Origin of the sequence: Pseudomonas cichorii (assembly GCF_018343775.1) — a bacterium.
GTDB classification, from domain to species: domain Bacteria; phylum Pseudomonadota; class Gammaproteobacteria; order Pseudomonadales; family Pseudomonadaceae; genus Aquipseudomonas; species Aquipseudomonas cichorii.
The window spans coordinates 3,390,415-3,448,085 of record NZ_CP074349.1; the positions used below are offsets into that span (position 1 = coordinate 3,390,415).

Genomic DNA, 57,671 nt, shown 5'->3' on the forward strand with positions numbered 1-57,671 from the left:
ACAAGCTCAAGAACGAGGATGATCGCCTGCCCGCGTTCTCCCCGCAGTATTCTCGCAGTTCGCTGATGACGTTCATGCTCGCAGAGGTACTGACTCAGGCCTTGTCACAGATCAACAGCCCGGCGCAGCGGACCCGCATGGGCCACACCCAGCGGCCACGCCAGTTGTCCAGCATCACCCTGACCGTGCCGCCGGGCATGCCGCAAGTCGAGCGCAGTCTGCTCAATGACCGTCTACTGCAAGCCCTGGCGCTGGTCTGGAAATGCATGGGCTGGCACGAAGGCGACCTCGACCCGAGCAAGGCCAAAGGCCTGAATTCACCGGTACCGGCGCCACGAGTCCCATTGCCACGAGTAAAAGTGGAATGGGATGAAGCCACCTGTGGCCAACTGGTTTACCTGTACACCGAAATCCGCGAAAACTTTGCCGGTCATGCCCAGGAGTTCTTCGACACCCTCGCACGCCCGGACAAGGCCAATCGGGAGCAGATCACCCTGGCCAGCATCGATATCGGTGGCGGCACTACCGATCTGGTCATCACCGATTACGCGCTGGAGCGTGGTGCCGAGCATGCAAGCGGCAGTAACGTATCGATCATCCCCGAGCAGCGCTTTCGGGACAGCTTCAAGGTCGCCGGTGATGACATCCTGCTGGATATCATTCAGCGTTTCGTACTGCCGCCGCTGGAACAGGCACTCAAGGACTTCGGCGTGGTATCGCCACGCTCGCTGCTTTCGCGCTTGTGCGGCGATGAAAGTACCAGTGCTCAGGACGCCATTCTGCGCCAGCAACTGAACCTGCAAGTGTTCGTTCCCCTGGGCCTGCGCCTGCTCAAGGACTACGAGGCATACGACCCGGAATTGCCAAGCCCGGTCCATGACTACAGCTTCGCCGAGCTGCTGGAAAAAGACGCGATCAGCGAACGTATCCATGAATACGTGGCAGGTGGCGTACGCCGTATCGATGGTGGCCGTGACGGCTTCGACCTGGGCAAGGTCGTGCTGCGCATCGACTTGCCTGCCATTCATCAGGCCTTCCTCAAAGGCCAGATCAACCTGAGCAAGATTCTCGATGCCCTGTGCGAAGTGGTGTTCCAGTACCCTTGCGACGCACTGCTGCTGACCGGTCGACCATCGCGCCTGCCGGGCGTACAGGCTTACATACGCCGCAAGGTGCCGCTGCCACCGGGACGCATCGTGCCCATGAACGGTTATCGCACCGGCGGCTGGTACCCGTTCCACCGCAATGGCCAGATCGACGACCCCAAGAGCACGGCTGCCGTGGGTGCCATGCTGTGCCTGCTCAGCGAACAGCGCAAAGTGTCGAACTTCTATTTCAGCGTTGGCCGTCTCAAGCCGTACTCGACCATGCGCCATATCGGCAAGCTGGACGAAAACAATCTGGTCATCGACCACGACATGCTCTACCGGGACGTGATCAAGAGCGACGCCCAGGGCAATGAGTTCCTGCAACTGCACGAACCGCAACTGGAAGGTCCACAACTGCGGGTACTGGGCAAGACCCGTCTGGGTTATCGCCAGTTGAATGCAGAACGTTGGGTCGCGGCACCGCTGTACCTGATCGAACTCACCGAGCGCGGCACTCGCAAACTGGTGGGCAAACCCACAACCGACGGTAAAGAAGCCTGCCTGCTGTTGCGCTTTCGCGTAGAAAGCGCCGACGCAGATCGCAGCGACGCCGACATCATCGCCGAGACACTGATGATCGACGACAACATCGAAAGCAACGTCCTGGATCAATCCTTCGACCGTAAGGACGTAAGGCTGCAGCTCTACACCATGTTGAGCGCTGAAGGCGGTGCCTCCAACTATTGGCTCGACAGCGGGAGCGTGAGTCCGAAATGACTACTCTGACCACCGAACAGATTCAACTCGCACTCGCATGGACATCGGTACACAAGGGCGCTGGCCTGGCCCTGGACTGGGTGGAAGAAGTGGCGGGCAAAGTCGAGGAAGTGGCGGCCAAGGCTGTCCCGCTCAATCGCGACCTGCACCGTGCCCGCAATCTGGCACGCAGTCTGGGTCGAGTCTCCACCACCCCCATGGGCATAGGTTTCTTCGGTTTGTCCCAGGCAGGCAAGAGCTACCTGATTTCGGCTCTGGCCGCAGACAGCAAGGGCCAGCTTCTGACCCAGTTCGGCACCCAGTCACTGGACTTCATCAAGCATGTAAATCCGGTGGGCGGCGGCAAGGAGGCCACCGGTCTGGTCACTCGCTTCACGCGCCGCGCAGAACCCGGCAAGGACCCTCAGTTTCCGGTGGAGTTACGGCTGTTTCGTGAGGTCGAGATCGCCATTATTCTGGCCAATGCCTGGTTCGAGGACTTCGACCATCAGCGCCTGAACAGTCAGATCACCGATGCGCACATCGACGCTCTGCTGCAGCGCTTTGAAGATCACGCGGCCACGCAAGCGACGCCGGGTGTCAGCAGTGACGATGTCGTACTGCTCTGGGATTATCTGGAACACAACTACCCCAACGCCGTGCGCCCGCTGAATGCCCGCTACTGGCAACGGGTAGTCAAGCTGGCGCCAATGTTGTCGGTTCGTGAACGCGCCCAGTTGTTCTCCCTGCTGTGGGGCGGCATCAACAAGATGACCGAAACCTACGAGCAACTGGCAGCCGCCCTGCACCGCCTGGGTCTGGCCGAAACGGTCTTCGCGCCGATCTCGGCGCTGGTCAGCGAGCGTGACGGCCAGATGATCCAGACCAACAGCATCATCAACGTGGACATCCTCAGCCGCTTGGGCGGTAGCGGGGACAGTGCACTGGAAGTCCGCCCGACCCATGAAGGCAACCTGGGGGCACCTGTGTCGGTGAGCAGAGCCGAACTGGCAGCACTCACCAACGAGCTGATTTTCCGTCTGGACAACGAACCGGCCAACGCCATCGTCAACAGCGTCGACCTTCTGGACTTCCCCGGCTATCGCAGTCGCCAGAAGCTGATGAGCATCGACGAAGCCAGTGAAGTGGACAGCAGCGGCGCAACCAACAACCCGGTTGCCAAACTGCTGCTGCGCGGCAAGGTCGCTTACCTGTTCGAGCGCTACACCAATGAGCAGGAAATGAACGCGCTGGTCATGTGCACCAGCAGCTTCAAGCAAAGCGAAGTGGTCAGCGTGGGGCCGGTGCTCAAGAGCTGGATCGACAAGACCCAGGGCGCCAGTGCCCAGGAGCGCGATGGCCGGGCCAGCGGGTTGATATGGGCCTTGACCATGTGTGACGGCTTCATCGGCAGCGCGCTGAACGGCGAAACCGTGCAGTTCCCCGAGTCCTGCGACAACATGCTCAAGCTGACCATGATCGAGCGCTTCGGCAACGAAGAGTGGATGAAACAGTGGGGCAACACGCCGTTCAAGAACACCTATCTGGTGCGCAAGCCACGCTTCAAGACAAGCTTCATCGACCTGGCAGCCGATGGTGAAGAACTCGGTTTCAACGACTCATCCAAAGTCGCCTTGCAGGCTTTGCAGGCAGCATTCGGCAACAACGAACTGGTCAAGCGCCATGTCGCCGAACCGCTGGATGCCTGGCAGGCGATGCTCAAGCTCAACGATGGCGGTATGAGCCGCTTCAGTAGTGCCTTCACGCCAGTGGCTAATATCAACTTCAAGCTGCAGCGTATCTCAGAACAGCTGGATGACTTGATGGTGAAGTTGCTGCCGCGCCTGGAGGAGTACTACGAGGCTGGCGGTGAAGACGAACGGGGCAAGAAAAAAGCCATTGCCAACCTGATCGTGCGCCCCTTCGCCACCACCAAGCACGGTAAATACGTACTGGGTGAACTGCTCGCCTACATGGCGGTGCCGGAAGATCAGTTGCGCGATCTCTATCTGAACGGCGACTTCGACAGCCCGGCTACCGAAACCACCGATGCGGCCCCGGCCGACAGTGCCCCGGAAGTGGAATACGACATTTTCGGCGACGCTGTCACCCCGGCAGCCGAAGCGCCACCTGTCGCAGTGGCCGTGCCGCAATACCAGAGCCATGAGCACCGCTTTGCCCGTGCGGCATTCAACCTGTGGGCAACGCACTTGCGTGGCCTCAGCCGGCGCCAGCATTTGCTGGACCAACTGGAGTTGCCGTCCGACGCCATTGCCTTGCTGGTCAAGGAACTGGTGGTCTGCGCCGAACGTCTGGATGTGCCCTTGCAACTGAGCCAGGCCTTGCTCAAGCGTGCCCAGAGCGGCGTGCGCAGAGAAAACCTGGTTCAGCGCCAGGTGCTGACGGCACAACTGCTGCTCGACGATTTTACCGCCTGGTTCGGTCATACCGCCCAGCCAGCCAGCCAACGGCCTGCCGGCCTGCTGGGCGCAAAGCAGCCGCTGTTTTCTTTCTATCAGAAGGAAATGCCCGGTCGCTTCCCGCTTCTGGCACCGCAAGCCGACGACCAGAGCGTGATCTTCGCCGACGACTGGATTTCCGGCATTGCCATTCACACCCAGAACAATGTGGGCCATCGCAAGGGCAAAGAAATCACGCCCGAGCAGAATGAGGCCCTGGGCCGCGTCATCCAGGCCTTCAAAGCGAGATAACTCATGTCCATCACGATCAAGCTCACTCCCTTGGCCAGTCCGGCTCCCGGACGCGCCTTTCTTCAAGTACGTGGTTGGGAGCATGATGCTGGCAACCTGGAGTTCGCCATCCAGCGCAATCAGGATGATTACTACCTGCAGCATGACCAGCAATGGGGCAATGCGCCCTGCTGGTTCGCCCAGCACTTCGTGGAAGATGCCGACGGCGACTCGATCAGCTATGAAGCTGGCCCGGAAATCGTCGATCCGTTGCTGCTGAGCTCTGTGACGAGCATCTTCAACTTTCGCCTGCGCAGCCCGGACGGCAGCGCTGAAGATGAAAACCCCATGCGCCTTGCTCCCGGCCTGAACTCATCCCTGGCGGTGAGTGCAACCAATGTGGGTGCAGCGCAAACGACTGTCAGCCTTGGGCAGCCTTCGGTAATACCGCAACCGGTTGTCGAGCCCGTGGCCGAACAGCCAGAGGAAGTACAACCGCTACCCGAACCCATCGCCGAACCACCGACACCGGCCAAAAGCCGCACGGCCCTGCTGCTGATCGGCGTTCTGGTCTTGCTGGTTATCGCGGCGGGCTTGTGGTTCTGGCTCAAGAAGCCTGTGACTCCCGAAGCCGTTGCACCTGTAACGACTCCGGCAGTCGTCGCAGAACCGGTGCCCGCCCCGGCCGTAGCCGCGGTTCCTTGTAGCATCGAAGCATTGAGCAAAGAGACTGAACTGAACTTTGTCCAGAGCTGCATCAAACAGGCACCCGACAGCGCGACGCTGCTCAAGGTCATCGAGCTGGCCAAGGCCAACAAGCAATGTGGCGTCGCGCAGCGGCTGTACGCCAACCGCGCCCAGGCAGGCAATGTCGAAGTGGCTCAGGCCTATGCCCGCGAGTACGACCCCAAGTACCTGCAACCCAGCGCCTGCTTCACCACTGCGGACAATGCCACTGCCGCTTACTGGTACGAGACCATCCTCAGCTATCAGGCCGACAACGCTGAAGCAGCAGAGCGTCTGAAGGAGCTCAAACCGTGATCCTGCGCAACGTCTCCCTGACACTCGCCACCTGCCTGTGCTTGAGCAGTGGCTACGCCCTGGCCGCCGACAAACCGCTGCTGCAGGAAGGCAAGAAGACTCTGTTCCAGCGCGTACTCACCACGCCCGGATGTCACTTGAGCACTGCTGCCGGTGGTACTCCCGGCGCGGAGCAACCGGCGTTCAGCCGTTTCTATGTTTACGAGCATGCCACCGCAGGCAATGCAGAGTGGCTGAAGGTCGGCCCGGACAGTTTCGGCAAGACCAGCGGCTGGTTGCCCGCTGCCTGCACCGTGGACTGGAAGATGCAGTTGACCCTGGCCTTCACTAACCCGGCCAACCGCGACCGCTTGATGTTCTTCAAGGAGCGCAAGACCCTGGAAGGCATCCTCGACGCGCCGGACCCGGTGAGTCATGTTGCCCCGCTGCGGGCCAAGCTCAAGCAGAACACGCTTGCGCCGGGCGTACTGGCTCAGGAGCCTGAATACTTCATCGACATGCACAAGCAGTTCTACCTGCTGCCGGTTCTCAGTGGCGAAGAAGTCATGACCGAAGCAGGCTTTCGCACACGCATTCTCAATGTTGCCTCGGTCAGCAAGGCTGATCCGGCAAACGCCGTGCCAGCAGGCCAGGCCGGTGCAGTACAGGGTCAGGGCCAGCTACCTCCAGACGCTGCCAGCCAGCTCAAGGAGTTCAGCGCCGCCGTCGTGTTCGTGATCGATTCGACCATTTCCATGGACCCTTACATCGAACGCACTCGCGAAGCCATCAGCAAGGTCTACGCGCAGATCGCCAAGGAAAACCTTGGGCGCCAGGTGAAGTTCGGCCTGGTGGCGTTCCGCTCCAGCACCCAGGCAGTACCGGGGCTGGAATACGTCACCAAGATGTATGCCGACCCCAATACCGTGAAAGATGGTGATGACTTCCTGGCCAAGGCCGCTGATCTGAAGCAGGCGAAAGTATCGAGCAAAAGCTTTGACGAAGACTCGTATGCAGGGGTCATGCAGGCCATCGAACAAGTGGACTGGAGCCCCTTCGGCGCCCGCTATGTGGTGCTGATTACCGATGCAGGTGCTCTGGAAGGCGACGACAAGCTGTCCAAGACTGGCCTGAATGCCGAACAGGTACGCATCGAGGCCAGCAACCCTGGCGTGGCCATCTACACCCTGCACTTGAAAACAGCCGCAGGCGTCAAGGATCACGCCAAGGCCGAAGCCCAGTATCAGGCGCTGTCCACCTATACCGGCACCAACACCTCGCTGTACTACCCGGTGGATGCCGGCGACCTGAATACATTTGGCAGCAAGGTCGACACGCTGGCCAGTGCGATTACCAGCCAGGTGAAAGCCGCCTACATGGGCGACGATGCCATTGGCAGCGCCATGAACGCCAAGGCCACCCCCGCCGAACAGAAAATGCTCGACGATGCGGCGCTGATCGGTCATGCCATGCGCCTGGCCTATCTGGGTGAGAAAACCGGTACCCAGGCACCGCCGGTATTTCAGGCGTGGATTGCCGACCGTGACCCGATCAAGCAGAACGTCCCGACCACGGATGTGCGGGTGCTGCTGACCAAGGCGCAACTCAGCGACCTCAGCGACGTGCTGAAGAAAATCCTCGATGCCGCCAACGAAGGCCTGATTTCTCCGAGCGAGATGTTCGATCGCCTGCGTTCGGTTGCCGCCACCATGGGCACCGATCCCAATCAGCTCAAGCAGAACGGCACCGCCAAGCTGTCGGAACTGGGCGTGCTGGGGGAATACCTGGAAGACCTGCCCTATCACAGCGAAGTGCTGAACCTAGATGAGGAAACCTGGAAAAGCTGGGATGGTCTGGCTCAGGAAAAATTCATCCGCACCCTGTCGACCAAGCTGCGCCATTACCAGGTGTACAACGCCGATGTGGACCGCTGGGTATCACTGGCAGAAGGCAGCGACGCCCGTGACAACGTTTACCCCGTGCCGCTGGAAATGATGCCCTGACATGCTTCGGATCAAGGGACTGAAGATACAGCGAGGAACCGGCTCGAACGCGCACCGGGTTCATGTGCCCGAGTTGAACCTGGCACGCGGCGCAGTGCTGGCGATTACCGGCGAGAGCGGATGCGGCAAAAGCACACTGCTCGAAACCCTGGGTCTGCTGCTGGCTCCCGAAGCCCTTGGTCAGTATCGCCTGGGCAATCAGGATATTGCTGCCCTGCTGGCCGCCGACGATCAAGTGGCCCTGGCCGATGTACGCGCCCGCTCACTGGGTTTTGTGCTGCAAAGCGGCGGGCTGCTGCCGTTCCTCAAGGTCAGGGACAACATCAACCTGCCCAGACGCCTGCTGGGGCTGAGCAACAAAAGCGCTCATGTAGAGCGAGCCATCGACGCTCTGCATCTGGGCCCCTTGCTGGACAAGCTGCCTCAGGCTTTGTCCATCGGCGAGCGGCAGCGGGTTGCCTGCGTGCGCGCCATTGCCCATCAACCACAACTCTTGCTGGCCGACGAACCCACCGCGGCACTCGACCCCCACAACGCGCGGCAACTGTTCGAGTTGCTGCTGGGGCTGGTGGACGAACTGGGCCTCAGCGCGCTGGTGGTCTCCCATGACTGGAGTCTTGTAGGCAGCTTCGGCCTGCCGCGCCTGAATGCCGTCAACCTGCCAGGGGAGACGCGCTTTGAAACAGTCCATTGAACGCCTCTGCCTGTTGGCAGGCCTGGCTCTGGCCGACCTCTGGCATGACCGAAAGGTGTCCTTGTGCATAGCGGCCTCGCTGGTGGCAGTGATCGCTCCCCTATTGTTGTTATTCGGGCTCAAACATGGCGTGGTCAGCCAGTTGCAGGACGAGTTGTTGCGCGACCCGCGCAATCTGGAAATCAAGCTGTTGAGCAGCGGCAACTATGACCAGCATTGGCTGAACACACTGCAACAGAGGCCGGAAACCGGCTTTGCCCTGGGCATGACCCGCTCGCTCAATACCCAGGCTGACCTGATCGGCAGCAAAGGCCGTTTTGTCGATAACACCGAAGTCATTCCCACCGCTGTCGCAGACCCGCTATTGAACATGCCTGCCAGCGCACTCCTGCCCGGCCAGGTGATTCTCAGCTCTGCAGCTGCCGAACGCCTTTCCCTGAGGGTCGGCGATACCCTGCGCCTGCGTGTGCAACGGCGTCTGGACGGCGCTCTGGAAAGAGGCGAAACCACTCTGACGCTGGTTGCCACCCTGCCTGCTGCGGGCTTTTCGCGCCCGGCAGCATTCGTCTATCCCGACCTGCTGCTGCAACTGGAACGTTTTCGTGATGGCTATGCGGTCGATGCCCTGGGTGCCACAAGCGGTCAGTCAGCAGAACACCTGGCGCCCCGCTATGCCCGCGCTCGCCTGTATGCACGGGACATAGAGAGTGTCGCGCCGCTGGAGCGCTGGCTGAACGCGCAGCACATCGAAACCGGCAGTCGACTGGCCGACATCGAGAATGTCAAAGCGATAAACCACGTGCTGGGCGTGATCTTCGGGGTGATTGCCGGTGCGGCCCTGCTGGGCTGTATCGCTTCGCTGGTGGGTGCCTTTCTCGCCAATATCGACCGTAAGCGTCGCAGCCTGGCATTGCTGAGACTGCTGGGTTTTACCGGCCCGGCGGTTGCCGGTTACGTGGTCATGCAAGCCGTCGTGCTGGCATTGGCGGGCTACCTCGGCGGCCTGTGTTTCTACCTTGCTGGCAGTCAGGCTTTCAACCAGTTGCTGGGTGGTCAGCGCATCACCGGCAGTTTCGTTTGCCATATCACCCCTTTGCACGGCCTGGCAGCGCTGGCGCTCGCCCTTGCGGTCGCGGCGCTGGTCGCGCTGGTCGGTGCCACACGGGCTATCAGAATCCAACCTGCGGAGAGTCTTCGTGAACTCTAGACACTGGCGCCACTTGCTGTTTGTGCCACTGGCCCTGGCCAGCCTTCAGGCTTCGGCGGCCTGGGAAGAGAAACTCTACAACCCCATGCCCGCTGCCGAAGACGTGGTACTGCCCATGCCTTGCGACGGCGCCATGGTGTTTCGCAAAGTGTTCATTCCTCTGGCCGGCCCGCTGGACGACTACCCCATCAATATCGGTGGCGACAACAGCGAATGGGGCTATGTGGAACAGACTCACCCGGCCTTCATCGCGGGCAGCTTCACCGCCGAGAAAACCGCAAAATCGCGTTACTACCTGCTGGCCAAATACGAGATGACGGACCTGCAATACCGCTCCCTGACGCAGGCAGAATGTCCGACGCCCTCGAACAAGCAACGACTGCCAGCGGTATCCCTGAGCTGGATGCAGGCCATGGAAGCCGCCGACAAATACAACCTCTGGTTACGCCAGAACGCAGCCGACAAACTGCCCAAGGAAGATGGCGTGGCAGGTTTCGTACGCTTGCCGACCGAAGTGGAATGGGAATTTGCCGCTCGCGGCGGGCTGAACGTCAGCACTGCAGAGTTTCGGGACCTGCGCTATCCGATGCCGGATGGACTGAACGCTTATGAATGGTTCGCCGGGGCACAGTCTTCCAACGGGCAGTTGCAACTGGCAGGCCTGCTCAAGCCCAATGCCCTTGGCCTGCACGATATGCTCGGCAACGTCGATGAGATGATGTTCGAGCCGTTCCGCCTGAACAAGCTCGACCGCCAGCACGGTCAGGCCGGTGGCTATGTGGTGCGCGGTGGCGACTACCGCACGGCTCAGGGTGAGTTGCGTAGCGCTTTGCGCAAGGAGCGCAATTACTACGAAGACAAGACTGCCGCTACCAGCAAGACTACAGGCCTGCGTCTGGCACTGGTGTCCAGCACTCTCACCTCCCGCGAACGGGTCAGCAGTATTGAAAGCAGCTGGAAAAAACTTGGCACCGGCAGTGGCGAAACAGCTCAGGGTAACGACAAGAATGCCGTGCAGGCGCTTGGCACTCTGGCTTCGGGCGTTGCCGACGAAGCCCTGAAGGAACAGCTCAAGACCCTGGAAAACCAGTTGCGCGCCAGCAACCAGCAGCAGGAAGAAACCCGTGACCAGGCCATACGCGCCAGCCTCAATCTGGGTGCGTTCCTGTGCACCAAGATGCTCGACGACGGCAAATACCTGGACTTCCTGCAGAAGAACTACGAGCTCAACTGCTCGGCAAGCGAGCAGGACAGCAGTTGCCCGATGCGCAAAAGCAAACTCGACGAACAGAAAGATCGTCTGCACAAGCTAAGCCGCTACTACGCCAGCAGTCTGGTGGATTCCGGCACCCTTTATGGCGAACCGCTGCTGGCCCGACAAGTACCGATCATGGGTGAAATCGTCGCCCGCAACGAACAGCTCAAAGAGCTCAAGCCGTATCTGCAGACCCACTGGGTCAATCAGCAGGCCTTTCTCAAAACCCAGAAAATCGACACCGATGCCTGGCTTGGCCGCTGCAAGGCCGTCAGTCAGTAATTCGATGCACCTTTACCACCAGGAGCTGTAGCATGAAACAAGTATGTGATTATCTTCCCAAGGCCATGCTAGGTCTGTTTCTGTCCGTCAGTCTGGTACTGGGCGGTTGCGCTCACACAGGCAGCAATATGCTTGGCGAGACCGGCACGGCACCCGACCCGCGCCTGACCCAGAGCGCCGACGCCAAGTTCTTCTCCACCTCAGGCCTGACAGCCTGTGCCGGTGCTGCTGGTGTGGGCATTCTGGCCTGCGCAGTAGCCAGCCCCAACGACAAGGTCAAATGCATGGTGGTAGCCGGTATCGCCGCGTGTGGCGTGGCCATGGGTGCCAACTATTACTACGACTATCGCCGCAGCCAGTACTCCAACACGACCCAGCGTCTGCAGTTGATGAATGACGAAGTCAAAGCCGATACCGATAAAGTCGCCTTGCGTACCGCCACCCTGCAGCAGGTGATCAGCGACGACAAAGGCCGTATCGCCGATATCCAGAAGTCCATCCAGAACAAGACTGTGGACAAGGCCAAGGCCCAACAGGAAATCGCAAGCGTCGACAGCAACCTGACGCAAATGCGCAAAGACCTGGATGGCATGCGCAACAAGGTGACCGAGTACCAGAAAACCGCGCAACTTGAGCGCACCAACGGCGGCGGCAAGCAAGTTACCGAAATCGAAGGTGAAATTGCCAAGATGAACACCAAGGTCGCGTCCCTGCAAAAAGAAGTCGACGGCCTTTACAGCCAGCGCTCAGCTATCACTCTGGGTTGAGGTGGACATGATCATTCGCGCATTGCTGGTCAGTTCAGGGCTGTTGCTGTTGGGTGGCTGTGCCACTCAACCGGGTAGCTGCGACTCAAACAATACCGAGGCCAGCCTGATCACCAAGATGAACTGCGATCATTCGGGTGGCTACAGCGACCAGATCCGCCAGCGTGAGCAGGCCTTGGCGGCGGCACGCAACGAAAACGCCGCCTTCCACGAGGTCTACGACAATCTGGTGGCCCAACAGCAAGCCACCAGCAAAAACCTGGCCGAACAACAACGCCAACAGGCCGTGCTGGACACGTCCATGAGCAAACTGCTGGGTCAGCTCAAGACTCGTCATGCCAACAAGTCCCAGGTCCAACAGCAGATCGCCGACCTGGAAAAGCAGATGGCCGCTCAGAAAAAACTCACCGCCAGCACAGATCCGTCAGTAATCGAAGCCCGCAAGCTGGAGCTCAAAACCCTGCAGCAGAAGGTTTCAAGGCTGCAACTCAGCCTCGGCTACGAATGACCCTTTCTTGAGGCCCTGCGGGGCCTCTTCCTGTTCTGGACCCGCACCATGCAACGCATCACCCGCGACGCCACATCCCATCCTCCAGAACTGCTGCGTAGCCTGGAAAGCAAGGTCGAACTGCTGCACCGTCACTTTCCGCCCAGTGTTGCCAGCCTTTATGCCATCCCGCGAGCCGGAACCCAGGACACGCTGCAATGGTGGTCGGAACTCGGAGGCCAGCCGCTGGCCTATGAAAGCCTTGGTCCCACAGCACGGCAAGCGCTTCTGGCTCGCTACGAACAACGCCAGCAGGCCATCCAGCAATTGGCGGATGAGCTGAAAGCCCGCGGCAAGACCGAGGATTCTCAGGCACTGAACACCCTGATCGGTGCGCCGGATCTGGACAATCTCTACAGCCTGAACGACGAACCGGTAGTGGTTCGCTGGGGCCTGAAACCCAAATTGCCCCCCGTTTCCAGTCCCATACCTACGCCTCCACCCGCGTCTTTGCCCAGAGTGACGCCAAATCGCTGGTGGCTGCGCATTCCCCTGTGGTTGTTATTGTTGCCTTTGCTGCTTCTGTTGCTGTGGCTGCTCTGGACCTGGCGAGGCAGCTTGTGGAACCTGATTTATCCAACGCCTGTAGAAAGTTATGCCTGCACTGCAAACGCGCCCAAACCGGATTTCGTGGTGGTGCTGGACACCTCCGGCTCGATGAACATCAACATCAATGCAACGGCCGCAGACGAAGAATGGCTTTTTCAGGTAGGCCAGAACCTGCCTGAAACCAACCCTAGAAAAGCCCGTCTGCTGGCAGAACCCACGCGCATGACCGTGGCCAAGCAATCCTTTGCGGCCATGATCGATCAACTGCACCCGGACATCGATACCCGCCTGATTACCTTCAGGGGCTGCACCAATACGGTGGATCAGGGCTTGTTCGGCCGCAACGCACGGCCACAACTGATTGCCGGCGTCAACCAGCTCCAGGCAGATGACGGCACACCTCTGGCAGCCAGTCTTGCCAAGGCAGCCAGCAAGGTCGACGGGCGCTTCACGGATGCGGTGGTGGTGATGTTTGTCGACGGAGAAGATGGTTGTGAGCAGAACGCTTGCGAGGTGTCGGCACGTATCGCCAGCCAGCAGCCAAGGCTGCGAGTGAATGTGGTCAATATCAGTGACAGCGCCCTGTCCAACTGCATCGCCGAAAACACGGGAGGCCGAGTTTATGCGGCAAACAATGCCGTAGAGGTGCAGCGCATGCTGCGTGAAGCCATGGATGAGGTATCGGACAAACCGAACTGCTCGGGCGAGCAGAGGCCATAACGGACCGGAGAATGGCCTGAAGCGGCTTGCACCGCTTCAGGTTGTTACTTACCGGAATGGCTTCAGACGTCGAAGCGATCCAGGTTCATCACTTTGGTCCAGGCCGCAACGAAGTCGCTGACAAACTTCTCCTGGGCGTCAGCACTTGCATAGACTTCGGAGATTGCCCGCAGTTGAGCGTGGGAACCGAAGACCAGATCGACGCGTGTACCGGTCCATTTCACCTGACCGGTCTTGCGATCACGTCCCTGGAAGGTGTCGTTAGCGCCTGAAGTCGCATTCCACGCGGTCCCCATATCGAGCAGGTTGACGAAGAAGTCATTGGTCAGGGCCTCTGGCCGCTGGGTAAACACACCATGCTGGCTGCTGTCGGCATTGATATTCAGAACCCGCAGGCCTGCCAGCAGCACGGTCAGTTCCGGTGCGGTCAGGGTCAGCAGTTGCGCCTTGTCCACCAGCAGCGCTTCGGCCGATACCTTGTAGTTGCCTTTCAGGTAGTTACGGAAGCCATCGGCGATGGGCTCGAGGAAACCGAAGGATTCGACGTCTGTCTGCTCCTGGGAAGCGTCGGTGCGGCCCGGTGTGAACGGGACCTTGACGCTCTGCCCGGCATTGCTGGCCGCTTTTTCGATGCCTGCGCTGCCTGCCAGGACGATCAGGTCGGCCAGGGAAATCTTCTTGCCGCCAGCCTGTGCGCTGTTGAATTCGGCCTGAATCCCTTCAAGGGTTTTCAGCACTTTCGCCAGTTGCTCGGGCTGGTTGACCGGCCAGTCTTTCTGCGGAGCCAGACGGATACGCGCACCGTTGGCACCGCCGCGTTTGTCGGAACCCCGGAAGGTCGACGCCGATGCCCATGCGGTGGACACCAGTTGCGAAACAGACAGGCCCGAAGCCAGGACCTTGCTCTTGAGAGCGGTAACGTCGCTGTCATCCACCAAGGCATGGTCGAGTGCTGGAAGCGGGTCTTGCCAGAGCAGTTCTTCGGTGGGGTTTTCCGGCCCGAGATAACGTGCCAGCGGCCCCATGTCGCGGTGGGTCAGTTTGAACCAGGCACGGGCAAAAGCGTCGGCCAGTTGATCCGGGTTGGCGAGGAAGCGACGGGAAATCGGCTCATAGATCGGGTCGAAACGCAGTGCCAGGTCGGAGGTCAGCATGCTCGGCGCATGTCGTTTTGAAGGGTCGTGGGCATCAGGCACAGTACCGGCGCCCTCGCCGTTCTTCGGTGTCCACTGATGCGCGCCTGCCGGGCTTTTGGTCAGTTCCCAGTCGAAGCGGAACATGTTTTCCAGGTATTCGTTGCTCCACTTCGTTGGCGTGGACGTCCAGGTCACTTCCAGACCGCTGGTGATGGTGTCAGCGCCCTTGCCGGTGCCAAAGCTGTTTTTCCAGCCAAAGCCCTGCTCTTCCAGGCCAGCGGCTTCAGGCTCGGCGCCCACATGGCTTGCCGGACCTGCACCGTGGGTCTTGCCGAAGGCGTGACCGCCCGCGATCAGGGCAACGGTTTCTTCGTCGTTCATGGCCATGCGGCCGAAGGTTTCGCGAATATCCTTGGCGGACTCGACCGGGTCCGGGTTGCCTTCGGGACCTTCCGGGTTTACGTAGATCAGGCCCATCTGCACGGCGGCCAGCGGGTTTTCCAGGTTACGGCCTTCGCTGTCGGTGCGCTTCTCTTCGCTGCCATGCAGCTCAGGCTCGGCAACCAGAACGCCCTCGCCCGGTGGCTGAGTCTCCTTGCCATAGCGGGTTTCACCGCCCAGCCAGGTCTTTTCGGACCCCCAGTACACATCTTCTTCTGGTTCCCACACGTCAGGGCGACCGCCGGAGAAACCGAAGGTCTTGAAGCCCATGGACTCCAGCGCCACGTTGCCGGTGAGGATGATCAGGTCGGCCCAGGAAATCTTGCGGCCGTATTTCTGCTTGATTGGCCAGATCAGGCGACGCGCCTTGTCCAGGCTGACGTTGTCCGGCCAACTGTTGAGTGGCGCAAAACGCTGTTGACCCGCACCGGCACCGCCACGCCCATCGGCTGTACGGTAAGTGCCGGCACTATGCCAGGCCATGCGCACGAACAGCGGCCCGTAATGGCCGAAGTCGGCTGGCCACCAGTCCTGGGAGTCGGTCATCAGGGCATGCAGGTCTTTCTTTACGGCCTCCAGATCGAGGCTTTTGAACGCTTCAGCGTAATCGAATGCCTCGCCCAGAGGATCGGACAAGGATGAGTGCTGATGCAGGATTTTCAGATTGAGTTGCTCTGGCCACCAGTCTCGGTTCGTTGTACCACCACCTGCGGCATGGTTGAACGGACATTTTGATTCGGTTGACATTTACGGCTACCTCTTGGTCTGCATCCTGCTATCCGGCCAGGCCTGAAGCCCGGGCCGCGACAGATGATGTCTATGGCATATACAGAGCCCACGCTTGTATGGGCTCCGTTCTCACGGCGGTGCTCGTTACCGACCATCAAGTCACTGTCTCAGGGCTTGGGTCGGCATCGATTAGCCTAGACGAGTCCATGATGCAGAGCTAGAGAGGAATCTGACAGGCAACAAAAAACCCGCGGCCAACCTGATCGGGCGACAGCGGGTTTCGGGTGTTGCAGGGTTGCTTACCAGAGTTACTTGCTGTCAGGCAGCGCGTAAGCGATCACATAATCGCCACGATCAGGGGACTGACGAGCACCACCTGCAGTGATGACGATGTACTGCTTGCCGGTCTTGGGCGAGACATAAGTCATCGGGCCACCCTGGCTGCCAACCGGTAGACGGGCTTTCCAGGCTTCTTCGCCGTTGGCGGAGTTGAAGGCGCGCAGGTAGTAATCCTGAGTACCGGCGATGAATACCAGACCGCCTTGGGTGGACAGCGTACCGCCCAGCGTCGGCATGCCGATCGGCAATGGCAGGTGCATCTTGATGCCCATTGGACCGGTGTCTTCAACAGTGCCCACCGGCACTTGCCAGGCGACTTTCTGGGTTTTCATGTCGATGGCGGTCAGGGTGCCGAAAGGTGGCGCCTGACAAGGAATACCGGCCACCGACAGAAAGCGGTTCTTGTTCACGGCATACGGCGTGCCTTTGAGCGGTACTGCACCCATGCCGGTGTTCAGCGCTTCACCGCCGGACGAGGCCTTGGCATCTTTCTCCTGGGGAACCATCTGGATCCACAGGCCCAGACGCATGTCGTTGACAAAGATGAAGCCATGCACCGGATCAGTGGAAATGCTGCCCCAGTTCATGCCACCCAGGGAACCCGGAAAGCTCAGCGAGACGTCGGTGCCCGGCGCGGTGTACAGGCCTTCGTAACGCATTTTTCTGAACGAGATACGGCACAGCATCTGGTCAAACGGCGTTGCACCCCACATGTCCGACTCCGTCAGGTGTGGCGCGCCGATCTGCGGCATGCCCACCGACAGAGGCTCGGTTTTCGAGTAAGGCTCGTTGGGGATGTTGGACGGTTTGACCGGGATTTCGTCAACCTGAGTCAACGGCTGGCCAGTGGCACGGTCCAGCACGAAAATCTGACCGGCCTTGGTACCGATCACCACCGCCGGTACCTTGCTGCCATCGGCCTTGGTGAAATCGATCAGGCTTGGCTGCATGGGCAGGTCGAAGTCCCACAGGTCGTTGTGAACGGTCTGGTAGACCCACTTCTCCTCGCCTGTGGTCGCGTTCAATGCCAGCACCGAAGCACCGTATTTGTGATCCAACGCGGTACGCTCAACACCATAGATGTCGGTGGAAGAACTGCCCATGGGCAAGAACACGGTATTCATGGCCGGGTCGTAGGACATCGGTGCCCAGCTGTTGGGCGTACTGCGCACGTAAGTGCTGTCCGCAGCCGGTGCGTTCCGGTCCTGAGGATTGCCCGGATCGAAGGCCCAGCGCATTTCGCCGGTGACCACGTCAAAACCACGGATCACACCACCCGGCATGTCGGCCTGAACGTTGTCCGCAACGCGACCACCGACCACCACAGTAGTCCCGGCCATGAGCGGCGCGGAAGACAGTTGGTAGTAAGAGTCCGGAACCTTGCCCAGACCGGCTTTCAGATCAACCTGCCCGTTATTGCCAAAACCCTGGCAAAACTCGCCGGTATCGGCATCAACGGCTATCAGGCGCGCGTCGATGGTGTTGGTCAGCAGACGACGCTGGCAATTGGCGCCAACTGGTACGGAAACAGCTTTGGCAGGTGTGCTGCCATCGGTTGGCTGGGCAACGGCGGCTGTGGCATCAAAGTAAGCCAGGCCACGGCAACGCTGCCAGACCGCCGCCTGAGCGTTGATCTCGTTCTTCCACAGCTTTTTGCCGGTGTCGGCGTCCAGCGCGATGATGTTGTTGTGCGGGGTGCAGATAAACACCTTGTCGCCAATCTGCAGCGGAGTGGTCTGGTCTTCGGCACCATTGCCATTGCTGATTGCGATATCGCCGGTGTTGTAGGTCCAGGCTGGCACCAGTTTCGAGACGTTGCTGCGATTGATCTGGTCCAGCGCGGCGAAACGGCTGCCGCCTTCATCGTTACCGTAGTGCTGCCAGTCTTTCTGGGCTTTTGCAGGGTCGACGCTGGTCAGGCCCGGGCCGTTGCCGGTAGGTGAAACCGAAGCGTGAGGCACGAACATTCCCGCACCTGCCGCAACAATGGCGATGGCCAGAACACCCGCCATAGCATAAGAGGCACCACCGGCCTTCTGGCCATTCGCCTTGCACAACGTCGGATAAATCAGCGCCACCAACAGGCTCAGAACACCCAGAGCGAACAACCGCGAAATCAGCGGCCAGAAATTCAGCCCGGCATCGGCCAGCGCCCAAAGCACTGTAAGCACCATCACCGCAGTGAACAGCCAGACACCCGCAAGGCGTTGCCTGAAGAGCAGAACGCTCGATGCGATCAGGCCAAGACCGGCCAGCAGGAAGTACCAACTGCCGCCAAGCGTGACGAGGTAGCCGCCTCCTGCGGCGAAAAGCAATCCAAATACCAGTACACCCAGCGCGACAACCCGAATGGGCCAGTGACTGAAGAATGCTGAAGGTTGAGACTTAGTCATGTTGCATGATCCTGCTGATGCATGAACGCTTGAGAAAAACGGGGCTTTTCCGGCAGCTCAGAGGCAAAGCCCACGGTAGGATTTTCCGGCTCTGAACATCGGCATCGATGTCTGCGGAAATTATTAACTAAACGGTTACTTTTTTAACGATACCAAAAAAGCCGCCGGCTGCGTCAGATTGTCACCCATGCAAAATGAGAATGACCCTTACGAATTCGGTAACAATTCATCTGTCTGCGAAGGCAATGAAAGTGCCGATGGGAATCTTCAGCGACATTGGTCAGAATACCGAACAAAGAATTGTTCTCACCCGCAGGTGCTTCTCATGCAACCCCATCGCCCCGCTGGCACCCATGCCCATATCCTGGCCATTGAAGATGATCCGCTGCTGGCGGCTCATCTGCAGAACCATCTCAGCGAGCGCGGTTTTACGGTCACACTGCGCCAGGACGGCAAAGAAGTTCTGGAGTTGGTGCGCTCGGAAGATTTCGATCTGATCCTGATGGACATCATGCTGCCCGACAGCAATGGTCTGGAGATCCTGGCCCGGCTGCGTCAGCGTCAGCGCTTGCCGGTCATCCTCATGTCGGCACTGGGCGCCGAGCAGGACCGGATCGTCGGTTTCAGCCAGGGCGCGGATGATTACCTGCCCAAGCCGTTCAGCATGCTGGAAATGGATGTGCGCATCGACGCCATCCTGCGCCGTGTGGCATACGAGCATGAGGCGCAGACCAGGATTGGCAGTGACGAATCGCAATTGACCTTCGACGAACAACGCACCGATGTCTGCCTGAACGATCAATGGGCGGACTTGAGTACCACCGAATACCGGATTCTGGAAACGCTGGTGCGCCATACCGGCGAAGTGCTGGGCAAGGCTTTCCTCTATCAGCAGGCCATGCACCGGGCGTACTCGCAGCATGATCGCAGCCTGGACATGCATGTCAGCCGCATCCGCCGCAAATTGCAGGCCATCGGTTATAACGACAAGCGCCTGGAGACGGTGCGGGGCATGGGTTACGTACTGACCCGGTTGACGCCATGAAGCTGCCTAATTGCCACTCACTGCTGTGGAAACTCATCGGTGGCCTTGCCCTGCTCTGCCTGCTGATGGCCAGCCTGCAAACCGACCTGAACCGCAGACTCAACGAAGCGACAGAGCGGTTATCCGAACCGACCAAGCGTGCCCTTACCGACTACGCACGACGAGCCGAAGCCGCCTGGCAGAAGCGCGGCGCCAGCGGAGTCGACGAGGTTCTTCGCGAGCTGCGCAGTCGGGAAAAGGTCTGGGCCGTGGTCGTGGACCGGCAGCAGAACTCGCTGTCTTCACAGCCGCTGACAGAGCCGGAACTGGAAAGGCTGCATTTCGTACGCCGGCTTGATGGCATGGTGGGACGCCCCGGCGGTTTGCCCACTTTTTATATCCCCTTCAAAAACACCGAGGCGCGCCTGGTGATGGATCTGCCCGGCCACTTTCATCCTCGTCAGCACAACGAGCTGTGGGACCTGCTGCTGCAAAAAGTGCTTCCGACCAGCCTGGCACTGCTGCTGGCCGCTCTGCTGTACCGCATTCTTATCTCGCCCATCGTGATCCTTCACCGCCAGGCCAATGCCTTGAGCACCGGAGATCTGGCGGCGCGAGTCGAGCCGCAGGTAGCAGAGCGCCGGGACGAACTGGGCGAGCTGGCACGAGCCTTCAACCAGATGGCCGGGCGCCTGGAGAACACCGTGGTCTTTCAGCGCCGCCTGCTGCGCACACTGTCCCATGAATTGCGCACACCGCTCAGCCGCTTGCGGGCAGCCGGCGAGCGTGAACTGGATATCGACACCATGCGCCAACGCCAGGAACGCGAAGTGCAGATCATGGAAAAACTGATCAGCGACACCCTGGAACTCGTGTGGCTGGATACCGAACGCCCTGCTCTGCCGCTGGAAACCGTAGAAGTGAAGGAGCTGTGGAGTCTGTTGTGCGAGGACGTGTGCTTCGAGACCCACTGGCCCATGGAGCGGTTGCCATGCGACCTGCCGCCCGACTGCTACGTCAGCGGCAACCTGAATGGTCTGGCGCAGGTGTTGGAAAACATCCTGCGCAACGCCATTCGCCACTCGCCGGATAACGGCGTGGTGCGCCTGACCGGTTGCCGCGAAGGTGGCTACTGGCATTTGTGGATCGAGGATCAGGGGCCTGGCATCGAGCCCGAAAAACTGGAGCATGTCTTCCAGCCGTTCACCCGCCTCAACGCTGAACGCCCCGGTGGTGAAGGCTTCGGCCTCGGGCTTTCCATCGCCCGCAGCATCGTGGAACTGCAGAACGGTAAAATATGGGCCGAGAACGCCACACCGGGGCTGCGCCTGCATCTGCGTTTGAGAAGTGTATAAAGTGTAAAAAAGATTTACTCACATATGAGAATAAATACCATCTGCACCCAGTCCGGCAGCAGAGAACCCGCTTAGCTCTGCACGCCATGTATGTCACAGGAGTGTTGCAGATGCATCCGCGATTCAAGCTCAGCCACCTTTGCCTGGCCTTGCTGGCCACCTGCCCGTCACTGGTGATGGCCGAAACGGCAGAGTCCGTCAGATCCGAAAAGACCGACGACTCCCTGCAACTGGCTGATACCCATGTGGTGGCCACTGCCGAGCAAGAACTGAAACAGGCATCGGGTGTGTCGCTGATCAGCGCCGATGACATCAAGAAACGCCCGCCGGTCAATGACCTCTCCGATATCGTGCGCAAGATGCCAGGCGTTAACCTGACCGGTAACAGTGCCAGCGGCGCACGTGGCAACAATCGCCAGATCGACCTGCGCGGCATGGGGCCGGAGAACACCCTGATCCTGATCGACGGCAAACCCGTCACATCGCGTAACTCCGTGCGCTACACCCGCTCCGGCGAGCGTGATACCCGCGGCGACAGCAATTGGGTACCCGCCAGCGAAGTCGAAAGCATCGAAGTACTGCGCGGCCCGGCTGCGGCCCGTTATGGCTCGGGCTCCATGGGCGGTGTGGTAAACATCATCACCAAACGACCGACCGAATCCCTTACCGGCTCGGTCACCGCCTACACCAACTTGCCGGAAGACGATGCAGAAGGCATGACCAAACGCACCACCTTCAGTCTGGCCGGCCCGCTGACCGACGCCCTCACCTTTCGCGTCTACGGCAACCTCAACAAGACCGATGCGGACGATGCCGACATCAACCAGGCGCACACCGATACGGCTTCCGGGGCATCGTTGGCTTCGGGTCGCGAAGGGGTACGCAACAAGGACATCAACGGCCTGCTGAGCTGGGCACTGGATACCAACCAGACCCTCGACTTTGAAGCCGGTTACAGCCGCCAGGGCAATATCTACGCCGGGGATGTGGGCACTGGCGGCACAGACGCGCTGGTCAATGGCAGTACCGTCAACAACTGGCTGGGCCGGGAAACCAACACAATGTATCGCCAGAACTTCTCGGTCACCCATAACGGTGACTGGGCGTTCGGCACTTCACGCCTGCTGGCGCAGTATGAGAAGACCCGCAACAACAGGTTGCTGGAAGGGCAGACCGGTAGCGTCGATGGCGATATCAGTGCCAATGCGGACAAGAGCACCAGCACCTATGACAGCTACCTGCTGCAAGGACAACTGGATATCCCGCTGGAATTCCTGCGCCCGCAGACACTGACTGTCGGCGCCGAGTGGAACCGCCAGGAGCTGGATGATCCCAGCACCATGGACCGCGACATCGGCACCACGCTGCCCAACTCGGCAGCCGGGTCGCGTCCGACCGACATGGACGCCACCATCATGGCTGTGTTCCTGGAAAACAATATCGAGCTGACACCCAAATGGTTTCTGACGCCGGGCGTACGTCTCGACCATCACGATCAGTTCGGCGCCAACTGGAGCCCCAGCCTCAACTCCTCCTACAAGCTGACCGATGACATCACTCTCAAAGGCGGTATTGCCAGGGCCTTCAAGGCACCGAACCTGTACCAGTCCAACCCGAACTACCTGTACCGCAGCAACGGCAATGGCTGCGCACCGAGCCTGAACTCAACCGGTTGCTATGTGCTGGGTAACGAAAACCTCGACCCGGAAATCAGCATCAACAAGGAACTGGGCATCAGTTTTGCGCGGGATGGCTGGAGCGCCGGACTGACCTATTTCCGTAACGATTACGAGAACAAGATCGTCTCGTCCAACGACCTGACCGGCAGGACGGTAAACAACGAAGCCATACTGCGCTGGGACAACGCCGAAAACGCGGTGGTCAAGGGCTGGGAAGGCAATGTCGGCGTCCCGCTGCTGGGCCAGAACGGCGATATCCTGAGCTGGAACACCAACCTCACCTACATGCAATCCAACGAGGACGATGATGGCAACCCGCTGTCGGTCGTACCCGAGTACACGGTCAACACCATGCTCGACTGGCAGGCCACCGAGGCGCTGTCCCTGAGCCTGACGGGCACCTACTACGGCAAGCAGGAGCCACGAGTCACCAACCCGCTGCGGGGTGTGGCCGTCACTGCACAGAACGAGCTGAGAACCCTCGATCCTTACCATATCTGGGGCATTGGCGGGACTTACGCGATCAACAAGAACCTGTCGATCGGTGCAGGCCTCAACAATATGTTCGACAAGCGTATCTATCGCGAAGGCGCTGGCACCAGTGCAGGTGCCAGCACTTACAACGAGCCGGGGCGCTCGGTCTATGCGTCCATCACCACGTCGTTCTGAAGCTGACCTGACGCTTGTAATGCAGGCCCGACCGGGAAACCGGTCGGGCCTGTGCACAAACGGCCTGATGAGTATCCCCCATGAAAACAAAATCCTTTTCCTGGTCCACCGTCTCCAGGATCGTCGCTGCGCTGCCGGGCGGTTATGTCTTCACCTATGCCTTTACCGCAGCCCTGGCGCGCCTGCTGCCACTGGACCAAGTTGATGCGCTGGTGGTTTCCACGTTGCTGTCCTTTGTGGTTTACACCCTCGTCATCCTCTGGGCTTTCAGTTGCCGCAGCGCCTGGCGGGTCTGGGTCGGGCTGACGCTGACGTTACCTCTGGCGGTCATCGGGTTCTGGCCGCAATTGCTGGAGCAACTGGCATGAAACACAAGACCCTCACTCAATCGCTGTCCTGGCTGCACACCTGGAGCGGACTGGTCTTTGGCTGGCTGCTGTTTTCGATCTTCCTCACCGGAACCCTGGCGGTGTTCGACAAGGAAATCGATGGCTGGATGCGACCGGAAATCCCGGCGCACTCGTTCGATCAGACGCAAGTGACGCAGCGCGCACTCGACTACCTGCAAGCCCATCACCCCAAGGCCAGTGCCTGGAACATCGGTCTTCCCAACGAGCGATCACCCAGTCTGGTGGTTTCCGCCGGGGAACAGCGACGCGGTGGCGGCACCTATCTGGACCCGTACACCAGCGAACCTCTGGATGTACGCGCGACGGCAGGTGGCGGGTTCTTTTTCCTCTTTCACTTCACCCTCAACCTGCCGCGCAACATCGGCATCTGGATCGTGGGCCTGGCCGCCATGGTCATGCTGGTGGCACTTGTCAGCGGCATTGTGATTCACAAGAAATTCTTCAAGGAGTTCTTCACATTCCGCCCGTCCAAGGGACAACGCTCCTGGCTGGACGCCCACAACGCCACGGGCGTGCTGGTGCTACCGTTTCACCTGATGATCACTTACACGGGGCTGGTGATTTTCTACTTGATCTACATGCCTGCGGCGATGGACGCCCTGTTCGACGGCGACCGCGATGCCCTGAGTCGTGCAATCCGTGGCGGACCGGTAATCGAGCAACAGGGTCAACGGCCCCCAAGACATGAAGAGGCAACGAGCCCAACACCGCTGACGCCATTGGGCCCGCTGCTGGCCGAGGCAGAACGTGTGATGGGGCCGCTGGCCGGATTTTCTATCCAGAACCCCGGTAGCAGCGCTGCCAGAATCGAAGTACGCCCGGTGTTGGGCAACCGTATCGAACTGACCAAGGGCCAGAGCATGCTGTTCGATGGCGTGACCGGCAAGACGCTGCGCCAGCCTCCAGAGAGTCGCCCAAGCCTGCTGACCCAGAAAGTCATGGCCGGCCTGCACTTCGCCCAGTTCGGCGGCTACCCCATGCGCTGGCTGTACTTCATCTGCGGCCTGGCCAGTTGCGCGATGATCGCTACCGGCATGGTGCTGTTCACGGTCAAACGACGTAGACGCCACGACAGTGAGGGTGCCATCGCCGCCGTGCTCTACCACACAGCCGAACGCCTGAACGTCACCGTGATCGCTGGCCTGATGCTGGCCTGCGTCGGCTTCTTGTGGGCTAACCGCCTGCTGCCGACAGAACTGGCCCAGCGCGGCCAGTGGGAAATCCGCGTGTTCTTTATCGTCTGGCTGCTGAGCCTCGGCCACGCCATTGTCCGCCCATGGCTCAACGTCTGGCGCGAACAACTGGCCCTCACCGCCCTGCTCTGCATCAGCCTGCCGCTATTGGCACTGACCACCACAAATCGCGGCGAACATTTCGCTCTGGAAGCCACGACCGTAGTCCTCGGCATCCTGCTGGGCTGGACCTGCTGGAAAATCGGCCAACCCGCCAAGGAACGCCCCACAAAACACCCCTCCACCACCACAGCGCAGGTCAACTGAATGAGCATCGCATTGATCACAAGCCTGCTCCTGGCCTACAGCGGCATGCTGGGTTTGTGCCTGGGGCTGGAACGGCATTACAAGCAACTGTCGCAACGCCCAGCCTCCAAAGCCTTGCGCTACACACTGCGCACCGCCGGTTGGTTGTCATTGGCGGGCAGCTTCTTCACCAGCGCTCAGGTCTGGGGTTGGGCCATGGGGCCGGTGGGCTGGCTGGGGCTGGTTTCGATGACAGGCCTGGCGCTGGTCTTGTTGCTGCCGTATGCGATACGACTGGCCGTTGGAGTGAGTGGTGCGGGTTGGCTGTTGCTCGGGGTGTTCACCCTCTCGGCGTAGGAGCGAACTCATTAGCGAATGACGATTTTTCGCGAATGGATTCGCTCCTGCCAGGTTTTACCCGAGGGATGGTTCTTCATCTTCGTCTATCGGTGGGTTGACCGGCAGATCAGGATCGTCACTCTGGTCATTGATGAGATCATCAACCACTGGATCAGCCTCGGGCAGGGAGTCCGGCTCATACCCTGTTTCGTTATCTGTCAATCTGGTAGCAGGGCTTTGCGAAACATTGCCCGGTGCATTCTCATCAATTTCCATGACCACTCTCCGCGTGAAGCGCAGGATATCCGCGCCTTATAGTAAGAGACGCGATAGATCCGGGAGTGCAAGGGAAGCGATGAGTGGCGGGAGATTAACCCGGATAACGGCTTTCCATGACCACCGACAGGGCATCCGGTCGCCAGAACTCCTGATCGAACTCCACCGCAATCTCTTGGCTGATCAGCGTGCAGGATCGGATTTATCCGGGAAGACCTTATTACTGGCAATGAATATTCAGTGGATCTAAATATGCATTTCCAAATAAGCGAAATGTCACCCTACGCACTCATACACGCATCAGCTCAGCCTCATGAAGCTAGACTTTCTTGATAAAGAATTGCTAGCCGCCTTAGAGAATAGATGAGGAAAACCAACCCAAGGAACATGAAAACTCGCCTGCTGATCATCTGCAGCTTTGAGCCGCTATAATTAATATCACTTCCATTGGGTGGAAACGTGTCTCCTCATCTTGAGTTGAAGCTAATGATGCTAGCTGTACGAAATCAAAGAATGCACCCCGATGAGTACGAGCAAAGCAGACATGATTGCAAACGCCCACACTGACCATTTTTTCGTGCTCTTATAGGCAGGCTCTCCTTGCTTGACTTTTTCCCACTCTGTTTTAAGCAATGCACGCGACGAGGCTGTAATTTCATTTGTTGCGTTGTAAACCTGCTCTTTTAAAACATCCCACTTCTCTGACTCTTCCTCACGAACAAGTTCAGAAAACTTCCCCATGCAATAATCAAATTTATTTTCAATCCTGACCAGATCCGAATCTTCAGGCTTAAAATGAAGACGGACCGTTGCATGCGCCTGATAAACCTCTCGCATTGATTGCCTTGAACGCTCCACACTTTTACCCAGCAAATCCTTATGAAGATCTATAACTTCACCAAGCAAATCTCTTTCTACGACATTCTCCGTCTTACTTGCAATCATGATCGCCTTAAGCATATCTTTTTCAAATCTTTCACATGAACAACATTGGTTACATGAAAGTTCAATTTTGCAATTAAATCAGACAGTGCGGCCCTTGCAGATTCGGTCCATGACTGTCTGAACTCTGTGGTTTTGCTTTCTTTCTCGTTCACCAGTTTCACCACGCTCAACGCGGCAGTGATAAAACCTGCTAATGCCGTAAGAAACGCTGTTAATAATATTTTGTCCATGCATTCACCCCATGTGAAGAAAAAATCGCCCACATCAGACACCATCCCACATCAAATTGCCATCATCAACAATTCACAGCCATGAAACTTCTGCTTTGACTGATCGGCCTTATCCATCATCGCCAAAATACATCACGCCATGATATAAAAGCCGCCCTTCCCTCAACCGAAGCGACGCTCTCTCATGGCTGACACCCTTCACAAGCAGGATTTTGAAACCCTGTCCGAATTCCGCTACCAACTGCGGCGCTTCCTGCGTTTTTCCGAAGAGGCCGTGCAAGCCTGTGGTGTGACTTCCCAGCAGTACCTGCTGATGTTGCACACCCAGGGTTTCAGCGAGCGTGAGTGGGCAACCGTGGGTGAACTGGCGGAGCGTTTGCAGATCGTGCCTCATGGCGCAGCGGCGCTGGTGAAGCGCTGCGAGGCGCTGGGGTTGGTGCAGACACAGCGCAACGTCGCGGACCGACGAGAGGTACAAGTCAGTCTTACCGGCAAAGGCAGCGAGGTGCTGGCGCAACTGGCTTTTCTGCATCGAGAAGAACTCAAGTCGGCCGGCAAGCGTTTCCGCGTGCCCTTCGAGCAGGAGTGAAGCATGCGGCATAAACGTGACTTTGCCGTGGACTATCGGGTGTTGGCCCTGATCGCTCTGGCGGTACCGATCGGGGCGCTGGCCGTGGCTGCTGCGGCCCTCCTGCTGGCGTTGATTCATCTAGGCACTAATCTGTTTTACTTTCAGCGCCTGTCGTTTGCCGCCGTCTCCCCAGCGGACAGCCATCTGGGATTGTGGGCCATTGCCATACCCGTACTGGGCGGCCTGATCGTGGGGCTGATGGCTCGTTACGGTTCCAGCAAGATCCGTGGCCATGGCATTCCCGAAGCCATCGAGGCGATTCTGTTCGGCAAGAGCAAGCTGTCGTTTCGGGTCGCTGCGCTCAAGCCACTGTCTTCGGCCATTGTGATTGGCAGTGGCGGGCCATTTGGTGCCGAAGGGCCGATCATCATGACCGGCGGTTCGATTGGATCGCTGATTGCGCAGCACATCCATCTCAGTGCTGCCGAGCGCAAGACATTGCTGGTGGCCGGAGCCACTGCCGGGATGACAGCCGTGTTCGGTACACCGATTGCGGCGGTGTTGCTGGCCGTGGAACTGCTGCTGTTCGAGTTGCGCCCGCGCAGTCTGGTGCCAGTGGCGATTGCCTGCGCGGTCGCGGGTTTTCTGCGCGGTCAGTTGCTGTACAGCGAGCCTCTGTTCGCGGTGCAGACGCCCCCGGTGACTCCGATGATCATGTGGGGTTGCGTACTTGCCGGGCTGGCCAGCGGAGTATTGTGCATGGTGCTGTCCTGGTCGTTGTACCGCGTCGAGGACCTGTTCGGTCGTCTGCCGCTGCACTGGATGTGGTGGCCAGCGCTGGGCGGGCTGGCGATTGGCGTTGGCGGTTATTTCGAGCCTCGCGCACTGGGCATCGGTTTTGATGTCATCGGCGATCTGCTCAACGACCATCTACTGCTGAGCGCTGCACTGGCATTGCTGGCGGTCAAGGCAATCATTTGGGTGATCGCCCTGGGCTCAGGTACTTCCGGTGGCGTACTCGCACCATTGCTGATGCTGGGAGCGGGACTGGGCGCGGCATTGGCCCATGTGCTGCCCGGCGGCCAAGGCGCGCTCTGGCCGCTGGTGTGCATGGCCGCGACACTCGCCGGAGTGCTGGGCGCACCGCTGACCGCTGTGGTTTTCGCCTTGGGGCTGAGCCATGACCTAGAAGCCCTGCTGCCACTGCTGCTGACTGTTACCGTGGCCTACGCGCTGACGGTTCTGGTCGCCAAGCGTTCGATCATGACCGAGAAAATCGCACGCCGCGGCCTTCACATCTACCGGGAATACTCGGTGGACCCGCTGGAACGTCACGAAGCAGGCGAGATCATGACTCGCCAGGTGCGGACTCTCGATGCCGATTGCTCCCTCGATCACGCTCGTGAACAGGCTTTTGGCAGCAACCAGGCGCATCGAGCCTATCCCGTCGTGCATCAAGGCCGCCTGCTCGGGATGGTCGACCGCCAGGTCATGGATAACTCCGCCAAACGCTTGGGCGATCTGTTTTCAGAGCCGCCCGCCTTCAGCCTGCCGGGTGACAACTGCCGCCAGTTGGCCGGACGCCTGCTTGCCTTGGGACTTGAACGCATCCCCGTGGTACGCGACGCGAGCAGCCTGGAAGTGGTGGGGATTGTCAGCCGCAGTGATCTGCTCAAGACCTCTCTCGGCGTCCACGAAGAAGAGAGCGTGCGGGAAAAACCATTGCGCTGGGGAACCGAGCGCTGAAACACGGCAGCAGTCCGGGACCACACGCCCCACAGTTTTCAATTATCCACGGTTGACCTGAACATGCCTTCACCCTCCAACATAACCCTTGTGGCGCGCTTGCGCTCGCTATGGCCTGCACCCCACGCCATCGACACCCGAGAGAAAGTACGCGCCAGCATCGGCGCGGCCTTGGGCATTCTGTTGGTCGCCACCGTTGCTGCACTCTGGCTGCACGGCGCACATGCCATAGAGAACAGCTTTCTGGCCATGGCCATCGTCGCGCCCATCGGGGCCAGTGCGGTACTGGTGTTTGCCGTGCCATCAAGCCCGTTGGCACAGCCATGGTCCGTGGTGGGTGGCAACACGGTTTCGGCGCTGGCAGGCATTGCCTGCGCCAAATGGATTCCCGATGCAACGCTGGCTGCCGCGCTGGCGGTCAGTCTGGCGATTGCCGCGATGCTGGCGACCCGTTGCCTGCATCCGCCGGGAGGCGCGGCAGCGCTATTGATGGTGATTACCGGTTGCGATCAGTTTGTGTACGCACTGAGCCCGGTCATGCTCGACTCGTTGCTGCTGGTAGCAGCCGGCGTGATCTACAACAATCTGACCCGCCGCCCCTGGCCGCATGTCCAGCAGGCAAAAAGCGACTCGCCTGCCAGCCGTTTCAGTGATGCGGATCTGGATGCCGCCCTCGCCCATTACAATCAGGTGCTGGACGTCAGCCGTGACGACCTTCACGAACTGTTGGAGCGTGCGGAGGCCTCGGCCTACCAGCGCAATATGGGCGAGATCCGCTGCGCAGACGTGATGAGCACTGCGCCGATTGTCGCCCGTCAGGAAATGCCGCTACGTGAGGCCTGGGCCTTGATGCGGCGGCACAAGATCAAGGCCTTGCCGGTGATCGACCGGCAACGCCATCTGATGGGCATCGTGACAGTGGCGGATTTCATGAAGCAGATCGACCTGGACGCCCACGAAGGCGTGGGCTGGCACCTGAGGGCACTGTTGCGTCAAGTGAGTAACAAACAACCGGCGAGCATCGTCGGCGAGATCATGACCCGCAAAGTGCGCGTCGCCAGTGCCGAACGCCTGCTGACCGATCTGGTGCCAGTGTTTTCGGAAAATGGCCATCGGCATGTTCCGATCATCGACGCCCAGCGGCATCTGGTGGGCATCATTACCCAGTCGGATTTGATCAAGGCGCTGTATACGGCTGTGCGGGTCTAGAGCGCTTTCAAATAAAAACGTCCCTACACCCGCACACATTCAAACACGCGAAAGCGCTGATGTCGGTCTACCAGAACAGGCGCTTAATTGGTGTTCTGATTAACGAAGCTGCTGACTGCACGCACCACGGAGTTCGCACCTTGCTGAATCTCCTGGATCACACGGTCTGCATCATTGGCCAGTGTCAACGCCTCGTTGGCCTGATCGGTACTGCGCTCAATCACGCCAACAGCCCCCGAAGCAAGGCTCTGGTTTTCCTTGACCACACTCACAATATCTTCCGTTGCCTTGGTGGTTCGGGAAGCCAGTTGCCGAACCTCATCGGCCACCACGGCAAAACCTCTGCCCTGCTCACCGGCGCGGGCAGCTTCGATGGCAGCGTTGAGAGCGAGCAGGTTCGTCTGCTCGGCAATGCTGCTGATGGTCTTGACGATTGTCCCGATAACCTGGCTCTGGGAATCAAGCGCTTCAATGCCTTGAGTCGCCTCTTGCATGGAACGGGTCAGACGATCCAGAACCTCGACCGTACTCTTGATGACTTCACGTCCCTGCTGGGCAGAGCTGTCAGTCTGGACAGAGGTTTGATACGCCATGTTCGATGCCTCGGACACCGCCTTTTCACGCTCGACCTGTTCAGTGATGACGGTTGCGAATTTGGCAATTTTATACAGCTTGCCATTCGCATCGGTGATGGGGTTATAAGAAGCCTCAAGCCACACATCCCGCCCGTATTTATCGACCCGACGGAAGCGATTGACGATGAACTCACCTCTGCGCAGTCTTTCCCAGAAGCTTCTATAGGCTTCTGAACCGGACTCTTCCGGCGTACAAAAAATGCTGTGGTGCTTGCCTTTGATCTGGGCAAGGTCATAGCCCATGGCTTTGAGGAAGTTGTCATTCGCGCTGGTCACAATTCCATCGAGCGTAAAATCGATGACAGCCGTGGAACGCTGCAAGGCATTGACCAGCGCTTCATTCTCCCGGGACGCCTCAATCGTGCGCGTCAATACGCTTGAGTACAACGTGACTTGCTCGATGCCACCGGTTTCATTCCTGAACGGCACGACAATCGTCCGCAGCCAGACCTTAGAACCCTGCTTGTGATTCAACCGTAGCGTCCCGCTAAAATGCTTCCCTTCCCGAATAGCATCCAGAGCCCGCTTCTGGTGAACATCACCGCTCAACTCCGACGGACTCAGTTCCTCAAGACGACGCCCGACAATCTCGCTGGACGAGTAACCAAGCTCGGCCTCAAACAGCGCATTGATGGATTTCACATTCCCTCGACCATCCAGTACAGCAGCTACAGTTTCCAGATCCAGAACCTGACCGGCCTGCTCCAGCATGGCCAGTCGAAGTTCCAGTGCCTTGTTGGCTTGTTTCAAATGGGAATTGAACATGATGTGTATCCGAGGAAGGTTGCATACTGCATCGGATATGGAGCGAGAATCTTTAGTGGTTACAGGGCAAGAACGCGCGATATTTAAGGCGCGCCGACCTGGCTTTGAAAGTGAAGACCAAAGCGGCTGTGGGTGGGTCGGTTTCAGTCTTGGTGCAGGGAGAGGACCTGGCATGAAATGATGTGATTCTCCCCCAAGCCCGCCAGATGCGGGCCTTGTCATATGAGCCCTATCCCTGGCGCTTGATCTCGTCCTTATCCGCCGCCTTGACGCGCCTGGCCTCGTCCTTGATCTCCCCCACCAATGCCGCAATTGCACGACCACCACTGAGTTTGGCAGTGGAAATCCCGGTCATTGTCAGCTCCGGGATGTGGGTTTCCGGGTTTCTCAGTTCGATGGACATCAACCCGTCCGGGCTGATGGTGCATTTGCAGATCGTAGGCCTGAAGGCCACTTCCATAACGTGACGCAGTTCAAGATGAGAAAGCATTTGACCGTCCCTGTAGACGCTGTGTAGCGGATTAACACTGCAGTCTAGACCAAGGTTGCAGATGTGGTTTTTGTCTGACAGAGCATGTGTAAATTTTTATGTCTACACGGCACACAAACCACATAACAACATGAAGTTACAGGCATAAGGCCGAGTCGATTTCACTTATCGAAAGGACCTTTATTGACCTCTCTGATATGAAGCCGCTAAAGCCTCTACTCTGCATCGATGAGGCTGTCCGTCTTGGGTTCGTCATCGTTTTCCTGATCCGCTTGAGCATCATCGCCAGACCCAGGATGGCCCGGAGGTGGGTTCCAGTCTTCCGGGCGATCACCACCACCCTGCTTTGGCTCGGAACTGACCTGATCAAGACCGGAGCCATGCCCTTCACCGGTGTCGGTCGTCTTCTCAGACGGCCCTGGGTAAGCGCTCTCAGGTCCGTTGTTTTCGATTTCCATGGCGACTCTCCTTTCTGTGCGCAGGATGTCTGCGCGTAAGGTTGAGAGAGGCAGGAAGTGTCGGGAGTGCAGAGCAGCAGACAGGCGGTGAAGATGTGGGGGATCGGTTCTTGTGCAGAGCTTTTTATGGTGGGTCACTAAAATCTGCATTCACGACCGGAAATACACGTTTGGCAGCTAGTTGGGACGAACAATGTCGAGAGGAAAAACATGAGAAAACCGGAAACCCCGCAAATCTCACGCACATGAAAAAGCCCAACCTTCACAGATTGGGCTAAATCATTGAAAAATATGGTCGGGACGGAGTGATTCGAACACTCGACCCCTAGCACCCCATGCTAGTGCGCTACCGGACTGCGCTACGCCCCGACTAGGCGTGAAACTGTTTCGCAACGTGCGAAAGCGATGAGGAATATACCCTAAGCTTTTGAATTATGGAAGTATCTTGCTCACTCATCATGCACGGAGAATGACCAGTACATCTTCCAGTTCGGCAATCATCTGCCGGATCATCTGCTTGTTGGGCTGGGTATCGTCCTTCGCCTCGCCACTGGAAAGACGCAACCGGGCTCCACCGATGGTGAAGCCCTGGTCGTAGAGCAAAGCGCGGATCTGACGGATCATCAGCACGTCCAGTCGCTGATAATACCGACGGTTCCCGCGTCGCTTGACGGGGTTGAGTTGAGGAAACTCCTGCTCCCAATAGCGCAGAACGTGCGGCTTGACCGCGCAGAGCTCGCTGACTTCACCAATGGTGAAGTAGCGTTTGCCCGGGATAGGCGGTAGCTCGTCGTTATGACTTGGTTCCAGCATAAGCCTCAACTCGGGCCTTCAACTTCTGCCCTGGACGAAAGGTGACCACACGGCGAGCAGTGATCGGAATCTCCTCGCCGGTCTTTGGATTTCTACCAGGCCGCTGGCGTTTGTCGCGCAGATCGAAATTGCCGAATCCTGACAATTTCACCTGCTCGTTGTCTTCCAGAGCGTGCCTGATTTCCTCAAAGAACAGCTCAACCAATTCCTTGGCTTCTCGTTTATTCAGGCCCAGCTCTTCGTACAGACGTTCGGCCATCTCAGCTTTCGTCAGAGCCCCCATACGCTACTTCCTTAACGTGACGTTTAACCGTTCCTCAAGTGAGTTGAGGATAGCAAGTGTCGTTGCGTTTACCTCATCGTCATTAAGAGTGCGCGATGGATGCTGCCAGGTCAAGCCAACTGCAAGGCTTTTTCTATGCGGATCAATGCCTTTACCCTGATAAACGTCAAATAGCCTGAGGTCTGTGAGCCATTCGCCTGCATTTTCACGAATAACGTCAAGAACTGCGCTTGCATTGACGTCCCGATCAGCCAGCAGAGCCAGGTCGCGACGCACTTCCGGGAAGCGGGAAAGCTCGTGGAATTTCGGCAGACAGCCCGTGGCAACTTCGCCCAGAATCAGCTCGAACACGAACACCGGGCGATCGAGGCCCAGCGTTTTTGCCAGTTCAGGATGAATGGCGCCCAGGAAGCCGACTTCACGACCATCGCGCTCGATGCGAGCGGTCTGGCCAGGGTGCAAGGCTGGGTGCTGACCTGCAGAGAAGGTGAACTCACCCAATGCACCGGCAAAACCAAGCACTGCTTCCACGTCCGCTTTCACGTCGAAGAAATCGACCGCATCACGACCTTGTGCCCAGCCTTCAGGCAGGCGGCTGCCGCAGACCACACCGGCCAGCATCGGCTCTTGCTTGAGGCCATCAAGCTGACCGACAAACCGCAGCCCGCTTTCAAACATGCGAACCCGGTCCTGCTGACGGTTGAGGTTATGTTGCAGAGCCTTGACCAAACCTGGCCACAGCGAGGAGCGCATGGCAGCCATATCGTTGGAGATCGGGTTAGCCAGCAGTAGCGGCTCGACGCCCGGATTGAACAGCTCGAAAGCCTTCGGATCGATGAAGCTGTAAGTGATCGCTTCCTGATAACCGCGAGCAACCAGCAGGCGACGCAGCTCTGGCAGATCGCCACGCGCTTCGGCCTTGGCTTGAGGTGCCAGACGGGCTTGCGGGTAACGAACCGGCAGATGGTTGTAACCGTACAGACGCGCCAGTTCTTCGATCAGGTCGACTTCCAGACTGATATCGAAGCGATGACTTGGTACTTCAACGCGCCACTGACCAGCGGACTCGTTGCTCAGGGTCAAGCCCAGCGCCGTCAGCAGACGCTCGATTTCAGCGTTTTCAATGACCAGACCGAGCATTTGCTCAACGCGGCTTGCACGCAAGGTCACCGAAGCAATCGAAGGCAGGTGCTGCTCGCTGACCGCTTCAATGATCGGGCCGGCTTCACCACCAGTGATTTCCAGCAGCAAGCCAGTGGCACGCTCCATGGCTTCACGGGCAAGCTGCCAGTCCACGCCACGCTCGTAACGGTGCGAGGCATCGGTGTGCAGGCCATAGGAACGGGCCTTGCCAGCCACCGAGATGGTGTCGAAGAAAGCGCTTTCCAGGAAAATATCCTGGGTTTTGGTAGTCACGCCACTGTGCTCACCCCCCATGATGCCAGCGATGGCCAAGGCACGCTGGTGGTCGGCAATGACCAGGGTGTCGGCACGCAGGCTGACTTCCTGGCCATCGAGCAGGACAAGCTTCTCGCCCTCCTCGGCCATGCGCACGCGAATCCCGCCATTGATTTCGGCCAGATCGAATGCATGCAGCGGCTGACCCAGCTCCAGCATGACGTAGTTGGTGATATCGACGGCTGCATCGATGCTGCGCACGTCCGAACGACGCAGGCGCTCTACCATCCACAGCGGTGTAGGACGCGACAGGTCGACGTTGCGGATCACTCGACCCAGGTAGCGTGGGCAGGCAGCAGGTGCCAGCAACTCGACAGGACGCACTTCGTCATGTACGGCAGCAACAGGTGCCACGTGCGGACGAGTAACCTGGGCGGCATACAGCGCGCCGACTTCGCGAGCCAGACCGGCAACCGACAGGCAATCGCCACGGTTTGGCGTCAGGTCGACTTCGATGCTGGCATCGTCCAGCTCCAGGTAAACGCGAATGTCCTGACCCACTGGCGCATCGGCAGCCAGCTCCATCAGTCCATCGTTACCCTCGCCCAGTTGCAGCTCGGCAGCGGAGCACAGCATGCCGTTGGACTCGACGCCACGCAGCTTGGCTTTCTTGATCTTGAAGTCGCCAGGAAGCTCGGCGCCGATCATTGCGAACGGAATCTTCAGGCCTGGACGTACGTTTGGCGCGCCACATACAACCTGCAGAGTCTCGCTGCCATTGCTGACCTGACAAACACGCAGCTTGTCAGCGTCAGGGTGTTGCTCGGTGCTCAGGACTTCGCCTACGACCACACCGGTGAAGATGCCGGCGGCCAGCGTAACGCTATCAACCTCAAGACCGGCCATCGACAGACGGGCAACCAGCTCGTCCCGGGAAACCTGCGGGCTTACCCAGCCACGCAACCATTGTTCACTGAATTTCATCCTGCTCTCCTAATAGATTCGTTACGGGCATGCGTTCTAGCGAAATTGCGCCAGGAACCGCAGGTCGTTGTCGAAGAACAGGCGCAAGTCATTGACGCCGTAACGCAGCATTGCCAGACGCTCTACACCCATGCCGAAAGCAAAGCCCTGGAACTCTTCAGGATCGATGCCGGACATGCGCAGCACGTTGGGGTGGACCATTCCGCAGCCCATGACTTCCAGCCAGCCGGTCTGCTTGCAGACGCGGCAGCCTTTGCCGCTGCACATCACGCACTCCATATCGACTTCAGCGGAAGGCTCGGTGAACGGGAAGAACGAAGGACGGAAACGAACCGCCAGCTCTTTCTCGAAAAACACGCGCAGGAACTCTTCGATGGTGCCTTTCAGATCCGCGAAGTTGATATCGCGGTCAACCAGCAGGCCTTCGATCTGGTGGAACATCGGCGAGTGGGTGATATCCGAGTCACAGCGATATACACGACCCGGGCATACGATGCGGATCGGCGGCTGTTGCGATTCCATGGTCCGCACCTGCACTGGCGAGGTGTGGGTACGAAGCAGCATGTTCGCATTGAAATAGAAGGTGTCATGCATCGCCCGCGCCGGGTGGTGGCCAGGGATGTTGAGCGCCTCGAAGTTATGGTAATCGTCTTCGACCTCAGGGCCTTCGGCAATGCCGTAGCCGATGTGGGTAAAGAATTGTTCGATACGTTCCAGAGTCCGGGTGATCGGGTGCAGACCACCGGAGGTCTGACCGCGTCCCGGCAAGGTCACGTCAATGCACTCGGCCGCGAGCCTGGCAGTCAGTTCTGCCTGCTCAAACGACGCCTTGCGGGCATTGAGAACCTCTGTGACACGCTCCTTGGCAACGTTGATCAGGGCGCCGACTTGCGGACGCTCTTCAGCAGGCAGGTTCCCCAGGGTCTTCATCACCTGAGTCAACTCGCCTTTCTTGCCGAGGTAGTGAACCCGGATTTGCTCCAGGGCATTGATATCTTCGGCGCTTTGCACAGCCTCAAGAGCTTGCGAGACCAGCGCGTCCAGGTTTTCCATGTACAGACTCCAGATACGAAATAGGGGAAGAGCCAAAGGCTCTTCCCCTATTTATGACGTTCAAAACCGGTTCCGGAACCCGAAACCGGTGATTGTCGGGGACTTAGGCCAAAGTGGCTTTAGCTTTCTCGACAATCGCAGCAAACGCCGCTTTTTCGTTCACTGCCAGATCAGCCAGAACCTTACGGTCGATCTCGATGGACGCCTTTTTCAGGCCAGCGATCAAACGGCTGTAAGACAGACCGTTGGTACGAGCACCAGCGTTGATACGAGCGATCCACAGAGCGCGGAACTGACGTTTTTTCTGACGACGGTCACGGTAGGCGTATTGGCCTGCCTTGATTACCGCTTGCTTGGCAACACGGAATACGCGTGAACGCGCGCCGTAGTAGCCTTTAGCAAGTTTCAGAATTTTTTTGTGACGCTTACGGGCAATGACGCCACGCTTTACACGAGCCATGAGTAACTTCCTCTATTCTTGATCAAAATTAACGAAGGCGCAGCATGCGCTCGACTTTTGCCACGTCAGACGGATGCAGCAAGCTGCTACCGCGCAGTTGACGCTTACGCTTGGTCGACATTTTGGTCAGGATGTGGCTCTTGAAAGCGTGTTTGTGCTTGATGCCGTTCGCAGTTTTCAAAAACCGCTTAGCTGCACCACTTTTAGTCTTCATCTTTGGCATGTTCGGATACTCCGCATTCAGTTGATAAACATAACCGCAAGGCCTGCCGTGCCCTGGTGGTTACTTCTTCTTTTTCGGGGCGATGACCATGATCAGCTGGCGTCCTTCCATCTTAGGATGCTGTTCGACGGAACCGTATTCGAGCAGGTCAGCTTCAACCCGCTTCAACAATTCCATACCCAGCTCCTGGTGGGCCATCTCACGACCGCGGAATCTCAACGATACCTTGGCCCTGTCCCCGTCACTCAGGAAACGTACCAGGTTGCGTAGTTTTACCTGGTAATCCCCTTCCTCCGTCCCTGGACGAAACTTGATTTCTTTAACCTGGATCTGCTTCTGGTTTTTCTTCGCTGCAGCAACCTGTTTCTTCTTTTCAAAGATCGATTTGCCGTAGTCCATGACACGGCAGACCGGAGGTACTGCGTCGGCAGAAATCTCTACCAGATCCAGCTTCGCCTCTTCGGCTATACGAAGCGCTTCATCAATCGAGACGATGCCAATCTGCTCGCCGTCAGCGCCAATTAACCGAACCTCGCGGGCCGAGATATTCTCATTGATCGGGGCCTTGGGTGCAGCTCGTTTATCTTGTCTCATTTCACGCTTAATAATAATTACTCCGAATCTTGGCGACCACGCCGGGAAACCGCTTGTGCGAGGAATTCAGCGAATTGGGCGACCGGCATTGAACCGAGGTCAGCGCCTTCGCGTGTACGCACAGCGACAGTTTGCGTTTCAACTTCCCGATCTCCAATCACGAGGAGATAAGGGACCTTGAGCAAAGTATGCTCGCGGATTTTAAAGCCGATCTTTTCATTTCTCAAGTCGGACTTGGCACGAAATCCGCTTTGAGACAGAGTTTTTTCGACTTCAAGGGCAAAATCTGCCTGTTTATCAGTGATATTCATGATCACTGCCTGCGTCGGAGCAAGCCAGGCCGGGAATGCGCCTTCGTAATGTTCGATCAGAATACCGATGAAACGCTCGAAGGATCCGAGGATGGCACGGTGCAACATGACCGGGTGCTTGCGACCGTTATCTTCCGAGACGTACTCGGCGCTCAGACGGATCGGCAGGTTGAAATCGAGCTGCAAGGTACCACATTGCCAGACACGACCGAGACAATCCTTCAGGGAAAACTCGATTTTCGGACCATAGAAAGCGCCCTCGCCCGGCTGCAGATCGTAAGGCAGGCCAGCGCTGTCGAGCGCAGAAGCCAGTGCCGACTCGGCGCGATCCCACAATTCGTCGGAGCCTACGCGCTTTTCAGGACGGGTCGACAGCTTGAGTTCGATGTCCTTGAAGCCGAAATCGGCATACACATCCAGGGTCAGCTTGATGAAAGCGGCTGACTCGGACTGCATTTGCTCTTCGGTGCAGAAAATGTGCGCATCGTCCTGAGTGAAACCACGCACGCGCATGATGCCGTGCAATGCACCCGACGGCTCGTTACGGTGGCAGGCACCGAACTCGGCCAGACGCAGCGGCAGTTCACGGTAGCTTTTCAGGCCCTGATTGAACACCTGCACGTGGCACGGGCAGTTCATTGGCTTGATGGCGTAGTCGCGACTCTCGGACTCGGTGGTGAACATGTTGTCGGCGTAGTTGGCCCAGTGCCCGGATTTCTCCCAGAGCGAGCGGTCGACCACCTGCGGAGTCTTGATTTCCAGATAGCCGTTCTCGCGCTGCACTTTGCGCATGTACTGCTCAAGCACCTGATACAGGGTCCAGCCCTGCGGATGCCAGAACACCATGCCCGGCGCTTCTTCCTGGGTGTGGAACAACCCCAGGCGCTTGCCGATCTTGCGATGATCACGCTTTTCAGCTTCTTCGATGCGCTGGATATAAGCAGCCAGCTGCTTCTTGTCCGCCCAGGCGGTGCCATAGACGCGCTGCAACTGCTCGTTCTTGGCATCGCCACGCCAGTAGGCACCGGACAGCTTGGTCAGCTTGAAAGACTTGAGAAAGCGGGTGTTCGGCACGTGCGGACCGCGGCACATGTCGACGTATTCTTCGTGATAGTACAGGCCCATGGCCTGCTGATCGGGCATGTCCTCGACCAGACGCAGCTTGTAGTCTTCCTGGCGCGAAGCGAACACTTCGATCACTTCTGCACGCGGCGTCACTTTCTTGATGACGTCGTAATCTTTCTCGATCAGCTGCTGCATGCGCTGCTCGATGGCAGCCATGTCATCAGGCGTGAACGGACGCTCGTAGGCGATATCGTAATAAAAGCCGTCGTCGATGACCGGACCGATAACCATCTTGGCGGTCGGGTACAGTTGCTTGACAGCATGCCCTACAAGGTGAGCGCAGGAGTGGCGGATGATTTCCAGTCCTTCCTGATCCTTGGGGGTGATGATCTGCAGGCTGGCATCGCCTTCGATGAGGTCGCAGGCGTCGACGAGCTTGCCATCGACTTTACCGGCCACGGTGGCCTTGGCCAGACCGGCACCAATGGAAAGTGCGACATCGGCTACGGAAACCGGATGATCGAATGAACGTTGACTGCCGTCGGGAAGAGTAATGGTGGGCATGGCGCCTCCTCTCCTAGTGGTGACCCCTACCAAAGGTCACGTGGGTTGGGATGAGCCAGTACGTGATTCGGTGGTATGCCTGCCTCACAGTGGCAGGAGCCTTTCAGGCCAACCTTCAACCGAACCAGATGACTGGATTGTGCGAAAAAAACCTGCATGTGCCGCGCCGATGACCATTGAGCCACGGGGCAAAGAATCTACAGGACGCGCATCCTAGCACAGCCACATCGATTCACACGCACAACCTGCCCGATGAGTATGGAAATAGAGCGTTTTTGCATATCGCCTGAACTGGAGCCGCTCAAGACCGTCTGAATAAATCGGGTTCCTGTATGACTCTTCCAGTAAAGGAGAACACCATGAAGCGCTTTCACCTTATGCCTGCCCTGCTTGCCTGTGCCGCCCTGGCCGGACCGCTGACCGCTCAAGCGGCGATGGACAGCGCGACTCGCTCAGCCTTCACTCAAGAATGTGTCAACGCCGCGAAACAGCACAAGCTGGACGACAAGACAGCCAAGGCCCACTGCGATTGCGGCGCAAAACAGGTCGACAGTCATTTCTCGGACAAGGAAATCGCCAGTCTCAGCGCCGACGCCTCTCAAAACCCGGCCCTGGCTTCAAAACTGCAAAAACTGGTCGCTGAAAACTGCAGTGCAGCAAAAAAATAATTTCCCACGGCGCTTGAAGCGAACCACTCTCAACGATTGTTGAAGGCACCGGAGAATTTGCCCGAAAGCCCCGTAAAACGTGGCTTTCGGCGCAGCAGAAACACCTCCTCCATCGCGCGACCTGTCATATTACTTTTGCACAACGATAATATGACGCCCTGCATCTACTCGATTCTGATTCAAAGTTCCTACCTAAAGGGCTCTCTTTTCTTACATTTCGACTATTATGGCTCGGTGTGCCCAGTTGGCCTGAGCAGCACGTTCTACTGAAAAACTATGTTCTTGGAGATACACCATGTCTAATCGCCAAACCGGCACCGTAAAATGGTTCAACGATGAAAAAGGCTTCGGCTTTATCACTCCACAAGGTGGCGGTGACGACCTGTTCGTTCACTTCAAAGCAATCCAGAGCGACGGTTTCAAAAGCCTGAAAGAAGGCCAGACCGTTTCTTTCGTTGCTGCCAAAGGCCAGAAAGGCATGCAAGCAGAAGAAGTCACTGTGGTCTGATCCACCTGACTTGAAAAAAACCCGTCTCAATGGACGGGTTTTTTTATGAAAAGGGGAAATGCAGGCATCAACCGCAGTTGACGCGAATCACCTTGCCACTGGCATCCGCATTGATATTCACACGGTCGGAGCGATACTCCAGCGTGACCATATCGTTGGGACCCAGAATCCGTGCTTCATTCGAGCCGGATTGAGTACGCACCTGAGCCAGCAATGCAGCCGAAGCCTGCTGACCCACCGCCGACTGGGCCTGGGCCGCATCGCAGCGACCATGCCCTGCATGAGAAGCTGGCGCCTGGGCAGTTTCGGGAGACGATCCCGATGTGGAACTGCACCCTGCCATCAACGCTGCCAAAGCGACAAAACCCAATGTTGCAAATTTGCGGGGCATACACCCTCCTCTTCCAATGAACATGTTCAGACCATGTGCGACCGCATCCAGGCGCATTGGTTGCAGACACAGGCCCACACGCCGCAAAAGTCTGCCCCAGAGAACGAGTACATGCGCAGCCAAAAATCGTCACAAAACGTTTATTCGCATAGGCTATCGATAAACCGACATGATGCCTAAGTAGAAGTGTCACCCTGTGCGTGGAATGATCTACTGCACACGGCGTCCAGGCATTCGGCAACGCTCAGGATGATGCGCTGCTTTCACACGAGACGAGACAGACATGACAATCATATCCATCGATGCGGATATCAAGGCCAAATGGCCTCAGGGACATTGCTCGCACAGCCCGGGCACGGCAGAAGAGCTTACGATCATTGCCGTCGACCTGCTGGTCAAGGAACTGGGCACCGAAGGTGCCCGAACCTTTCTCAGCCAGGTGCTGAGCAGGTACTCCCCGGCGGAGCTACCTGCCTGAAGCACAACAACTCACTTCAAACGGGCCAACCGGCTGGTCAGCAGATCGAAAAAGCCTTGGGCGTCGCCATTCTCGACCCAGAACACGTTCTGTGGCTGTTTGAGCGTGCCGTGCCAGTCTGCGACGGTCTGACCAAAGCCGATGCCATCGCGGCTATCGATGGCCAGGTTGATCTGCCGACCTGAAAACAGCTCCGGCTGAAGCAGCCAGGCAATCACGCTCGCATCATGGACAGGCCCGCCAGGCAGGCCGTAATGCTCCATATCCAGCTTGACGTACTCATCGAGAATGCCACCGACCAGCTTGCCAGCCTGATTGCCCAGTGCGGCGATCTTCTGCAGACGCTGCTCGCTGGTCAGGATCTTGTGGGTCACGTCCAACGGCACATAGGTCAGCTTGACGCCGCTTGCCAGGACGATCTGCGCCGCATGAGGATCGGCGAACAGGTTGAACTCGGCAGTCGGCGTGATGTTGCCGCCATTGAAGTGCGCGCCGCCCATGACCACGACTTCCTTGATCCCCTGGGTGATTTCAGGTGCCTGAACCAGTGCCAGCGCCAGATTGGTCTGTGGACCGAGCATGGCAATGGTGATGCTGTGCGGCTCGGCTTTTTTCAGCGTGTCGATCAGGTAATTGACGGCGTTCCCTTCGGCCAGCCCCTTTGCAGGTTCGTGGATCGGCACACCCGGCAACCCTTCCTGGCCATGCACGTTTTCGGCATAGATCGGCGTACGTACCAGAGGCTTTGGCGCACCGGCATAGACTGGAACTTCCTCACGCCCCGCCCACTCGCGGGCAAGCCGGGCATTGCGCGAGGTCTTGTCCAGACGCACATTGCCTGCCACCGTGGTGATCGCCATCACGTTCAGTTCTTCTGGAGAGGCCAGCGCCAGCAGCAATGCGACCACATCGTCAGCCCCCGGATCGGTGTCGATGATCAGGTTGCGCTTTTCAGCCGCCTGCGCGGCACTCATACCGAGAATGGACAAAAGCGATAGGCTCCACAGTAGTTGCCTGGAAAATTTCAATACCTGCATGATTTACTCCCTGTTAAAGACTTCCTTAGAAAACTACGCCGGCCACCAAAGCCACATTGCTATACGGCTGGCATTCCCCGCTACGCACGATAGCCTTGGCGCTACGGCTCAAGACTTTCAATTCTTCATGACTCACCCAGCGCTGCTGGCCCAGTTGTTCATCAAGTGCCAGGGCCTCGATCACTCGCAGCCCCGGAGGCTGTACGTTCACCATCTCGCTGGCCAGCACATGGCTTTCGACCTGCATTTCCGACAGCACGACATCCAGCACACTGGCGAAATCCGGCACGCCCTGGGTCAAAGCCAGGTCGATCAGTTCGACACCCGCAGGCACGGGCATGCCGGCGTCGACGATCATGAGGATATCGCCATGCCCCAGTGAAGCAATCACACGGGACAAGGCAATATTGAGAAGAGGTGTCTTTTTCATGAGGCTTTGAATTCCTGCACTTCATCGAATGTCGGTATCGAAGGCTGAGCACCGGCACGGGTAACAGACAGTGCCGCCGCAACCTGAGCAAAACGGATCGCTTCGGACTCGCTCCTGCCTTGCGAAAGAGCCGAGGCAAAACCGCCGACAAAGGTATCACCTGCCGCGGTCGTATCAACAGCCTTCACCGGCTGCGCTGGCACGTGCTCAAAACCCTGGGCATTGGCCAGCAGGCTACCCTGCTCTCCCAATGTGATGATGACATTACGAGCCCCGGCCGCCAGCAGCGCTTTCGCCGCCTCCTGTGCCGACACAGGCGAATCCACCACGATTCCTGTCAGCGCCTGCGCCTCGCTTTCATTGGGAATCAGGTAGTCAATCAACCCGTACCACTCTTGCGGCAAGGGCGAGGAAGCCGGTGCAGGATTGAGAATGACGGTCTTGCCCAGCTCACGGGCACGGGACAAGGTGTAGTGGACCGTTTCCATCGGCACTTCGAGCTGGCATATGACCACTTCGGCAGCGACCAACAGCGCATCGAACACCCCGATCAGAGAAGGCGTCAGTTGAGCATTCCCCCCGGCGACAATAATGATCGCGTTCTGGCTGTTGTCATCCACCACAATCGAGGCAATACCGGTGGACACACCGGACACCGACGTGACTGCGCGACAATCGATGCCTTCTGCCAGCAACGCGCCGCGCAACTGTTCGCCATAGGCATCTTCACCCACGCATCCGATCATCGCCACGCTGCCACCCAGGCGAGCAGCCGCCACGGCCTGATTGGCTCCCTTGCCGCCGGGCACGGTCATGAAGGATTCTCCGGCAAGGGTTTCACCGGGTCGCGGCAAACGCTGGGCGCGAATCACCAGGTCCATGTTGAGGCTGCCAACTATCACTATTTTTGCTTGCATGGCTCATTCGCTCGGCGCTGTATTTCAGCGCAACTCATTGAAGGCATTGTTCGGCGGCGCAGTGGATTCACGCACCACGACACTGGGAGTTACAAGGCGTCTGCCGGGCAATTCGGTCGAGGCTCCGACAATCCTGGACAACAGCATTTCTGCTGCTGTTTCCCCCAGTTGCATGATCGACTGCCCGACAGTGGTCAACGCGGGATAGACATAGCGACTCATCTGGATATCGTCGAAACCGATCACCGACAGCTCACGGGGAACCGGAATATTGCGCTCGGCCGCTGCTCGCAACACGCCAATGGCAATCACGTCGTTGCCAGCAAAAATGGCGGTAGGCCGATGGCCAGCCAACAGACCGACCGCCGCCTCATGACCGGCAGAGCTGGTGAAATCACTGTGGATCGTCCATTCAGGCAGCACCTCGATACCCGCTTCCTGCATGGCGCGCCGATAACCGACAAAACGCATATCGGCCACCACCGTATTGTCCGGCCCGCCGATGCAGGCAATATCGCGATGCCCCAGATCGAGCAAGTGACGGGTCGCCAGGTAGGCGCCGTGCTCGTGGTCGATACGTACCATGTCGGCATCGATGCCCTCAAGCTCGCGGTCGACAATCACCAGGGGCGTGCGCACCTCTGCCAGACCGCCCGCGATACTGACATCGCCGCCCACCGAGGACACGATCAGGCCGTCGACACGCATCTCCAGCAGCACGCGCAAGTAGTTGCGCTGCTTTTCCGGATTGTCGTCGGAGTTGCAGAGGATCACGCAAAAGCCGTTACGCTCGCAATGATCCTCGATCCCTCGCGCCAGTTCGGCGAAGTAAGGGTTGATACCGTTGGGAATCAACAGCCCGATCGTCGAGGTGGTCTTGGCCTTGAGCGAACGGGCAACGGCGCTGGGCACATAATCGAGTTGGGCAATGGCCGCCTCGACCTTGATCCGGACCGGATCACTCACCGGGCGGGTCTTGTTCAGCACATGGGACACCGTGGTGTAGGAAATCCCTGCCAGCGCCGCGACGTCTTTGATGGTTGCCATATCAGCCCTGCCGCCGCGCCCGGTGGCTACGATAAGTATCCAGGACCACCGCGATCACGATCACGGCACCGGTGATGATGCGTTTGGTGGGCTCCGATGCACCGATCTGCGCAAGACCTGCTGCCAGCACGGAAATGATCAGCACGCCAAAGAAAGTGCTGATAATCGAGCCGCGCCCACCCATCAGGCTGGTTCCGCCAATCACCACCGCCGCGATGACTTGCAGTTCCAGGCCCGCACCGGCATTGGGATCAGCCGCTTCCAGTCGGGATATCTGGAACAGCGCCGCCACACCGGCCAGCAGGCCCATGAGCGAAAACACCAGAATCTTGTAAGGCTTGGGATTGATCCCCGCCAGACGCACGGCTTCTTCGTTGGTGCCGATCCCGATCAGGTAACGACCGAATACCGTGCGCGTCAGCACCGCCTGGGCAATGAAGATCACCAGCAGCGCGATCACGAACGAGGGAGAAATCCCGAAGGCCAACGGGTTGGACAGCCAGGCGAAGGAGTCACCGATGTAGGCCGTGCGCGAATCCGTCATCTGATACGCAACGCCACGCGCCATTTCCAGCACGCCCAACGACACGATAAAGGACGGGATTCGCCATGCGACGGTGATCGAGCCGGTAATGGTGCCCGCCAGGGTTGCGCAAGCGATGCCCAGCAAGGCCGCGGGGAATACGCTCCAGCCCCAGCCCAGAATGGCAACACTCACCGCCGAAGCGGCCAGTGCCAGAACCGAACCCACCGAGAGGTCAATACCACCGATGATCAACACCAGCGTCATGCCAACCGCCAGCACCATCAAGTCCGGAATCTGGTTGGCCAGGGTACTGAAGGTCTGGTATGACAGGAAGTGATCGCTCAGTAGCGAGAACAGTACAATCATCGCCAGCAAGGCGCCCGCCAGCCCGAGGTAAGTGCCGAGGCCGAAATAATTCCGGGCCGCTGAAGGCTGCGTCTGGGAAACAGGGTTATTCATGAGTCATTCCTGGGCGCCGCTTCGCTAAGCAACGCATCACGTTTTTGATAGCCGGCAAAAGCAGCGGCGAGCAGTTGATCCTGAGTCCAGTTGTCGCGCTCGAAGGTATCGATCAGGCGACCTGCCGACAGCACGCCAATGCGGTCACAGATCAACATGAGTTCGCGCAGATCGCTGGACACCACCACCAGCGCTCGCCCCTGGCGAGTCAGTTCGCCCAATAGCGCGTAGATGTCGAACTTGGCTCCCACATCGATACCCCGCGTGGGCTCATCGAACAGCATCACCGGGCAGTCACGCTCCAGCCAGCGACCGATCACTACCTTCTGCTGATTGCCGCCGGAAAGCTCCGAAACCAGTTGCGCCGGGCTGGAGCTGCGGATACGCATGGCCGCGACCTGCCGCTGCGCCAAGGCCAGCTCATCCCGGGCACTGACCACACCGCCGCGAGAGATGGCCGGCATATTGCCCAGCGCGACGTTGGCGCTGATCGACTGCGACATCAGCAGGCCCTCGCCCTTGCGGTCTTCGGTGATCAGCGCAATGCCATGCTCTACGGCATCGGCCGGTGAGCGGATGGTCACCTCACGCAATGGCTGGCCCACTTCGATGCTGCCGGTATCGGCCTTGTCGGCACCGTAGATCAGACGCAAAAGCTCGGTTCGTCCCGCGCCGATCAGGCCGGAAATACCGAAAATCTCGCCGCGGCGAACCTGAAACGAAACGTCCTGCACCTTGCCAGCACGCCCCAGGCCCTTGACCGACAGCGCGACCTCACCAATCTGCCGAGCCCCCATGTCGATGTGCTCACCCAGCTCTCGCCCGACCATCAGCGTGACCAGTTGCTCGCTGTCATAGCGGGCAATAGGCTCCACGCAGACCAGCTTGCCGTCACGCAACACAGCAATGCGCTGGGCGACCCTGGCCAGTTCCTCAAGACGGTGGGAGATATAAATGATCGAGACGCCACGCGCCTGCAGGCGACTGACCTGCTCGAACAGCATCTCGACTTCCCGCGACGTCAGCATCGCGGTCGGCTCATCGAGAATCAGCACATGACAATCGCCTGCCAGGTTACGGGCGATTTCAACCATCTGCTGGTGGCCGATACCAAGATCGCCGACCAGCGTATCCGGGTCGATGGCTTCCAGCCCGACTTGAGCCATGGCCTTGATAGCGTTTTCGCGCAGAACCTTGCGATCGATCCAGCCCAGGCACCGTGGCATGTCATCCAGAAACAGGTTTTCAGCCACCGTCAGGGTCGGCAGCAGGTTCAACTCCTGCATGACCATGCGCACGCCCAGCTTTTCAGCCTGCGTACGGTTTGCCGGCTGATAAGGCTGGCCCTGGAAAGACATCACACCGGCATCCGGCACGACCAGCCCGCCGATGATCTTCGACAAAGTGCTTTTGCCTGCGCCGTTCTCGCCGGTCAAGGCCAGCACTTCGCCGCGCATCAGCGTCAGATCGATATCGCCAAGCACCGGTTGGGCGTAGGTCTTGCCGATACCGCTGATGGACAGAACAGCATCCTGGACAGGTGCTGACATAAGGTTCTCCCGACGCCTGCCCGGTTCAGGCAGGCGCCATTACCAGACAGAGATCAGGGTTTGGTGACGAGTTCGACGGGGGTTTCGATCACGCCATTGACGCTATCGACCGGCTGCTTCCTGACCAGTTTCAAGGCCGCTTCGATACCGAAAACCGCCTGTTTGGCAGCGGACTGATCAGCAGTGGCCAGCACTCGACCATCCTTGAGCATCGGCTTGATGGCGTTGATATTGTCGTAACCGACCACCGCCACCTTACCCGCCTTGCCTGCAGCACGCACCGCCGACACTGCACCCAGCGCCATGTTGTCGTTGCCCGCCAGCAGCGCCTTGAGGTTTGGATACTCATTGAGCATGGCGGCAGCAACGGCGTTGCCCTTGTCGATTTCCCAGTTACCGGACTGCACGGAAACAATCTTCAATTGCGCCGCTTCCATGGCGTCCTTGAAGCCAGCGGTACGTTGCTGGGCATTGGTGGTGGTCGGCACACCTTCAATGATGCCGACTTCATCGCCTGCCTTCAGATCCTTGGCCAGGTACTCACCCACCAGACGAGCGCCCTTGCGGTTATCCGGGCCTACAAAAGGCACTTCGATGTTTTTGCTTTTCAGCACGGAGGCATCAAGCTGGTTATCAATGTTGACGACCTGGATACCGGCATCCATCGCCTTCTTGATCACCGGCACCAGCGCCTTGGAGTCGGCAGGCGCGATGACCAGTGCATCAACCCTGGAGACGATCATCTGCTCGACGATACGGATCTGACTGGCCGTATCGGACTCATCCTTGATGCCGTTGGAAACCAGGTCGAAGTCGTTGGAATGTTCTTTCTGGTAGGCCTTGGCACCCTCTTCCATGGTGCGGAAGAACTCGTTGGCCAGTGATTTCATGACCAGAGCGACCTTGGGCTTTTCAGCCTCCTGCGCATGGACGAAAGAGAGGGGCGTGACTGCCGTGGCGGCAGAGAGAATAGCGGCAGCGAGAAGACGTCCAGCGAATGGCAGCTTCATGAGTTCATCTCCGATGTTGTGATTATTTTTCGGGCGAACGACGCAGGATCGAACATTGGGCTCGATACGCAAACGTTTGCGAGTGAGAACTATGAAGAAAGCGTGCTGCTTTTGTCAATTAACATAAAGCCAGCCGGCAGCACTGCCGACCAAGAGAAAATGCCACTGAAAAGACGGAAAAAAGACAGAAAAATCAATAAACAGCGATACACCCCCAAACACAAGCACCTGATCCTACATAAGAGTTGCGAAAGATCCGACAGTGAAATACTGTATGCCCGTACAGCAACCCAAGGGATCTTTTTTCGTGGCAAGACAAAGCGCAGCAGTGACCCCCTCCCTTCCCGGCTCCTACGAACGCCTTGGCATCCGGGTGCAAAAAATCATCAACTCGACTACCGCCCAGAAAGCCAGGGCTGCCCTGATCTTTCGCCAGCCCGACGAGCCGGAAGACGACTGGGCTCAGTTGCTGGAAGAAATAGCCGAGAACGATAACGTCACCCTCGCCTGGCGCGATGACGGCGGCGTGCAAATTTTCTGGACATTGCCGAAGGAAGACTGACGGCATGATGGTTCGATTTTCTGCCCTGTTCTGCACCACTCTGTTTCTCATTGTTCCACTGACCGTACAAGCCGATGCTCCGCGAACCTTCAGCGAGGCGAAGAAAATCGCCTGGGGCCTCTATGCGCCTCAAGCGACCGAGTTCTATTGCGGGTGCAAATACACTGGCAAGCAGGTCGATCTTGCTGGCTGTGGTTATGTGCCACGCAAGAACGCCAACCGCGCCAAACGCATCGAGTGGGAACATATCGTGCCCGCCTGGCAGATTGGCCACCAACGCCAGTGCTGGCAGGATGGCGGTCGAAAAAACTGCGCAAAGAATGATGACATCTATAAACGTGCCGAAGCCGACTTGCACAATCTGGTGCCGAGCATCGGAGAGGTTTATCCGAGAGAGTCCCGTTTCTAAGAAACGTTGACACTCTTTCCCCTGCCACATTGACAGCAACATAACCCGCTGATTAGCTTGGCTTTATGAAGCGATTGGTGCTTCACGTGATCGGAAGCTAAGCAGTGAAAGTCAAGTATGTGAAGGAGATAAACTGGTCAGGCGGCCCCCTCAGCACCTACGCGATCCTCAAGGATGGCCCTCTCACAGAACAGAGCATCGTTCCCGCCCCCACGCTCTTCCTGATACACCTCGCCCAAGAAGGTCAACAACCGAATTCAATCCGCTCCTGCGCGCATGACCTAAGAAGTTTCTTCGAGGCGCTGCAAGCTCACGATCAAGACTGGAAGCTGCTTACAAACGCAGACATGTCAGGCTATCTGTATGGCCATCTAAAAGTGGCAAGGTCGTGTTCCGACAAGTCGATCAAGCACCATATCTCCACGCTCAAATTGTTCTACGCGCACGCTTGGCAGCTCGGCATGCTTGATGCTCCAGCATCCTTCTCCTATCACTTCATTACCGATGAACAGAAGAAACAGGGCGATGGCAAGAAAAGGGCTAACTTCGACCTGTACAATAAGTACGTCGAAAAAGATATCTTCGAAAGACTCCTGGGCAGTATCAAAGCCCAATCCGAATTCGAAAAAGAACGCGACGAGCTTGTGCTTCACATGGGTTACTACTGCGGCCTCCGTAGTGCCGAAGTGACCGACTCCCGAAATCTCCTCACGAGTGATTTGAGGGCACGCATTGCTCAAGCCGAAAAGGCCGATGAACAAACAATAACGGTGTCGATCATTGGTAAGGGGGAGAAGCTTCGACAAGTTGACATCCCGCCCAAAGCCTTTAAAAAAATCAAAAACTTTCTGGAAGGAAGACGGGGCTCGATAGTCGATGGGCCATTAATATGTACGCGACATGGGAAAGCGCTTTTCTCCGGGCACGCGACTAACACTTTCAAATCAGCGCGCATCGCTGCCTCTGCGCATATCGACGATGTGTTGATAGAACTTCATCTCAAAGACCCACACTTGCATTTCTTGACGAAGCCCAGCTTCCTCAACTTGACCTTTCATGCATTACGACACACGTATGCTACGAACCTTGTGGACTTCTGTTACAAACACGGGTACGACCCATGGCAATATGTTCCCGAGCAAATGGGGCATGAAGATGAAGCTACCACTAAAGAGTATGTGATTTTCGACGGGAAACTTCACCGTCGTGAAAAAATTAGGCGTGCGTTGAACGATGATCATGATGACTGATACTACCGATGCTGTTGCGGATGCCCCTGCGAGCTTGTCCACGCTTGCTCCCAACCCTATTCATAACTTCAGCCCTTCTGATACTTATGCTATCGTTGCGATGCAAGGTGCCAAGGGTAAGAAAGTCGAGCACCGCCGCGTTGAAATACCAGAGCAATTTCATGGCTGCCCAATCTTTCGCTCTCTGTTGCGATACTTCAACAGCACTGAGTGTAAAAACAATTCTTTGATTGATGCCTATAATAGAATCTTGAGATTTAACACTCTCGCGAATTGGGCGATCACCGAGTACCCAGGCGCGCAGGCGCTACCAGCGGCATTTATGGAAGATTTCACGCGTTATCTACGCACTGAAAAAAAAGCCAAACTCAATACCGTATGTGTGTACATGTCGGTCTACCGAACGGCATTCGATATCTTTCTGAATGAGGCCTATGGCAATCCTGCACTTGCCGATGCGGCGGCAGCCGTTCGAGAGGCCATTGTGTACATTCCTTCCGCTTCCAATCGAGCGGGCCAGGCAACTCCGAGTTTAGGGCAAATTACCAACCAGCCCAAAAAAGACGAACTGAAAATTGTAAGATCGACAATACGTTTTTGCTGTCAATTTCTCAAAGAAATGAATGAGCAGCGATTAGAGTTACTCCGTGATGAAGGTGTGATGCAACAAGTCGCTAACCTGCTTGAAAAGTGCAACGGAGATTTCGACCAGCTGAGATATAGTACCAGTAAGACAGATCGCAGTACTGTCTACAAAGCGCTCGCAGGGGCCATTCTAAAAAGCGACAACATACGTCTAAAAGAACGACTTCTGCATAACAACACTGACTTTGCTTACGCTCAGATCGAAAGGGACTCGCCTTTGACAATCGACGAGGCAAACCGCCTGATCAAGGCAGGCCTTCGTGCCTCCGGAGCGTTAGACATCTATCCCGAAAACAGTGACCACAAATTATACTTTCACAATATCGACTACCTGTACCTCATAAAGCACACTCCCTGCGAAGAGGTGGCGTTTGCGTGGTTGCTGGCTACTGACAGGGTTCAATTGGCAGGCATCTCAGATATGCGACAAGAGGAGCTCCGGATAACGCCAAGCGTTGCGTCCCCCATCTACACTAAAAACCGAAGCGAGACGCCGATTCGCGATGTACCGATGCACCGCTCAAATTCTCTGCAATACCGCGCCTACGTTGATTTTGACAACCTGAAGATGAGTTTCTATAAACGCTTTCCTGAAACGGGAGATTTACTTTTTGACCTCCCCGTTACAGGTAACATCCAAGGAGTCGACAGCGTGACATACAGGCCTTTGGTAATGGCCGCTTTCCAAAACACATTGCAGTACCAGGCGCTCTATGATGCGGATACTAATATTGAAATTTTCGCCGACATCATCCGCCGTGTCGCTCTGAATAATCGCCCCATCTGGAATAATAAAAAGCGACGGCATGAAAATGCGGCACTTGGTATCACGGGCCAAAATCCTACCCCGGTAAAGCGGCAAACAATTAGCGTTACCGCCATTGCCCAATCGCGCGCGATCATAGACGCCGACGGCGGCAATCCAGGCAATGAAGCGTTTGAAAAATATTCACAAGAGGTTGTTGGAGCCGATGCGACCGCGCACTCTCCAAGCGTAAAAGAAGTTGTATATATGCACGCGAGCGAGACGAAATATCGCTTGAAAAAAAGAGCATTGTTTGCATCTAACGTTGGTCACCTCATGGTAGAGGACGCCCGCAAGGTGCAAGCGGCTATTCGCGATGAAGTAATGATTAGTGTGGCAGATCTAAAGTTGATGCTCGGTTGGTCGCAGGCAAAATCCGACGCCGGCGAATTGGAAGAATTTGACGAGTTGCTGTTATCTGCTCAAAAAGCAGGCTTCACTATTTCTCCTTTTGGACAGCTTGAGAAGGAAAGTAAAAAATTCATCATCACCAACGGCATTACAGCCGCCCTACTTATGAGCTACCGCAACGAGTGCATTAACCAGCTAAAGCACTTTTCCGTCGAAGATGAGTTAAAAGCCTTTTCAATTGCGATGCAAGCGGCGTACATAGAGGACGCACTTGAGCGATTTGACCAAAAAACCATTATTCAGGGCCAAGGCATACTTAAGAATTACACATTCCCTGCTCCAGTCGTAAGGTAAGCAAGCCATGCAAATCAACTCAAGCCAATCCCCGCTGTTTACCATGTCGCCTGAATCGCCAACCATTGCGAATAAACTTGGCGATGATTCTTTCCAGATTCAGGATCCTATGACTGGCCTTTTTTACATAATAAATTTTGCCTGGAAATGCTCCCTGCAAAAAAGGCTGTTTGCACAGATGTATTTCATTAGGGGGGATATATCACGGGGCTATGCGGACGACAAAGGACGCATCATTGTAAGTAGCCTTTCCTCTGCACGCCAAGAAATTGCTTACCTACGCGACTTTTGCGAGTACTGGGAGACAAATTTTCCAGACCGAGCACTTCAGTCCCTGTCTAGGCTTGAGATACAAACAATGCTCCGCGCCTTTATGGTAAAAAAGGAGAATAATGAGGACGGCGACCTCATTCTTGGCCCCTCCACGATGACAATGTTCTGTAAGATTCTAGAACAAACTTATACCATGCTCCATTCCGGAAAGCTCGTGGACGGCGTCGTTCATAGAATGACTGGAGCTTTCAAAAAAAGTACGATGGAGCCTCTACTTAAGCATCTGGAAGTTGAGTACGCGGTATGGAGTAAAGGTGGGAGCTACGGCTCAATCCCAATGACCTGTGCTTCGTTGATGCTCGCTGAAGCGATCACCCAAATAGAATCAGATGAAGCAAAAATTGCGACTATTTTTTTTACTCAATGGCGTAGCGAAAAGACGAAAATAAAAAGCTGGTTTGGTGAAAAGGATCGCCTCGCCCTTTACAGAAGGATACAGACGCCGGGATACGTATTGTCACGTTTTGAACGAGACTGGGCGCCGTCTGCAATAAAGCTTGGTAACGCAATCGATGCAGCAACCATAGGGCACCACGCATCTTTGCCGTGGAAAAACCAAGGCGCGCTCAGTGATTTTTGTTGCGAGCTTACCAAGGCAGCCTTGACCGTCATCACATTATTGAGCGGATTTCGCATTTCGGAAATCAATGGAATGCGACTTGCAGATTACGAGCAAGAACCGGACGGTTCTTGGTGGTTTACCTCAGAAAACTACAAGACCGAATCTGGGCTCGCGCATCCAAGATCTCTGCATGGGATTGCAGCAGAAGCAGCAACGCTCATGAAAAACTTGTCGGCGGTGGATACGGAAAAATTTAACCTGCCGTTACTCCATAGGGCTTATAGGTCAGAAGCTTTTCTTGTTGCCCGTGGCACTGGCAAGTTCAGCGATGAACAGTGGCTTTCAGATGCAGGCTACAGCGGCGCCGCGTTGAGGGGCTGGTTCAAGGAGTTCTACAAGATTCATGTTGCAGAAAAGTACCCCGATGCTGGCAGGACTCATAGTGAGGTCTCGCCTCACCAAGCCCGTCATACCTTTGCAGAGTTTGCACTGCGCAGGTTTGACGGGAATGTCATGGAAAAGATCCGGGAGCATTTCCGCCATTCATATGGCTCTTTCCACACGAGGCGTTACACCCGCGAGAAACTGAGCGAGTCTGTTCGAATCAGCATGGAACGCGATTACGCCAAAGAAGTGATGGGCCGGATTGCAAATGGCAAATTGGACGATCGCTTCTATGGGCCAGCGGCCAAACGCATTGACAAAGAAATGGCAGAAATATCCGTGCTTACAGGCGATGAATTCGATGAGCGCCTCAGTGCCTTGGCTGATGAATTTGAACGGTTCACGGCATTTGAATGGGGCTATTGCGCACTGCGCGCTAATGAGCAGCATATCGCGAAGTGCCATGACCCTAAGACTGGAACGCCTAACGTAGATCAACGCAGCACGCCGGAAGTCTGCGCGGGTTGCCCCCACAGTATGAACAATAACCTGCAGAAGCGGGAGCTTGAGCGCACAGCGATCTCACACCAATTCATTGCAGAAAACCATCCTCTCAAGGCGCTCGGTAACATGAGCGGTGAAGTTGTTCGGAAAATCGAGCGTCGTCTGGAAGGCGAGGTAACAGCATGAAATTCAGCCTAGGGCAGTATTCCAATACCAATGAAGCCCCCGAAGAGCCTTCCTGGGTCACCTCTACAACGAAGCGCAACCTTTACTTGCACGTATGTAAGGCTTTTGATCGCATCAAGACGTCCATGGCGGCGGGCGAAAAACTCAGTGTCAAAGAAAGAAGAATCGTAGCTCGCAACATTGCCAAAGACAGTGGTGTCCATGACAGCTTGCTGAACAAACGCCGTCAGCCTGAACTCAATGAGTTGATCGTTCAGAAGAATGCTGAACTTGAAGAACTGTGGAAAAGCATTTCAGCCACCCAATACAGCCCCAGAATAAAGCGCACGAAGGAGGTCATACAGAACGAGCTTCGCTCACAAGCAGCTGAAATCGAACGCCTAACCAATCTTCGTCTTTCTGAGGCGCTCACTGCGGCCATTGGTAACCAGATGGTCGATAGCCATAGAAGCCTCGTAAGCACCATCGAGTATCTGAAAGCTGAGAACGCCGAGCTTCAGTTTCGTAATGGTGAACTGAGTAAGCAACTTCGCCAGATGATGAAGGCCATCAAAAACTGATGCCGACCAAATTTTGCCATAGAGATCCTAATGCTTAAGTTTTTCCGCCACATCGCTGTTTGTCTTTTACTTTGCTGCACCAACGCCTTCGCGGCCACGAACATAGGTACCTGGAACCTCGAACATCTCAGCATCCGGGACACGAAGGATTTTGTTGCAATCGCGAAAGTCGCAAAGAAAGTCGATTTTCTTGCCGTTCAGGAATTGATGAGTGAAGAGGCTCTTGCCGCATTGGCCAAGGAACTGACCAAACAAACCGGCAAGCAATGGAGCTTTATGGCTTCGCACGCGGTAGGACGATCGACCTACAAAGAAATGTACGGCTTCGTGTGGAAGGATGAGGCCATCGCGTACGAGGACGGCGCGGTGACCTACCTCGATCGCAAGGATACATTTGAACGAGAGCCTTACTCCGCTCGATTTAAATCGCTCACTGACAATTCGTATTTCGTTGTTGCCACTGTCCACATTCTCTATGGCAAAAGCCAAGCTGACCGTGCCTCAGAGATAGTGGCGCTCTCGAATTATTGGTCGTGGTTGAAAGACACCTACCCAGGCAACAACCAGATCATGCTGATGGGTGATTTCAATACCCCGCCTACCTCACCTGCCTGGGATAGTTTGGACTCAAGTGCAAAGCCCCTGGTATTGAATGGGGCATCCACCCTATCTTCCACGGACGGAAAATTCGCCAACCTTTATGACAACATTTTTGTGAGCAAGGGTTCTTCGATCAAAGTCAATTCAGTTCAGGTGTTTAACTATCCAAAATATCTGGGCCTAACCCATACACAGGGTCGTAGCGGCATTTCTGATCACGCGCCCATTTTTCTGAATGCCGACCTCAGTAAAGGTGAAGGCTCGACGACAGTCACAACCCGCCAGGTACAGACCAAAGCGACGGCCCTTCAAGCTGGGACAAACAAAAAATCAGTCAATGTCGCCATTATTGGCAACCGGAAAACCTTGGTTTACCACCGCCCGGATTGCCCTTCATACGATGCAGTGTCAGAAAAAAATCGCGTGTCTTTCGATAGCGAAGCAGACGCGGTCAAACAACACTTTCGCCTTGCGGGCAACTGCAAGAAAACTTGATGGAAGC

Annotated in this window: 52 protein-coding genes, 1 tRNA gene and 2 pseudogenes (1 of these 55 running past the window's edge); 29 read left to right on the forward strand and 26 right to left on the reverse strand. The window is 57.3% G+C overall.

What is annotated here, in order from left to right; genetic code table 11:
• The 10 genes in view from KGD89_RS14160 to KGD89_RS14205 are tightly spaced (at most 48 nt apart) and all read left to right on the forward strand, a layout consistent with a single transcriptional unit that may run on beyond the window.
• Positions 1-1,865, forward strand: partial view of a virulence factor SrfB gene (locus KGD89_RS14160; protein WP_025260431.1) — the 3' portion only. It extends 1,273 nt beyond the left edge of the window; 1,865 of the gene's 3,138 nt are visible here — the last part of the coding sequence; its start codon lies off the left edge, out of view; its stop codon occupies positions 1,863-1,865.
• Positions 1,862-4,555 (forward strand): putative virulence factor, encoded by a 2,694-nt coding sequence (locus tag KGD89_RS14165; RefSeq protein ID WP_025260432.1) that lies wholly within the window; start codon positions 1,862-1,864, stop codon positions 4,553-4,555. The genes KGD89_RS14160 and KGD89_RS14165 overlap by 4 nt, the downstream gene beginning before the upstream one ends.
• A 3-nt stretch (positions 4,556-4,558) precedes the next feature.
• Complete coding sequence (locus KGD89_RS14170) at positions 4,559-5,575, forward strand: hypothetical protein (RefSeq protein WP_025260433.1); 1,017 nt, start codon at positions 4,559-4,561, stop codon at positions 5,573-5,575.
• Between the two features lie 2 nt (positions 5,576-5,577).
• A complete protein-coding gene (locus tag KGD89_RS14175) occupies positions 5,578-7,557 on the forward strand; it encodes a vWA domain-containing protein (protein WP_260413915.1) in 1,980 nt (659 codons plus the stop codon).
• A 1-nt stretch (position 7,558) separates the two neighbouring features.
• Positions 7,559-8,251, forward strand: a complete 693-nt coding sequence (locus tag KGD89_RS14180) for an ABC transporter ATP-binding protein (RefSeq protein ID WP_025260435.1) — start codon at positions 7,559-7,561, stop codon at positions 8,249-8,251.
• Positions 8,235-9,458, forward strand: a complete 1,224-nt coding sequence (locus tag KGD89_RS14185; protein WP_025260436.1) for an FtsX-like permease family protein — start codon at positions 8,235-8,237, stop codon at positions 9,456-9,458. Before KGD89_RS14180 ends, KGD89_RS14185 begins: the two co-directional genes overlap by 17 nt.
• A 28-nt stretch (positions 9,459-9,486) precedes the next feature.
• The gene (locus KGD89_RS14190) at positions 9,487-10,995 is read left to right on the forward strand and encodes a formylglycine-generating enzyme family protein (protein WP_025260437.1); all 1,509 of its coding nucleotides are present in this window, start codon (positions 9,487-9,489) and stop codon (positions 10,993-10,995) included.
• A 32-nt stretch (positions 10,996-11,027) separates the two neighbouring features.
• Positions 11,028-11,762, forward strand: a complete 735-nt coding sequence (locus KGD89_RS14195; RefSeq protein WP_025260438.1) for a hypothetical protein — start codon at positions 11,028-11,030, stop codon at positions 11,760-11,762.
• Positions 11,763-11,769: 7 nt separating this feature from the next.
• Positions 11,770-12,270 carry a hypothetical protein gene (locus KGD89_RS14200; protein WP_025260439.1) on the forward strand — a complete coding sequence of 167 codons (501 nt, stop codon included), beginning with the start codon at positions 11,770-11,772 and terminating at the stop codon, positions 12,268-12,270.
• Positions 12,271-12,318: 48 nt separating this feature from the next.
• Positions 12,319-13,578, forward strand: a complete 1,260-nt coding sequence (locus KGD89_RS14205) for a vWA domain-containing protein (protein WP_025260440.1) — start codon at positions 12,319-12,321, stop codon at positions 13,576-13,578.
• Positions 13,579-13,640: 62 nt separating this feature from the next.
• Here KGD89_RS14205 and katG read toward each other — a convergent pair whose 3' ends face one another.
• Positions 13,641-15,902 carry a catalase/peroxidase HPI gene (katG, locus tag KGD89_RS14210; RefSeq protein WP_025260441.1) on the reverse strand — a complete coding sequence of 754 codons (2,262 nt, stop codon included), beginning with the start codon at positions 15,900-15,902 and terminating at the stop codon, positions 13,641-13,643.
• Positions 15,903-16,192: 290 nt separating this feature from the next.
• Positions 16,193-18,616, reverse strand: a complete 2,424-nt coding sequence (locus KGD89_RS14215) for a glucose/quinate/shikimate family membrane-bound PQQ-dependent dehydrogenase (RefSeq protein WP_025260442.1) — start codon at positions 18,614-18,616, stop codon at positions 16,193-16,195.
• Positions 18,617-18,941: 325 nt separating this feature from the next.
• Here KGD89_RS14215 and KGD89_RS14220 point away from each other — a divergent pair, with 325 nt between their 5' ends.
• The 6 genes from KGD89_RS14220 (at position 18,942) to KGD89_RS14245 (ending at position 25,588) form a co-directional block, all read left to right on the forward strand.
• The gene (locus KGD89_RS14220; RefSeq protein WP_025260443.1) at positions 18,942-19,661 is read left to right on the forward strand and encodes a response regulator transcription factor; all 720 of its coding nucleotides are present in this window, start codon (positions 18,942-18,944) and stop codon (positions 19,659-19,661) included.
• Positions 19,658-20,995 carry a HAMP domain-containing sensor histidine kinase gene (locus KGD89_RS14225; protein ID WP_025260444.1) on the forward strand — a complete coding sequence of 446 codons (1,338 nt, stop codon included), beginning with the start codon at positions 19,658-19,660 and terminating at the stop codon, positions 20,993-20,995. The genes KGD89_RS14220 and KGD89_RS14225 overlap by 4 nt, the downstream gene beginning before the upstream one ends.
• A 110-nt stretch (positions 20,996-21,105) precedes the next feature.
• Positions 21,106-23,343: a FepA family TonB-dependent siderophore receptor gene (locus KGD89_RS14230; RefSeq protein WP_025260445.1), complete on the forward strand. Its 2,238-nt coding sequence runs from the start codon at positions 21,106-21,108 to the stop codon at positions 23,341-23,343.
• Positions 23,344-23,423: 80 nt separating this feature from the next.
• Positions 23,424-23,711, forward strand: coding sequence for a DUF3649 domain-containing protein (locus tag KGD89_RS14235; RefSeq protein ID WP_025260446.1), 288 nt, complete (start codon positions 23,424-23,426; stop codon positions 23,709-23,711).
• Entirely contained in the window at positions 23,708-25,252 is a 1,545-nt protein-coding gene (locus KGD89_RS14240) for a PepSY-associated TM helix domain-containing protein (protein WP_025260447.1), read from the forward strand. Before KGD89_RS14235 ends, KGD89_RS14240 begins: the two co-directional genes overlap by 4 nt.
• The gene (locus KGD89_RS14245; RefSeq protein ID WP_025260448.1) at positions 25,253-25,588 is read left to right on the forward strand and encodes a DUF3325 domain-containing protein; all 336 of its coding nucleotides are present in this window, start codon (positions 25,253-25,255) and stop codon (positions 25,586-25,588) included.
• Positions 25,589-25,645: 57 nt separating this feature from the next.
• Here KGD89_RS14245 and KGD89_RS14250 read toward each other — a convergent pair whose 3' ends face one another.
• The 3 genes from KGD89_RS14250 to KGD89_RS14260 all read right to left on the reverse strand — a co-directional run bounded on the left by KGD89_RS14250 (position 25,646) and on the right by KGD89_RS14260 (position 27,054).
• Entirely contained in the window at positions 25,646-25,846 is a 201-nt protein-coding gene (locus KGD89_RS14250; RefSeq protein WP_074569073.1) for a hypothetical protein, read from the reverse strand.
• A gap of 492 nt (positions 25,847-26,338) precedes the next feature.
• Positions 26,339-26,806, reverse strand: a complete 468-nt coding sequence (locus KGD89_RS14255; protein WP_025260450.1) for a hypothetical protein — start codon at positions 26,804-26,806, stop codon at positions 26,339-26,341.
• Positions 26,788-27,054, reverse strand: a complete 267-nt coding sequence (locus KGD89_RS14260) for a hypothetical protein (RefSeq protein WP_143008720.1) — start codon at positions 27,052-27,054, stop codon at positions 26,788-26,790. Before KGD89_RS14260 ends, KGD89_RS14255 begins: the two co-directional genes overlap by 19 nt.
• 151 nt (positions 27,055-27,205) lie before the next feature.
• On the opposite strand from KGD89_RS14260, the gene KGD89_RS14265 reads away from it, so the two are divergent.
• The 3 genes from KGD89_RS14265 to KGD89_RS14275 all read left to right on the forward strand — a co-directional run bounded on the left by KGD89_RS14265 (position 27,206) and on the right by KGD89_RS14275 (position 30,547).
• Entirely contained in the window at positions 27,206-27,610 is a 405-nt protein-coding gene (locus KGD89_RS14265) for a MarR family winged helix-turn-helix transcriptional regulator (protein WP_025260451.1), read from the forward strand.
• Positions 27,611-27,613: 3 nt separating this feature from the next.
• Complete coding sequence (locus KGD89_RS14270; protein WP_025260452.1) at positions 27,614-29,338, forward strand: chloride channel protein; 1,725 nt, start codon at positions 27,614-27,616, stop codon at positions 29,336-29,338.
• Positions 29,339-29,401: 63 nt separating this feature from the next.
• Positions 29,402-30,547, forward strand: coding sequence for an HPP family protein (locus KGD89_RS14275; RefSeq protein WP_025260453.1), 1,146 nt, complete (start codon positions 29,402-29,404; stop codon positions 30,545-30,547).
• 83 nt (positions 30,548-30,630) lie between these two features.
• Here the strand turns inward: KGD89_RS14275 and KGD89_RS26435 are convergent, their stop codons facing one another.
• The 13 genes and pseudogenes from KGD89_RS26435 to thrS all read right to left on the reverse strand — a co-directional run bounded on the left by KGD89_RS26435 (position 30,631) and on the right by thrS (position 40,643).
• Entirely contained in the window at positions 30,631-31,140 is a 510-nt protein-coding gene (locus tag KGD89_RS26435; RefSeq protein WP_397430411.1) for a methyl-accepting chemotaxis protein, read from the reverse strand.
• A gap of 78 nt (positions 31,141-31,218) precedes the next feature.
• Positions 31,219-32,169 (reverse strand): annotated as a pseudogene (locus KGD89_RS26440) (PAS domain-containing protein); the annotation flags it as partial.
• 7 nt (positions 32,170-32,176) lie between these two features.
• Positions 32,177-32,437 carry a DUF1652 domain-containing protein gene (locus KGD89_RS14285; RefSeq protein WP_025260455.1) on the reverse strand — a complete coding sequence of 87 codons (261 nt, stop codon included), beginning with the start codon at positions 32,435-32,437 and terminating at the stop codon, positions 32,177-32,179.
• Between the two features lie 215 nt (positions 32,438-32,652).
• Positions 32,653-32,895: a hypothetical protein gene (locus KGD89_RS14290; protein ID WP_025260456.1), complete on the reverse strand. Its 243-nt coding sequence runs from the start codon at positions 32,893-32,895 to the stop codon at positions 32,653-32,655.
• Between the two features lie 292 nt (positions 32,896-33,187).
• Positions 33,188-33,264, reverse strand: a tRNA-Pro gene (locus KGD89_RS14295).
• Between the two features lie 87 nt (positions 33,265-33,351).
• Positions 33,352-33,708 (reverse strand): MerR family transcriptional regulator, encoded by a 357-nt coding sequence (locus KGD89_RS14300; RefSeq protein WP_025260457.1) that lies wholly within the window; start codon positions 33,706-33,708, stop codon positions 33,352-33,354.
• Complete coding sequence (gene ihfA / locus KGD89_RS14305) at positions 33,689-33,991, reverse strand: integration host factor subunit alpha (protein ID WP_002553164.1); 303 nt, start codon at positions 33,989-33,991, stop codon at positions 33,689-33,691. The genes KGD89_RS14300 and ihfA overlap by 20 nt, the downstream gene beginning before the upstream one ends.
• A 3-nt stretch (positions 33,992-33,994) precedes the next feature.
• On the reverse strand, positions 33,995-36,373 hold the full coding sequence (gene pheT, locus KGD89_RS14310) for a phenylalanine--tRNA ligase subunit beta (RefSeq protein WP_025260458.1): 2,379 nt from the start codon (positions 36,371-36,373) through the stop codon (positions 33,995-33,997).
• Between the two features lie 36 nt (positions 36,374-36,409).
• The gene (gene pheS, locus KGD89_RS14315) at positions 36,410-37,426 is read right to left on the reverse strand and encodes a phenylalanine--tRNA ligase subunit alpha (protein ID WP_024685429.1); all 1,017 of its coding nucleotides are present in this window, start codon (positions 37,424-37,426) and stop codon (positions 36,410-36,412) included.
• A 103-nt stretch (positions 37,427-37,529) separates the two neighbouring features.
• Entirely contained in the window at positions 37,530-37,886 is a 357-nt protein-coding gene (gene rplT, locus KGD89_RS14320) for a 50S ribosomal protein L20 (protein WP_016963673.1), read from the reverse strand.
• Between the two features lie 28 nt (positions 37,887-37,914).
• On the reverse strand, positions 37,915-38,109 hold the full coding sequence (gene rpmI, locus KGD89_RS14325) for a 50S ribosomal protein L35 (RefSeq protein ID WP_002553160.1): 195 nt from the start codon (positions 38,107-38,109) through the stop codon (positions 37,915-37,917).
• Positions 38,110-38,169: 60 nt separating this feature from the next.
• The gene (gene infC / locus KGD89_RS14330) at positions 38,170-38,721 is read right to left on the reverse strand and encodes a translation initiation factor IF-3 (RefSeq protein ID WP_172604547.1); all 552 of its coding nucleotides are present in this window, start codon (positions 38,719-38,721) and stop codon (positions 38,170-38,172) included.
• On the reverse strand, positions 38,721-40,643 hold the full coding sequence (gene thrS, locus KGD89_RS14335; protein WP_025260460.1) for a threonine--tRNA ligase: 1,923 nt from the start codon (positions 40,641-40,643) through the stop codon (positions 38,721-38,723). The genes infC and thrS overlap by 1 nt, the downstream gene beginning before the upstream one ends.
• 359 nt (positions 40,644-41,002) lie before the next feature.
• Between thrS and KGD89_RS14340 the strand changes: the two genes are divergently transcribed.
• Positions 41,003-41,311, forward strand: a complete 309-nt coding sequence (locus KGD89_RS14340; RefSeq protein WP_025260461.1) for a hypothetical protein — start codon at positions 41,003-41,005, stop codon at positions 41,309-41,311.
• Between the two features lie 295 nt (positions 41,312-41,606).
• Positions 41,607-41,819 (forward strand): cold-shock protein, encoded by a 213-nt coding sequence (locus KGD89_RS14345; RefSeq protein ID WP_024685433.1) that lies wholly within the window; start codon positions 41,607-41,609, stop codon positions 41,817-41,819.
• 67 nt (positions 41,820-41,886) lie between these two features.
• On the opposite strand, the gene KGD89_RS14350 is transcribed toward KGD89_RS14345, so the two are convergent.
• A complete protein-coding gene (locus KGD89_RS14350; RefSeq protein ID WP_025260462.1) occupies positions 41,887-42,210 on the reverse strand; it encodes an I78 family peptidase inhibitor in 324 nt (107 codons plus the stop codon).
• 283 nt (positions 42,211-42,493) lie between these two features.
• On the opposite strand from KGD89_RS14350, the gene KGD89_RS14355 reads away from it, so the two are divergent.
• Positions 42,494-42,688, forward strand: a complete 195-nt coding sequence (locus KGD89_RS14355; RefSeq protein WP_025260463.1) for a hypothetical protein — start codon at positions 42,494-42,496, stop codon at positions 42,686-42,688.
• An 11-nt stretch (positions 42,689-42,699) separates the two neighbouring features.
• On the opposite strand, the gene KGD89_RS14360 is transcribed toward KGD89_RS14355, so the two are convergent.
• The 7 genes from KGD89_RS14360 to KGD89_RS14390 are packed head-to-tail and all read right to left on the reverse strand — an operon-like array spanning position 42,700 to position 49,664.
• On the reverse strand, positions 42,700-43,725 hold the full coding sequence (locus KGD89_RS14360; protein WP_025260464.1) for a nucleoside hydrolase: 1,026 nt from the start codon (positions 43,723-43,725) through the stop codon (positions 42,700-42,702).
• Positions 43,726-43,750: 25 nt separating this feature from the next.
• Positions 43,751-44,155: a D-ribose pyranase gene (gene rbsD / locus KGD89_RS14365; RefSeq protein ID WP_025260465.1), complete on the reverse strand. Its 405-nt coding sequence runs from the start codon at positions 44,153-44,155 to the stop codon at positions 43,751-43,753.
• Positions 44,152-45,072 carry a ribokinase gene (gene rbsK, locus KGD89_RS14370; RefSeq protein ID WP_025260466.1) on the reverse strand — a complete coding sequence of 307 codons (921 nt, stop codon included), beginning with the start codon at positions 45,070-45,072 and terminating at the stop codon, positions 44,152-44,154. The genes rbsD and rbsK overlap by 4 nt, the downstream gene beginning before the upstream one ends.
• 24 nt (positions 45,073-45,096) lie before the next feature.
• Entirely contained in the window at positions 45,097-46,119 is a 1,023-nt protein-coding gene (locus tag KGD89_RS14375; protein ID WP_213149628.1) for a LacI family DNA-binding transcriptional regulator, read from the reverse strand.
• A gap of 1 nt (position 46,120) precedes the next feature.
• Complete coding sequence (locus tag KGD89_RS14380; protein WP_025260468.1) at positions 46,121-47,104, reverse strand: ABC transporter permease; 984 nt, start codon at positions 47,102-47,104, stop codon at positions 46,121-46,123.
• A complete protein-coding gene (locus tag KGD89_RS14385) occupies positions 47,101-48,654 on the reverse strand; it encodes a sugar ABC transporter ATP-binding protein (protein WP_025260469.1) in 1,554 nt (517 codons plus the stop codon). The genes KGD89_RS14380 and KGD89_RS14385 overlap by 4 nt, the downstream gene beginning before the upstream one ends.
• 53 nt (positions 48,655-48,707) lie before the next feature.
• Positions 48,708-49,664, reverse strand: a complete 957-nt coding sequence (locus tag KGD89_RS14390; RefSeq protein WP_025260470.1) for a sugar ABC transporter substrate-binding protein — start codon at positions 49,662-49,664, stop codon at positions 48,708-48,710.
• Positions 49,665-49,971: 307 nt separating this feature from the next.
• Here KGD89_RS14390 and KGD89_RS14395 point away from each other — a divergent pair, with 307 nt between their 5' ends.
• The 7 genes and pseudogenes from KGD89_RS14395 to KGD89_RS14425 all read left to right on the forward strand — a co-directional run bounded on the left by KGD89_RS14395 (position 49,972) and on the right by KGD89_RS14425 (position 57,664).
• Positions 49,972-50,226, forward strand: coding sequence for a DUF1654 domain-containing protein (locus tag KGD89_RS14395; protein WP_025260471.1), 255 nt, complete (start codon positions 49,972-49,974; stop codon positions 50,224-50,226).
• A gap of 4 nt (positions 50,227-50,230) precedes the next feature.
• Positions 50,231-50,632, forward strand: a pseudogene (locus KGD89_RS14400) (endonuclease); the annotation flags it as partial.
• Positions 50,633-50,739: 107 nt separating this feature from the next.
• Positions 50,740-51,885, forward strand: a complete 1,146-nt coding sequence (locus tag KGD89_RS14405; RefSeq protein WP_025260473.1) for a tyrosine-type recombinase/integrase — start codon at positions 50,740-50,742, stop codon at positions 51,883-51,885.
• Positions 51,875-54,040, forward strand: a complete 2,166-nt coding sequence (locus KGD89_RS14410) for a hypothetical protein (protein WP_213149629.1) — start codon at positions 51,875-51,877, stop codon at positions 54,038-54,040. The genes KGD89_RS14405 and KGD89_RS14410 overlap by 11 nt, the downstream gene beginning before the upstream one ends.
• A 7-nt stretch (positions 54,041-54,047) precedes the next feature.
• Complete coding sequence (locus tag KGD89_RS14415) at positions 54,048-56,009, forward strand: hypothetical protein (RefSeq protein WP_025260475.1); 1,962 nt, start codon at positions 54,048-54,050, stop codon at positions 56,007-56,009.
• Entirely contained in the window at positions 56,006-56,569 is a 564-nt protein-coding gene (locus KGD89_RS14420; protein ID WP_025260476.1) for a hypothetical protein, read from the forward strand. The genes KGD89_RS14415 and KGD89_RS14420 overlap by 4 nt, the downstream gene beginning before the upstream one ends.
• Positions 56,570-56,599: 30 nt before the next feature.
• Positions 56,600-57,664 (forward strand): endonuclease/exonuclease/phosphatase family protein, encoded by a 1,065-nt coding sequence (locus KGD89_RS14425; RefSeq protein ID WP_025260477.1) that lies wholly within the window; start codon positions 56,600-56,602, stop codon positions 57,662-57,664.
• The last annotated feature ends 7 nt before the right edge of the window (positions 57,665-57,671 follow it).

Excerpts from the sequence above, each read along its gene's own strand:
- KGD89_RS14165 (WP_025260432.1), top strand. The coding sequence starts at position 1,862 with ATGACTACTCTGACCACCGAACAGATTCAACTCGCACTCGCATGGACA.
- KGD89_RS14170 (WP_025260433.1), top strand. The coding sequence starts at position 4,559 with ATGTCCATCACGATCAAGCTCACTCCCTTGGCCAGTCCGGCTCCCGGA.
- KGD89_RS14180 (WP_025260435.1), top strand. The coding sequence starts at position 7,559 with ATGCTTCGGATCAAGGGACTGAAGATACAGCGAGGAACCGGCTCGAAC.
- KGD89_RS14195 (WP_025260438.1), top strand. The coding sequence starts at position 11,028 with ATGAAACAAGTATGTGATTATCTTCCCAAGGCCATGCTAGGTCTGTTT.
- KGD89_RS14200 (WP_025260439.1), top strand. The coding sequence starts at position 11,770 with ATGATCATTCGCGCATTGCTGGTCAGTTCAGGGCTGTTGCTGTTGGGT.
- KGD89_RS14205 (WP_025260440.1), top strand. The coding sequence starts at position 12,319 with ATGCAACGCATCACCCGCGACGCCACATCCCATCCTCCAGAACTGCTG.
- katG (WP_025260441.1), bottom strand. The coding sequence starts at position 15,902 with ATGTCAACCGAATCAAAATGTCCGTTCAACCATGCCGCAGGTGGTGGT.
- KGD89_RS14215 (WP_025260442.1), bottom strand. The coding sequence starts at position 18,616 with ATGACTAAGTCTCAACCTTCAGCATTCTTCAGTCACTGGCCCATTCGG.
- KGD89_RS14220 (WP_025260443.1), top strand. The coding sequence starts at position 18,942 with ATGCAACCCCATCGCCCCGCTGGCACCCATGCCCATATCCTGGCCATT.
- KGD89_RS14225 (WP_025260444.1), top strand. The coding sequence starts at position 19,658 with ATGAAGCTGCCTAATTGCCACTCACTGCTGTGGAAACTCATCGGTGGC.
- KGD89_RS14230 (WP_025260445.1), top strand. The coding sequence starts at position 21,106 with ATGCATCCGCGATTCAAGCTCAGCCACCTTTGCCTGGCCTTGCTGGCC.
- KGD89_RS14235 (WP_025260446.1), top strand. The coding sequence starts at position 23,424 with ATGAAAACAAAATCCTTTTCCTGGTCCACCGTCTCCAGGATCGTCGCT.
- KGD89_RS14240 (WP_025260447.1), top strand. The coding sequence starts at position 23,708 with ATGAAACACAAGACCCTCACTCAATCGCTGTCCTGGCTGCACACCTGG.
- KGD89_RS14245 (WP_025260448.1), top strand. The coding sequence starts at position 25,253 with ATGAGCATCGCATTGATCACAAGCCTGCTCCTGGCCTACAGCGGCATG.
- KGD89_RS14250 (WP_074569073.1), bottom strand. The coding sequence starts at position 25,846 with ATGGAAATTGATGAGAATGCACCGGGCAATGTTTCGCAAAGCCCTGCT.
- KGD89_RS14255 (WP_025260450.1), bottom strand. The coding sequence starts at position 26,806 with ATGCTTAAGGCGATCATGATTGCAAGTAAGACGGAGAATGTCGTAGAA.
- KGD89_RS14265 (WP_025260451.1), top strand. The coding sequence starts at position 27,206 with ATGGCTGACACCCTTCACAAGCAGGATTTTGAAACCCTGTCCGAATTC.
- KGD89_RS14270 (WP_025260452.1), top strand. The coding sequence starts at position 27,614 with ATGCGGCATAAACGTGACTTTGCCGTGGACTATCGGGTGTTGGCCCTG.
- KGD89_RS14275 (WP_025260453.1), top strand. The coding sequence starts at position 29,402 with ATGCCTTCACCCTCCAACATAACCCTTGTGGCGCGCTTGCGCTCGCTA.
- KGD89_RS26435 (WP_397430411.1), bottom strand. The coding sequence starts at position 31,140 with ATGGCGTATCAAACCTCTGTCCAGACTGACAGCTCTGCCCAGCAGGGA.
- KGD89_RS14285 (WP_025260455.1), bottom strand. The coding sequence starts at position 32,437 with ATGCTTTCTCATCTTGAACTGCGTCACGTTATGGAAGTGGCCTTCAGG.
- KGD89_RS14290 (WP_025260456.1), bottom strand. The coding sequence starts at position 32,895 with ATGGAAATCGAAAACAACGGACCTGAGAGCGCTTACCCAGGGCCGTCT.
- KGD89_RS14300 (WP_025260457.1), bottom strand. The coding sequence starts at position 33,708 with ATGCTGGAACCAAGTCATAACGACGAGCTACCGCCTATCCCGGGCAAA.
- ihfA (WP_002553164.1), bottom strand. The coding sequence starts at position 33,991 with ATGGGGGCTCTGACGAAAGCTGAGATGGCCGAACGTCTGTACGAAGAG.
- pheT (WP_025260458.1), bottom strand. The coding sequence starts at position 36,373 with ATGAAATTCAGTGAACAATGGTTGCGTGGCTGGGTAAGCCCGCAGGTT.
- pheS (WP_024685429.1), bottom strand. The coding sequence starts at position 37,426 with ATGGAAAACCTGGACGCGCTGGTCTCGCAAGCTCTTGAGGCTGTGCAA.
- rplT (WP_016963673.1), bottom strand. The coding sequence starts at position 37,886 with ATGGCTCGTGTAAAGCGTGGCGTCATTGCCCGTAAGCGTCACAAAAAA.
- rpmI (WP_002553160.1), bottom strand. The coding sequence starts at position 38,109 with ATGCCAAAGATGAAGACTAAAAGTGGTGCAGCTAAGCGGTTTTTGAAA.
- thrS (WP_025260460.1), bottom strand. The coding sequence starts at position 40,643 with ATGCCCACCATTACTCTTCCCGACGGCAGTCAACGTTCATTCGATCAT.
- KGD89_RS14340 (WP_025260461.1), top strand. The coding sequence starts at position 41,003 with ATGAAGCGCTTTCACCTTATGCCTGCCCTGCTTGCCTGTGCCGCCCTG.
- KGD89_RS14345 (WP_024685433.1), top strand. The coding sequence starts at position 41,607 with ATGTCTAATCGCCAAACCGGCACCGTAAAATGGTTCAACGATGAAAAA.
- KGD89_RS14350 (WP_025260462.1), bottom strand. The coding sequence starts at position 42,210 with ATGCCCCGCAAATTTGCAACATTGGGTTTTGTCGCTTTGGCAGCGTTG.
- KGD89_RS14355 (WP_025260463.1), top strand. The coding sequence starts at position 42,494 with ATGACAATCATATCCATCGATGCGGATATCAAGGCCAAATGGCCTCAG.
- KGD89_RS14360 (WP_025260464.1), bottom strand. The coding sequence starts at position 43,725 with ATGCAGGTATTGAAATTTTCCAGGCAACTACTGTGGAGCCTATCGCTT.
- rbsD (WP_025260465.1), bottom strand. The coding sequence starts at position 44,155 with ATGAAAAAGACACCTCTTCTCAATATTGCCTTGTCCCGTGTGATTGCT.
- rbsK (WP_025260466.1), bottom strand. The coding sequence starts at position 45,072 with ATGCAAGCAAAAATAGTGATAGTTGGCAGCCTCAACATGGACCTGGTG.
- KGD89_RS14375 (WP_213149628.1), bottom strand. The coding sequence starts at position 46,119 with ATGGCAACCATCAAAGACGTCGCGGCGCTGGCAGGGATTTCCTACACC.
- KGD89_RS14380 (WP_025260468.1), bottom strand. The coding sequence starts at position 47,104 with ATGAATAACCCTGTTTCCCAGACGCAGCCTTCAGCGGCCCGGAATTAT.
- KGD89_RS14385 (WP_025260469.1), bottom strand. The coding sequence starts at position 48,654 with ATGTCAGCACCTGTCCAGGATGCTGTTCTGTCCATCAGCGGTATCGGC.
- KGD89_RS14390 (WP_025260470.1), bottom strand. The coding sequence starts at position 49,664 with ATGAAGCTGCCATTCGCTGGACGTCTTCTCGCTGCCGCTATTCTCTCT.
- KGD89_RS14410 (WP_213149629.1), top strand. The coding sequence starts at position 51,875 with ATGATGACTGATACTACCGATGCTGTTGCGGATGCCCCTGCGAGCTTG.
- KGD89_RS14415 (WP_025260475.1), top strand. The coding sequence starts at position 54,048 with ATGCAAATCAACTCAAGCCAATCCCCGCTGTTTACCATGTCGCCTGAA.
- KGD89_RS14420 (WP_025260476.1), top strand. The coding sequence starts at position 56,006 with ATGAAATTCAGCCTAGGGCAGTATTCCAATACCAATGAAGCCCCCGAA.
- KGD89_RS14425 (WP_025260477.1), top strand. The coding sequence starts at position 56,600 with ATGCTTAAGTTTTTCCGCCACATCGCTGTTTGTCTTTTACTTTGCTGC.